Source organism: Bacillus sp. FSL W8-0519 (genome assembly GCF_038005585.1).
GTDB lineage: Bacteria > Bacillota > Bacilli > Bacillales > Bacillaceae_G > Bacillus_A > Bacillus_A paranthracis.
Genome location: NZ_JBBOTL010000001.1, coordinates 4,757,501 through 4,812,965, shown reverse-complemented (window position 1 = coordinate 4,812,965; position 55,465 = coordinate 4,757,501). Strand labels below are relative to the sequence as shown.

The following is a 55,465-nucleotide window of genomic DNA, read 5'->3' as shown; positions in this document are numbered from 1 at the left end:
TCGAAAAATTGTCGATTTTTTCAGAAGAAAGCGTTACAATTAAAATGTAAATGCTTTAATTTCCAGGTAGGTGACATTCATGTATTTTGTAGACAGAAAGAAAATAGAACAAATGCTAGTATGTTTAGAACGAGCAACAAGTACATTTCAAGAGAAAAAGATATATGAAACCGAGTTTGAATTTTACGCATTAGAACGCATAGCGCATCTAATGATTGATTCTGTATTAGATGTAGGTAATGCGATGATTGATGGATTTATTATGCGCGATCCAGGAAGTTATGAAGATATTATCGATATTTTAATGGACGAGCGAGTGATAAGTGCAGAAGAAGGACAAGGAATGAAAGAAGTGATTCTTCTTCGAAAAATGCTTACGCAAGATTATATTCAAATGAATCATGATGAATTATATAAGACGATTCAAAAACATATTGCGGTGGTAGGGAAATACCCAGCAAATATTCGCAATTATTTAGAAAAGGAATTAGGACCTGTATCTGCATTTGTACCAGAATAATTATGCTTATAAGATCCCCAGAGAATGCCTTTTGGGGGTCTTATATTGTATGTGAGGGAGAAGGGTGAAGCATGGGGGAAGCACGTACGACGAAAGATGAAATTGTGCAGTTGTTGAAAGTAAAGGGAGAGCACACCGTAGCGGAACTAGCTGAAGTTTTAGAGATTACAGAAATGGCGATTCGAAGACATTTAAGTAATCTTGAGAAAGATGGTTTCATCTATTCCAAGATGGTAAGGCAACATGTCGGAAGACCAACTTATTTGTATGGATTAAGCGAAAAGGGAGAAGATACATTCCCGAAAGAGTATAAGCAATTTGCGATTGATATGCTAGAAGATTTAGCGCGAATGGGCGATGAAAAAATACTTCGTTACGTTTTAAAAGAGAGAACGAAGCGAATGGAAGAACAGTTACAAAAGCGCGTGAGTAATCAAAAGAATTTAGCATATAAAGTGCAAGAGATAGCAGCTATGCAAGAGAAAAATGGTTATATGGTTCAAATTAAGAGAGACGGAGAGAACTCTTTCGTAATTGAAAAACAAAACTGTCCGTTAAAGGAAATCGCTGAGAGATTCCCGCAAGTGTGTGAAGATGAAAAAGAGATGTATAATCGTTTATTTGCGAACGCAGATGTAAAAACGCTAGCAAACATGTGCGAGGGCGATTGTAGTTGTTCTTACCAAATAAAAGAGAAAAAATGAACGTTATGGGGCGCTTTAAGGTAAAGCGTTTTTTTCTTTGTAAAAAGCGGGTAATATAAGAGTGGTATGATAAGGTGAGAACGTTAGCATAGAAGGAGAGACAGAATCGATGTATAAAGGTTACTTAATTGACTTAGACGGTACAATGTATCGCGGAGAAGAACAAATTGAAGAAGCGAGCGACTTCGTAAAAGCATTAGGAGAGCGCGGCATTCCATATTTATTCGTTACGAATAACTCAACTCGTAAACCAGAACAAGTGGCAGAAAAACTTGTTCGTTTCGATATTCCAGCGAAAGCAGAGCAAGTATTCACAACGAGTATGGCAACAGCAAACTTCATTTACGAACGTAAACAAGACGCAACTGTATATATGATTGGTGAAGAAGGCTTACATGATGCGCTTGTGGAAAAAGGATTTGAACTTGTGGATGAAAATCCTGATTTCGTTGTTGTCGGTTTAGATCGTGACATCACATATGAAAAGTTAGCAAAAGCTTGTCTTGCTGTGCGTAACGGCGCAACGTTTATTTCTACAAATGGAGACATTGCCATTCCGACTGAGCGCGGATTATTACCAGGTAACGGTTCATTAACATCAGTTGTAGCAGTATCAACAGGTGTGGATCCAATCTTTATCGGAAAACCAGAATCAATCATTATGGAACAAGCTTTAAAAGTGCTTGGCATAGAAAAGAATGAAGCCTTAATGGTTGGGGATAACTACGATACAGACATTTTAGCAGGAATCAATGCTGGTATGCATACGCTTCTTGTCCACACTGGAGTCACAACTGTGGAGAAGTTAACAGAATACGAAGTTCAACCGACGCAAGTTGTGCATAACTTGACGGAGTGGATTGAGAAGATGTAATGAAATGCAGGTAACCGGAATAGGTTACCTGTTTTTTTATGCATAATTGCATATGTGCTATTGTTATATAAAATGTAAAATTTATATGTAATGATATTGTGGGGAGGAAATCAGAGTGTACTGGATGTCATGTATTATGTTTGTTTTTACATTATGTGTTTTATTTTTTGTTCTATGGAAGATATATAAAATAAATGAAATGAAGAAAAGTGCGGGAAAACTTATTGCAACATATCCAAGAGTGAAGAGACGTTGGATTGCATTACTTGGACCAACGTATTTCATTGGACAATGTATGTATATATATGCTCAGTATGTAAGTGGAGATATTCATACAGTTGAACAGTTTCTTGTTCAGTCGGGGAGTTATACTGTAGCAAGTTGTTTTATGACTTTAATAGCCATCCATCTTATTAAAAGTGTACAAATATATGAAAAAGGTGTAGTAGACGGATTAAACTTTTATTCATACGAAGAATTGCAGGGCTATAAAACATCAACATGGGAAAATCCAAAAGAGAATATATTTTTATATCGCGGGCGAGAAAAAATGAATGACAATGTGAATTTACTTATTAGACAGGGAGATATGAATGAATTAGAAAGCATTCTTCAAAGATATATTCCGAAATTAATGATGAAATGAAAAACTCCGGTTGTTAAAACCGGAGTTTTTTTATTAAAATGCACGATTCACAACATCTTTAACCTCTTCAAGATATTGTTTACGCACACTGTCATCCACAGAAGGAACACTCGTATAGAATGTATGCTCAATTGTTTCAATGCCTGTAAATTCAAAAATACCAACATCCGCTGTTTTCTTCATTGCGTCAAACATACCGCCGGCTAGGTATGCCTCTTTCGTATTTCCCATTGTAGATAATAATAATCCTTTTTTACCGCTTAATAACTTCTCGATGCCATTTTCACCGTAAGCATAAGCGAAGCCGTGACTAAATACACGGTCAACGTATCCTTTTAAAATAGCAGGAAGTCCCGCCCACCAAACTGGGTAAATGAATGTAATGGTATCAGCCCAAGAGATATGCTCTTGCTCTTCTTTAATATCTGCTGGTGTGTTTCCTTGAGAAAATGAGATGAAATCGGAAGCGCCTAATACTGGATTGAAGTTTAATTCGTATAGATCACGAACGCGAACTTCATGACCTTTTTCTGCTAATTCACTTTTTACCGTTTCTAAAATCGCATGGTTGAAGCTTTCTGTATTCGGGTGTGCATAAACGATTACATGTTTCATTGTTATTCCTCCTATTTGTGGATATGTGAATAGTTTTTATGTATTCATGTAACTATTGTGGTTACTTTTCTTGTAAGAGTCAATTTTTTTGCTGTGATAAACAAATGTTAGTATGTGACAAAAAAATACAAAATAGTAGGGATTTTGCATTTCTGAATAGAATATATAGATTGGTAAATAGAGAGAGAAGGGGATATGGGGATGAATATTATTGAAATTGAAAGGTTAGAAAAATCATTTGATATTGGGGATAGTAAAGTCAAAATATTAAAAGGCATTAATCTTCAAATTCAAAAAGGAGATTTCGTTTGTATTATGGGAGCAAGTGGTTCGGGTAAAACGACCTTACTTCAGTTGTTAGGTGGATTAGATATTCCATCGGTAGGTAGTATTCGAGTTGACGGTACAGAGATTTCAACATTAAAAGAAAAAGAGCTCGCTTTATTTAGACGGCATAAAATCGGTTTTATTTTTCAGCAGTTTAATTTGATTCCGGTGTTTAGTGCAGAGGAGAATGTGGGGTTGCCGTTACTGTTAGATAATGTATCGCAAAAGAATGCAACGGTGACAGCAACTCGTTTATTAGAGCTTGTTGGGTTAAAAGGAAAAGAAAAGCATTTACCAGCACAGTTATCAGGTGGGCAACAGCAAAGGGTTGCGATAGCAAGAGCTTTTGCAAATGAACCGGCAATTATATTAGCGGATGAGCCAACAGGGGCATTAGATTCGGAAAATAGCAAAAATATCATTGCGGCACTTCGCAATGCGTGTGATGAGTTAGGGCAAACAGCTGTAATTGTAACGCACGACCCGTTCGTAGCGGCTCATGCTGATAAAGTTGTTTTCTTATTAGATGGTGAAGTGATTCATGAACACGCTGAAAGTAAAGGATGGAAATTTCGAAATATCCCGCAACAAGTTACTCATATTCAAGAGATTATGAATCGCCACTTTAAAGTAGGAGGTAAAGGTGATGCGATGGGTAATTAAATATGCGGTAAAATCGATGAAACAAAATTGGCTACGAAATATGTTGATTGCTCTCGGTGCAGCTTTAGGTGTTATGTTAGCGACGATGTTATTGCTAGGAAATCAATCAGTAGAGAAGAGTGTGAAGGAACAAGTAGTAAGCCGATATGGAGATTATAATTTACAATTTGGCTATATAAAAAACGATATGTATTTAAATAATGAAAGTTTAAAAGGAATAGATGGCTTAGAAAATGCTGAAAAAATATCAAAAGTACTTATACCGTATCCTTTTCCAAATTATAAAGAGCTATCAGGAAAGCCGTCCTATTGGGGTGTTGAGCAAGATTCTCCAGAAATGCATTCTTATAAAATATTAGAAGGTCGATATCCGAAAGAAGGGGCCGAAGTAGCGCTGACAAAAGGGTATACAGAACGTGAAAATATACGGATAGGAGATACGATTCAGTTGCCATTTCCGCAGCATGGAGAAAAGAATGTGAAAGTCGTCGGCATTTTAAATCCGCCGTTAATGGCAGCAATGGGACATAGTGCTTATTTTCCAATCGATTGGCTTCAAAAAGAATTAAATCTACCAAATCAGTTCAATCTCGTTCAAGTGAAAACAGCCGATGTAAATGTGAAAAGGAAGATTGCTCTTGAGGTAAATAAGAAGATAGAAAATATAAAGGTGGATCAACGTACTTATGTCGATAAGGCATTTGAACGACTAAATGTAATGAAGCCTTTAATTTTTAGTTTAGGTGGTATTGCCTTATTTGTAGTAGCCCTTTTAATAATGGGAAGTTTCTTCTTATCTGTCAGAAGTCGATTTAAGCAATGGGCATTATTACGTGCACTTGGTAGTAATCCAAATCAAATTATATTAGTCGTTTTATTAGAGGCTTTATGTATTGGGGCAATCGGATCACTAGCAGGAGTTATTCTTGGAGCAGGTACGCAAACAATTGCAGCATCATTCATTAACAAATGGGTGAATATTGAGGAAGCAGGGAAAGCATCATTCTCGATTTCAAGTGAGATTTTACTCATTACTTTTTTACTAGGGATTGTTATGTCTATCCTAGGGGCTATTATACCAGCTTTTATGGTTAGAAAGATTCCACCAGTTCAAGCACTCCGCCCAGGTCTTCCTAGTAATGAGAGAAAAGAAAAAAGATGGAGTGCTTTTAGCCTTAGCATTTTAATCATTGGTACTGTTATTGGACTAGCAGGTAGCGTATTAGAGGAGTATATCGGTTTTAATCCAAGTGCGATAGGAGCGCTTTTATTTGCGGTCGGTTTGTTATTTGCGATTCCGTTATTTATTCAGATGATAGCACCTGTTATTGCAAAACCATTTCAAATGATATTAAGAATTGAAACGACGATTAGTAGTCGGAATGTCATTCGTTATCGAAATAAGGCAGCTGTGTCGGTTGCTATACTAGCATTTGGTTTTATGTTAGCACTTGTTGGAACGATGTATGTAAACTCTATGTATGAAGGTATGAAAAAAGGATTACAAAAACATTTACCAGCGGACTTAGTAGTAAGAATTCCAGTAGAGTCGCAAGGAATAGAAACATTACCGTTTAGTTGGATGGAGAAGGTTAAAAAAATTGATGGTGTAGAGGCGAGTGTTGGGAATGCTACTGACTTTACAGCAAAGCTTGTGAATTATGACTTTAAAAAAGCGAATCAAGAATGGTATGAATTTAGGAAAAAAAACAATTTGAACTCTGATTCAATGGAAGTTGTAGGTAATGATATTGTAGCGTATCAGAAAGTAACAAAGGCGAAAGTGATTTCAGGGCAAAGTTTAAGTAAGCCGTTACAAGATGGTGAGGGAGTCATTACGAAGGAAGTGGCTAAAAATTTAGGGCTTCAGTTGCAAGATACGTTTGAAGTACAAGGAAAGGGAAAAGAAAAACAAACGATTAAAGTCGTTTCGATTATTGAGCAAGGATTAAGGTTAAGAGGGTTAGATGTTTTTGTAAATGAACAATGGGCTCGCGATAAGTTTCACGTACAAGGATATGAAGCGATTCAAATTATGACAAATTCTAATCAGTCATTTGAAGCAATTAAGAAGCAAGTAAAAGAAATTACAAAGAATAAAGAGAATATAGAAGTTATAAATAGTCATGATTTATTGAAAGAACAAGAGCAGTTATTATCACAAATGATGATGTTAATTCGCTTGTTAGTTGTAATTGTTTTCATTATTTCTGGTATAGGATTAATGAATGCGATAGTCGCAAGTTTACATGAAAGACGTGCTGAAATTAGTATGATTCGTGCGGTAGGAGCTATCCCAAAGCAAATGAGAAGGATCGTTTTATTAGAGGGAACTTTACTTGGAGCGATAGCTGGTTGCATTGGCATTTTTGGTGGGATTTTGTTTAGTTATATCGTGTTATCAAGCTTAGAGTTAACGGTTATTATTATTCCGTATAATCAAGTTGTCATACTGGCTTTAGCTAGCGTGATGCTTGGAGCGGGGGCAGCATTGATTGCATCATTACAATTAAGAAAGTTCAAATTAAGTGATACTTTAAAAGAGTTATCAGCATAAAAGACTGTTACACACCACTCATACAAAGAACAAAGAAAACAAATAAAATAATGATAATACCAATGCCGAAGTTAAATACGAGAGTACTATCCATATATGTAACCTCCTGATTTGAAAGTAAAAAGCACTCTAGCCAAGAGTGCTTTTTTATTTTGAGTCTACTGCATAACTTTTAGAAAAGAATTCATGCATGTAAAGAGTTACATTATTTTATGTGCTTATGCTTTGAAATGAGTAAGTCCTTGTAAGGTATAGAAAAAAAGACACTCTTTCGAGTGTCTTTCAAGATGACAAAATGTGCCAATTGCTTGAGTTTGATAAGGCGCTAATATCCGTTTTAACGCCTTTTCTTTGATCAAGAAGTGTAGCAACAGCGATTCAAATGAATTGTACCATTTGTTCCGTGGGCATGCGTATGCAATTGTGCATATTTCAATTAGAGGGAAATGAGGCACGAAAAATGAATGAGTATATAGAGAATATTTGATAAGGGGAGAGAAGGATGGATATACATAAGTTAACGGTAGAAGAAGCAAATGAGATAAATACGTGGACGTATGAAGAACCTTATCATTTGTATAGTTTTTCAGGCGAAGAAGAAGTAATAGAAGAATTATTAGATGGGACGTATTATGGCTGCTGTGACGATAATGGGGAGTTTATCGGCTATTTTTGTTTTGGAGAAAATGCACAAGTGCCAGGGGGACGAGATGCCCATTTATATGGTGGAGAAGATGTAATTGATATCGGACTTGGCATGAAGCCGGCGTTAACAGGGAAAGGGCTGGGAAAAATGTTTTTTCAAGTTGGCATAGCATTTGCTGTTAAAGAATTTAGGCCGAAAACGTTTCGACTTAGTGTAGCAACATTTAATACAAGAGCGATTACGCTATATAAAAACATAGGTTTTCAGCAAGGGCCCATTTTTTTGAGCCGCGGAAGAGAATTTATGCTCATGGAATATGAAAGACCGTCAGTATGACACTGACGGTCTTTCATATTTTATTATTCCGAATGCTCAGCTCTGTGCGCTAAACGGCTTGAAGCAGCGGCAGCGATTCCGCCAACGATATCATCAAGGAATGTATGCACCTTTCCAGTTGATTTATCATTTAAGTATTCTAAAATACCAGGTTTTAATTTATCGATATATCCAAAGTTTGTGAAACCGATAGAGCCGTACACATTAACGATAGAAAGTGCGATCACTTCATCAATTCCGTATAAGCCTTCATCACGTTTTACGATATCTTGTAACGGCTCACTTAACATGCCTTTTTCAGCGAGAACATCGAGTTCGATACCTGTAATCAGTGCGTTTTGTACTTCACGTTTTGATAATACACGCTCAACGTTATAACGGCATTCTGACATCTCTAAATTTGGATGATATTTTTTTTGAAGAAAATGAACAAGTTCAGCAATATCATCAATTGTTACACCGCGTTCTTGTAATAGTTGCAATGCTCTTTCTTGTAGTTGATTTGATTCTTTCATGTTTATCACCTTTTTTTCTTTTTAGTATTTGTATACGTTTCGTTGCTTTATCATGTGCATAGGAATGAAAGGCGAGCACAAGCTCATATATATAAAGAAAAACCATAGGTGGCGACTGCGATGATTCATCATATTTATGAGCATTATCATATGCATGTTAAAGAATTAATCCCCCTTGGCCCCTATAAAAGCTTTTGGATTCGCAACAAAATTTATGTACTTGTTCCAATTGGAGAAATGGAGGAAGAAGTACTTGTAGAGATGAAAAAGCTCAGTGATTATATGAACCAGCAAGGGGATATAACTGTAGCGACTTTCGTTCCGACTATACACGGCTACTATGTAAGTGAGATAGAAGAACAAAATTACTGCTTATTAAAAGGTATGCGCGCGTTAGAACGACATGCTATGTCATTAGGAAGTGAGCTTTCTATATTCCATAAACGAGGTGCATTCTTTCCAGAAGAAATTGAGCAACTAAGCCGCATTGGTGAATGGAAAGCATTATGGGAAAAAAGGCTCGATCAATTAGAAAAGTTTTGGCAATCACAAGTGATGAATCACCCTACAGACGTATTCGATCAATTGTTTATTGAATCCTTCCCGTATTACTTAGGAGTTGCGGAAAATGCCATTCAATATGTTGTTGATACAGAAATGGATGACACACCGCAACTAACGGATGCAGCAACCATTTGCCAAGAACGATTCACACCTTTATTATGGCATCAAACGAAGCGTCTCAAACTCCCTTTTGATTGGGTGTATGATCACCCAACTCGAGATATAGCAGAATTAATCCGTTATATGATGATTGAAAAAAAGAAAGACTGGGAGAAAACAATCGTTCAATTTGTTACAGATTATGAACGGAATTATTCGCTATCCTCATTTGGGTGGCGCCTATTATTTGCAAGGCTCCTGTTCCCGCTTCACTATTTTGAAACAGTCGAACGATATTACCAAACAGGAAACGAAGAACAAAAAAGCATGTATAGAGATCGTTTAGAAGCCATTTTACACGATGTGAACCGCTCTGAGCAATTTATGAAGCATTTTTATGGCTCACTCCGTTTACCAGTTGATAAGCTTGGGATTAGAAAATTAGATTGGCTGTCTTAAAAATATAAAAAAGAGACCGATTGAGGTCTCTTTTTTATATACCACAATTGTATGTAATACATTATGCCCCTACCTGTTGATCTGCACATATATTTAAAATGAATTGATGTTGTTCGATTTTTTCATTTACTTTACTCAATAATTCTTGCTGGATTTCTTTAAATAAAAATTGATAGCTCGCATTCCATGTCGGTATAACGGATGAAAGGTCTAATAAATACTCTTTTTTCTTTTCTAGTTCTTGCATTGTTAAAAACGTGTTCCCCATTTTTGGCATGTGTCGTCCCCCTATGTTTTTTACTTTATATGTGTGAACGATTCACTATATAGTATCAATTATCGCATTTTTTGAGAAGGATTTCCAATTTTGTTTTATGATGTTAACGGATAAATGTGATTTGTATAAAAAAAGGAGACCAAATTTGGTCTCCTTTTAGCAAGTGGCTTTGAACGAGCCGCTTCCGCTTTTAGATTAAAATACTTGTTCTACTTCGATAACGCCTGGTACTTCTTCAAGTAATGCGCGTTCGATACCAGCTTTTAGTGTGATTGTAGAACTTGGGCAGCTTCCGCATGCACCCATAAGGCGTAATTTTACGATACCTTCTTCAATGTCTACTAATTCAACGTCTCCGCCATCGCGAAGTAAGAATGGACGTAATTTATCTAATACTTCTAGTACTTGTTCTTGCATATGTGGGTTTTCCATTTTTATCGACTCCTTTCATCAGTTTTATTATAATCAAGATAGAGGGGAAAATCTATTTTTTCTGTTCTTGTTTTATTGCCGAAATTTTTTATCATGTTTACAACGTGTTTTTTCAGTATAGGGGTATGGAATAAGTTTGTAAAATGATGTGCTTATGTAATAAGGTATCTGAATATACTGTCAGAACAAGAAGTGGGGGAGAAGAAATGGTTAATGTGCAAGTGTATGGGACGAAAGTAATTTGTGCGAGCTGCGTTGGAATGCCATCTTCAACAGAAACGTTTGAGTGGCTACAAGCGGCGATTGGTCGTAAATATGAAGGACAAGAAAATAAATTTAATTTCGAGTATATTGATTTTCAAGAAGAACAAGAAGATGAAGAGAAAAAAGCATTCGCGGAGCGCGTAGTAGAGGAAGATTTATTTTATCCGGTCGTTCTTGTAAATGGAGAAATTGTTGGAGAAGGAAATCCTCGTTTGAAGGATGTTTACGAAGAAATCGAGAAATATTTATAAAGCAGGAAGCCTTTGCGAATTTGCAAAGGCTTTTTTTATTGGAGGGATAGATGTGGAGAATGTAGTAAAGCATGCGTTACCGAAAGAAGTAGAGCAGTTGATGGAGCAGTACAGAGTAGGACTGAAAGAAATTTTTTTAGATGAAAAAATAGTCGGGGTGTATATTTACGGATCGATCGCACTCGGTGCATTTCATGCAGAAACGAGCGATGTTGATTTTGTCACGGTAATAAGTGATCCCGTGAATGAAGCTGAAAAACAGCAACTTGTAGAGCTTCATAAGAAACTTAGTGGTAGTACGTTAGGGAAAAGAATGGATGGTATGTATATTCCGCTTGCTGATTTAGGAAAATACAATGATGAAATGAATGAGTACGTGTATTGTGCAGATGGTAAGGCGAATATAGGACATTGGGATATTAATGCAGTCACATGGTGGACATTGAAAAATCAAGGTATTACAGTGAACGGGAAAGAAGCAGAAGACCTTTCGTTCCAAATAAGGTGGGATGATGTAGTAAATACGATGAAATACAACGTAGAACAGTACTGGAGTGGGAAGGCGAAGCAGCCATATTTATTCTTTATAGAAGAATGGGTAGAATCAGCGGTCGTTACGATGGGGCGCATTTTATATACACTAAATTATAAAACAATCGTTTCAAAAGATAGAGGATTGCAATACTTATTAGAACATTCAGCGGAAGAGTGGGAGCTTTTATTAAAAGAAGTAGCGAGAATACGGCAAAATCCAAAAGAAAAGAGAATGCTCTCAAGGTGGAGAAGGGCAGATATGACGAAGAGGTATTTGCTGCACTTAATTGAGACGTGTAGAGAGAAATGGTAGGGAAGAAAATGGACAATACAGTTGAGTGTATTGTCTTTTTTTACGTTTAATTTGGTATATAATGGTTTAAAAGGTTTAATTATACTGGAGGGGATATAGTGGACACGGAATTAGTTACATATGAAGAAAAGAATGTACAAATGAGTATGCTAGAAGTAATCGGTATGATCGTAATTATTTTTGGGGTAATGTACGGAATTGGTTATTTGAACTTTTTATATGAATTCTCATTATATCCGTGGTATGTAAATCATCTCATTTCACCCTTCACGTTTTGTATGATTATTGTAATGTATGCACCGGCAAGAAATTACTGTGTGCATTTACTAAAATCAATACAATTCAATAACTCAAAACATTATGTAACAATAATAATGACGATGATCGTACTGCTTATATATCTTGCGGTATTAAATTTAGTTTTACCACATGGGCTTCGTGTGGAGGAATCTAATATAGTAATCGAGCCTACTAAAAGTGAAATCCTTTTATATGTAGTTGTACTCACGATTTTTGCGCCGATTTGGGAAGAGCTTGTATTCCGAGGTATGTTTTTTATGAAATTATCTCAGCGCTTCTCTACACTTAGTAGTGCCGTTATAAGTGCTTTCATATTTACTTTAGGGCATCCCCTTACAGTAGGGAGTATTTTATATATTTTTGGTATAGGGATAAGTTTAGCCTACACCTATAAGAAAACAAACAATTTACTCGTTCCAATTGGAATTCATGTATTAAACAATTCATTTTATTTATTAGTAAATTTTCAACTGTAAAAAAGACGCCTTTTTGAAAGGGCGTCTTTCGTATTATGTAGTAGGTGGGAAAGGCTTTACAAGTATTATGTAGAGGAAAGATAATAGAAAAAATATGTGTGTGGAGGAAGACGATGAGTAAATATAAATTACATATAGATAGAGAACAGTTATGGAAAGGGTGCGTTTTAAATTCGATTGTTCATGCTATTAATGTAGCGCATGCTCCGGACTTTTTACATGAAAGTTCATGGGATGGATGTAACTATAGTATGCAAGATAGTCAAGGCGGAAGAGGGACAATTACGTTTCATCCGGATTATACGATCGTATGTCTTCAAGATGTGAATAGTGAGAGAATTGATGAGTGGATTGATGCGGCAAATTATTTTGAAGGAGCACCTTCGGAAGTGATAGATATTGCGAAAGAAGAAGCTCTTCAATACGTATTAGAAGAAGTAGAAGGTGAAACAGTTCCTTTTATTACAACTGCATTTTGGATTGAGGATAGCGGTGCGTATTCAATTGATTCATTTGAAGAGATGGAAGAGCACGGCGGATTCTTATTAGAAACGCCATTACTTGATAAGGAATCAGCGATGGAAAGATTGGAAGAAGAGTATGAGCTAACAGGGGAACAAATAGAGCTTTTACAAATCGTGTATGAGAGAAAAATCCAAAGTGAAAATGAGGAAATTATATTGTCTAAAGATGAGGTAGCAATGATTGGAACGGATGATAGTGAAGGGTTAGAAGTTAGTAAAGTATCTTTTAAAGAGATGAATATTACTTGGGAGTTGTAGGAGAAGGATATAAAAGTGTGATAAAGCACTAGCAGAAAGCACAATGTGAAGTTACATTGCGTTTTCTACTAGTTTTTTCATATACATGTCAACTTCGTGAAAGAATACGGGCTCTTTTTCCTCGGTATTCAGATGTACAGCACATTGCAAATATTGCTGTAAGTAGTGATTAGCTTGCTCGTACTGTTTTAAATTGTAGAAAGAGAAACAAGTAAGAAGCAAAAACGCTTTTTCCTGTAATATTGGAACGACGGCTAGTACTGGAGTAACGGAATGTATATTTATTTTTACTAAATTCTCATAAGATGCCCACACTTGAAACCAGTCGAAAATAGTAGAAAGATAATTCGGAATGTCGATAGTTTCATGTGAAACATTATGCAATAACTGGTTCTGTTTCATATGTATAGGCTCTATTCTCGTTCGCAGAATGCAATCGAATATTGAGATGTTTTCTTTAATTAGTAATTGGTCCGTGATAAGCTGCGGGAGATGACTTTTTTGTATGTTAATGAGTTTATAAAATCCGTTTTCAGCTTTGCAAAATGTATGTCTTTTTTTCTTAAATCCAAGCAGTTTTAAAGCAGCATGTAAATTTGCAATGGAATTTTGTACCGCTTTAGAATAAGGTTTACTCTTCGTCATATTCATATGTAGTTAAGTTTTGTAAGAAACTTTCAAAGTTAGGTGCTAATTCAATTATTTGCTCAACTTCATTATCAATAAATATAACTGGAGGATTTTCAGCTACATTTCGATAGTCTAATGCAATCCATGTATGTCCGTCCCCAGATAAAAGTACGAGATTCTCAGGCATTTCCCATTCTTGAATTAAATAATGACTCTCTAAAATACTAGATTCATTTTCATCAAAAGAAATGCCATATAAGCCAGAAACATTAACGTGATCGTCTGCCCAAGAATTCGGCTCTGAAGTAGGGTGAGCATCAAGGCGCAGTGTTCCTCCATTTTGTTCTTTTAGAAGGTTTATGTATGATTCCGGAAGCTTTACGTTCAGTACTTCTTCTGCTTTTTTGATTAGTTCGTCGTTAATGGGTGCTAGTTTTAAATAATCATCTTCTGTCCAAATTGTAGTCTTCATATTGGGTCACCTCAAATAATAGTTTTAAGAATCTTATGTCATATATTATAGTTAGTTTGAATAACGAGCAATAGAGGGAGGAAATAATGAAAAAGTTTCAAATCGAACTAAATAAACTGCCGACAGAAAATGCCGGAGAAATAGTAATTAGTATAGATGATAGAATTGTGTTGCAAGAAAAAACAGACATAATCGACCCGATTTGTCAGTTGTTTGACGCATGGGGTGAATGTTTTAAAGATGATGGTGCTGTGATTTTTTTAGATAGGTATGAAAAAAAGGTAGAGTTTAAGAAGAAGGATGGGGACTTTCTCATTATTAATCAGAGAGGAAAAAAGTTAGCTAGTGTTGATAGCGAGCAATTTTTACGAGTAATCTTTTCGTTTCTTAAAAAGGAGATAGAGCAGATTTACATAAGTGGAGTTGATTCTTTCCGAATAAAAGATGCGTATCATAGAATTTTAGAAATTGAGCCATTTCTTTCTGAACTTGTAAATAGAAATAACGCAATTATGTACCGAACATATCATTCTACAAGTGGTAAGTATGAATTAAACTGGAATTATTTAAAGGGGGTAGAGGTTGAACCGATATTTACTCCGGTACTATCTCATAATGAGAAGAGTATCTTTTATGTGGAGGAAAACAGCCACGAAATTCGTAAACTCGATAGTGAAACGAAAGAAGAGGTTTGGCAGTGTCATCTTCCACTAGTAGAAGATTGTAATTGCATAACTGTGAATGATGTCACAATTATTTGGCATGCGAATAGATTTGGAGAAAATATTGCGAAATTGTACGCTATTTCATCAAGCTCTGGGGAGTTTCTATGGAATTTAGAAATAGAAGGGCATATTATACAAGTTGTAAAAACTACGAAGGAAGAATTACCACGTTTATTAGTTATGACACAGGAAGGCTACAATGTTTTATTAGAGCTTGAAAGTGGAGTGAAAGTATGGGAAAAGAATGTCCGAGTTGGAGGAGAGAAGTTGCAATGCCATTTTGGCTCAGATTACTATGTGTTAGCAGGGAATCCTTTGGATGAAGATGCGGAAGTTGATGCATATAGTAACGTTGCAATTGCCATTCAATTATTAGATGCTTCTACACGATGGAAACAAATGATGGAAGATTGTAATCCAAATGAACCAGTTACTTTAACTAATGAACATTTTATATGTGTAGCAATAGATTCATTACAAAAGTGGGAATATGGAAAAGAAGGTTGTAACTTAATTTTTGAAAAAGCCTTTGATGAGGTACAGTACTCTTACATTGCATCACAGGGATCAAAAATATTATTAACAAGAACTGAGTATGATTATGAAGAGGTAAGTAAACAAATACAATGTTATGACCATAAGAGCGCTCAAAAGTTATATGAAGTAAATATGCCTTTTGAAATTGAATTGCCTCCATTTCTTATCGGAGAGATGATGGTATTGTCCTTAGGAGAAGGAAGAATTTGTGGTATTCATATTCAAACAGGTAAAGTGATTTGGAACAATACGACTCTACATGATATTACAGAGGTTCTGTTATATAAAGATCGAGAAATTTATATTGCAACTTCAAATTTAGAATTGATAATACTTGATGCTGCATGTGGCGAGGTAAAAGATATAATTAAACTGCCTAAAAATGTTGTAGCAATAGATTTTATTGTATCAATTGAGGAAGTTAATAATGCATTATTCATTAGTTGCGTAAGTGGAAATATGTTTGAAATAGTAGAAAGCTAATTTGTGAGTTCTCTTAAATCGAGATGTTTGTTTTAAAATAGTAGTATATATTCACTAAAAAAGATGTATAAAATGATTTTGATGCATCCTTTTTAGTGAATATATAAAATAATTAACTTAGTGTATTAAACCTATCATTCATAAGTATTCTAATATATTAAAAAGAAAAATGAAATAATAAACGAGAAATTGTCGGAATATATTCGATTTCCGTTCATTTTTATGAAATATATGTACTTCTTGTTAGATTCTTTCTTTTTCTTTCTATAAAATACACGTATGTAGAAAGAAGAAAAGGATGATGTACGTGAAGGACACTGTTTTACAAGAAACAATTTCTCCGCAAGAGTTACATAAAGTTGTTCAAAAGAATACAGCTTATTATGACTTTAAATGGGGCAAAGTAGAAAATCCAGCGCAAGGGAATACGTGGAATTGGGTAGCCTTTTTCTTCCCAACTTTTTGGATAGCTTATCGTAAAATGTATAAGTTGTTTATTATACTTACGTTATTGGCGGTACCTAGTATCATTGTAACTCCTTTTATAGATATTCCAGATGGGATTTATTTAACATGTAGTTTAGTTCTTCAGTTAGGAACGATGATATTTACTGGATGGCAAGGCAATCGTTTATATTATAAGCACGCTGTTCGTGTTCTACATAAGGGAGAAGGTACGCCTGATCATGAGAAAGCATATTACTTACAATCAAAAGGCAGCGCTAGTTTTGCTGGCATGATTGGTTTACAGGTTATAGTGATGATAGTATTTGGTGGAGCTATGTTTGGATTTTCCCTTTTACCAACTGAGCCGAATATTAAAAATGTCGTTCGTTCAAGTAGTGAAGGTGTGACTTTAGAGATTATGACGGATAATCCAACTTGGAAGTTTGTGAAGAAAGAACAAGATTATGATGTAGTAGAATTTACTGGTTATGATTATACAGAGAAGAAAAACGTGAAAATTAAATTTGCTGTTTATTTTAGTGAAGACTATTTTGAATGGCAAGAAGTATATGAGAATAATAAGAAGTTAAGTGAAGATGAGCTAGAAGAGTATCAATATCACATTGAGGAAAATGGTTGGGTATTCTAGTTAGAACTCATTCATTTTGAAAAGGAGAATCTTGTGAAGGTTCTTCTTTTTTACTTGGAAACACCATACGAATTGAAATTTTGTAAAATACAATAAAAAATGAGAATTTGAGGTAGGCTTGTCAATAACGTGAGACTATGGCACTATATAGAAATGCTATACAAATTTTATTTATCGAGATGTAAACATCAATTTTGATTTTTACGTATAAATAATGAACGGAGGAAATGAATTTATGGCTACTTTACCAAATTGTCCAAAATGTAATTCAGAATATACGTATGAGGATGGCGTTCTTTTCGTATGTCCTGAGTGTGCTCATGAGTGGGGCCAAGAAGCAGAAGCTGAAAATAATGATGGTGCAAAAGTTGTAAAAGATGCGAACGGAAACGTTCTTCAAGACGGCGATGCTGTTACTGTCATTAAAGATTTAAAAGTAAAAGGAACTTCTTCAGTTGTGAAGATCGGTACGAAAGTAAAGAGTATCCGTCTAGTTGATGGCGATCACGATATTGATTGCAAAATCGACGGTTTCGGAGCTATGAAGTTAAAATCACAATTCGTGAAGAAGGCGTAAGTAAATAAAAAGAGGAGGCGTATAGGCCTCTTCTTTTTATTATGTCATTTTTTGTCGGTAAGTCGATATTCCTTGTCGAATCGTCGATATATTTCAAAAATCGTTGATATATTTTGAGTTATGATAGATATATTCGAAAAATCGTCGATATAATTTCACTCACCGAGAAAGGTGCATCATTTACCGAGCAAAAAGCTAGATTACCGTCCACCATAGTCAATATCCTTCAACTGACACCTCTTATTAAAGAATGTTTTATATCCAAGCTGTAAAAAGATAATGACAGCAAAAGCGGTACTTCCTGAAATACCGAGTATAATTGCGATTTGATATTGAATAGCTGTAAATGGTGATACACCAGATAAGATTTGACCAGTCATCATGCCCGGTAAGCTTATAATTCCCATTCCGACCATAGAATTGATCGTTGGTAAAATAGCGGAGTCAAAAGCGTCGCGTATGAGCGGAGCAGCGGCTTCTTTCGGTGTGGCGCCGAGCATAAGTGCCCCCTCGATTTGACCTCTTTGCGATTTCATATTGTTTAAGAACGTATTTGCACCGAGAGAAACACCTGTCATTGCATTCCCAACTAACATTCCGGTAATCGGAACGATATATTGCGGGGCGTACCACGGATCATGTCCGATAATAACAAAGATAAATAGTAGAAGTGGCCCAATTGATCCGGCTACCATGGAAAGGGCGGCTACTCGTTTTAATTCTTTAGACATTGGGATATTCACTCGTTTATAAATATTAAAAATTGCAAAGGTAGTAATAGAAGTAATAAGAGCAATTGTATAAAATGGATTACTATTTTCAAATACGTATGTAAGGACATATGCAACGAGTACGAGCTGAATCGTCATACGGAACGTTGCGAGCGCGATTTGTTTTTCGCGAGGTATCCCTTTTAATTTCACGAGCCCGATTAAAATAAGAATGAAAATATATGCAGCGGCAAGTTGCCAAATTTGGAGTTCAATCACGCCCTTCAACTGAGAGCACTTCCTTTCTAGTTGCACCGTTTGCTTTACTAATCTCAATAATATCGTCTGCAATTTCTTCTGGAAGCTGTTGTGAGTGTGTGATGAAGATGACTGTTTTTTTCTTTTCTTTTGCTAACATAGTGAATTGCTTCATAACGCGTCGTTCTGTATCGCTATCTAACGCCGAAGTTGGTTCATCTAATAAATAGACAGGTGGATCCATAAGTACGATACGTGCAAAAGCAAGTCGTTGTTTTTCGCCACCTGATAATGAATCAGCGTTGTCTTCTAAATTTTTTTCCAAGCTAACAGTCGTTAATGCACTTCGCAAGGCAGCATCATTTGGAAATGGCTTTTCAGAAAGACGAAGTCCCATTAATAGATTGTCTTTAATGGTTCCATCGAAAATAGGTGGCGTTTGCCCAAGCATGACTACGTCACGTCGTAATTGAATAGGGGGATAATCAGAAATTAGCTTTCCGTTATATTCAATTGTTCCAGATGTTGGAGATTGTAGATCATTTAACATACGGAGCAATGTGCTTTTTCCGCTCCCACTCTCGCCGATAATACATGTGATTTTTTCTTTTTGAATCTGTAAATAAGGAATGTGCAGTATATCTTTATATGTAACGTCTTTTAATATAAACATAGATGGCTCCTTTCTGATTCTAGTTCTATCGTATCAAAAAAGAGAAGGTAACGGTTATAAAGAGCAACGTTTTTTCTTCGTCTTGATTTCTATTAATAAGTTAAGTAAACGATCTAATTCTTGGCTGAAAGAAATTACTTTATGATGAGTGAATCCGTACTTTTCAACGAGATAGATCAATTCTTTCTTCTTCGCTTCTATTCGATCATTTAGTTTCGTTACGTTCATAAGTGAAATGAAATGCCTCCTGTAAAAGTATTTACAACACAAAAAATAAGACCGAATGAATTCGGCCTTAAAGGAAATAAAACAACTTATCAATAGCATACACTGTTTATTGGTAGTTTTTAATATAAAAATGAAAAATAAATCATGATTCATATTGAGAAAGATGTGTCTGATAATTATATTTTAACGAATAAGAGGCTGCCTAATTAGGAGACAGCCTGTAAAGTATTAACCGTTATGATATTTGTACATCCAGAGGATACCGGATTTTAGTAACCTTGGTACACGTCCCATTAATGGTTGGTTTGCTAGCAAACCAAAGCCGTGCTTCTTACCAAGAGAGCCGAGAACACCTTTTAATTTAATGACAGGTAGTTCGTCAGGAAGTGGTTCATTATGCCAACGTTTTAATAATATTTGGACAATTTGTTCCCCTTGACCTTCAGCAAGTTGTGCAGATGGTGCGTGTGGAAGTGCTGCACAATCTCCTACAACATATACGTGCTCGTTATTTGGAATATTGTGATATTTTGTTAAAACAACCCGTCCGCTACCATCTTGTTCAACTGGAAGGTTTCGAACAACTTCATTTGCTTGAATACCAGCTGTCCAGACAATTGCATCACATTCAAGTGGTTCATCGTGGTTGTACACAATATTTGGCTCTACTTTTGTAATGTTAGAGTTTCGTATAATAGTAACTTTATGTTTTACGAACCATTCTTCTACATATCTACTTAATTTCTCTGGATATGGGAATAGAATTCTATCTTTTCGATCAAATAAGTAGATTTTTAAATCAGAACGACTTTCGCGAAGTTCACTGGCAACTTCAACGCCACTTAATCCAGCACCAACGACTGCTACTGTTGCATTTGGTTCTAGACTATTTAATTGTTCATATGTCTTACGTGTTTGTTCAATCGATTGTAGGCTATGTGTATATTCCTTCGCCCCAGGAACGTTATGATATTTATCCTCACAGCCAAGTCCAATAATTAAATCATCATATTGAATTGCTTCGCCGCCATCGAGATGAACAGCTTTTTCTTTGAGATCAATATTTGTTACTGTGCCGTATTGAATATTGAGGCGTGGGTGTTCAGGAAACGGTATACGAATATGCGTTTCTGAAATAGTACCCGCAACTAATGCATAATATTCAGTTTTGAAGCAATGATATGGTACTTTGTCGATTAATGTCACTTGTACATCATCCGGAAGTTGGTTGCTTGGAAGTAGCCGTTGCAGAATTCTCATTCCACCGTAGCCGCCACCTAATATTACGAGGTGTTTCATGATGGATTACCCCTTTTCTGTTGAAATATCCCCTAATCATAAAATTTTATATTAATAAAATATTTTGACTTTACTCAATCAAATTATATCGAATTTGTGAACAAATAACAATGCATGAATGAATACTCTGTTGTACAATAAGAAGAAAAGTAGAGTAAACGATCTGCATTATTTAGTTACCATTTCATCGTAAATAGCATGTTATATAGAAGGAATCATCTATTTTGAAGTGAAATAATGAAGTAACTAAATAGTTTAGAAGGTGTAATGAAAACAACAAGAAACAGCTTAGTTTTTTTCTTATAGATGAAGTCAGAAAGTAATTTGTTTTGTAGTACAGGGGGGGAGAATTTTGATTAAACCATTAATTGAATTTTGTGTAGGTAACCTTGCGAGTGGTTCACAAGCCGCTTTAGAGAAATTAGAAAAAGATCCGAATTTAGATGTAATGGAGTATGGTTGTTTAGGATATTGTGGTATTTGTTTTGAAGGACCGTTTGCACTTGTAAATGGTGAAGTGGTACAAGGGGCTACAGTAGAAGAACTTGTTAATAATGTATATGAGTATTTGGATGAAAATCCAATGTTTTAAGGTGTTGCAATCGGCAGCACCTTTTTCTTTTTCTATTAGATAAAATTTTATTTCGCAGGGGAGGATAATATTGTATATAAATAAAAAAGGCCCTTTTTAGAAGGGCTTTTTTCTTACACAATTTGCGCAAGAATGGCTCATCGCCAAATGTTGTCAAATATGAGAAACGGGGGACATTCATATTGTGTTCTAAAAGCGTGCATTTTATACTTGAAATAACAAATTATTTTTGGAGTGAATACAAATGAGCCAATTTTCTTTTACAAAAATGCATGGTCTTGGCAATAGTTATATATATGTAAATATGTTTGAAGAACAAATTCCTGAAGAAGATTTAGCTCTTGTGGCGGAAAAGGTTTCAAATATTAATACTGGTATTGGAGCAGATGGAATGATTTTAATTTGTCCGTCTGACGTAGCGCCGGTGAAAATGCGCATGTTTAATAATGATGGATCAGAAGGAAAGAGCTGTGGTAACGGTCTACGCTGCGTAGCGAAATATGCGTATGAGCATAAACTAGTAGAAGATACAGTTTTCACAATTGAAACGTTAGCTGGCATTGTAACGGCTGAAGTAACGGTAGAAGAAGGGAAAGTTACGTTAGCGAAAATTGATATGGGAGCACCGCGTTTAACGCGTGCAGAAATACCGATGCTTGGCGAAGGTGAAACACCATTTATTCGTGAAAACTTCTTATACAATAACCATCGTTATGCATTTACAGCTGTTTCAATGGGAAATCCGCATGCAGTTATTTTTGTGGATGATGTAGAACAAGCACCTCTTACAACACTTGGACCAGTTCTTGAGACACATGAAATGTTCCCAGAACGAGTAAATGTTGAATTCATTGAGATTTTGAATGAGGAAGAGATGAACTTCCGCGTTTGGGAACGTGGATCTGGTGTAACACAAGCTTGCGGAACAGGGGCGTGCGCTGCAGTTGTAGCCTCTATTTTAAATGGAAAAATGGAACGTGGTAAGGAAATTACAGTTCATTTAGCTGGTGGCGATTTAATGATTGCATGGGCAGAAGAAGGCAACGTGTTAATGAAAGGACCAGCAGAAGTAATTTGCCACGGAGTGTATGAGTACAAGATAGAAGCGTAAAGATGTATAATAGAACGAGAACAGAAAGGATGGTGTATTTCATGATTGAAGTAACAGAACAAGCAGCTTTTCAAATTAAAGATATGTTAAAAGATGCTGAAGATGGAGAGAAGTACGTGCGCCTTGCTGTACACGGCGGCGGATGTAGTGGTCTTTCTTACGGCTTAGGATTTGAAGTAGAACCAAAAGAAGACGACACAGTTCTTGAGTTTTTCGGTGTCGAATTTGTTATCGATAAAGAAAGTGCTCCGATTGTTAAAGGAGTAAAAATTGATTATAAACAATCTATGCTTGGCGGCGGATTCACAATTGATAATCCAAACGCAATCGCATCATGCGGATGTGGATCATCTTTCCGTACAGCGACGAATGCTGGTAAGCCAGAAGAGTGCTAAGTTTTTAGTTGAAATAGAGAAAGACCTTTTTAGCGATGGAGTGCAATCGTTAAGGAGGTCTTTTCTTTTACAGTAAAAAATCAAAAAGCCGCCTTCTAAATTTAGAAACGAGCCTTAAGATATTTGTATAACAAATTTTAAAATCTTAAACTAATTTATCTTTGCATAGATGCAAGTATCAGTTAGTTGTTTGCCGTCAGCTGAAACATCTTCATTACGTAATACCCCTTCAAGTTCAAAGCCTAGTTTTTCAGGAATCGCACGACTTTTCGTGTTATTAGATTCACATCGTATTTCAATCCTTCTAAATTTGAATAACTGAAATCCAAGGTTTGTTAACGCACGTACTGTTTCTGTTATGTATCCACTGCCACTAAATTGCGTGTTAACCCAGTATCCAATTTCACATTTAGAAACATTCCAATTAATTCGGTGAAGGCTAGCTGTTCCAATAAAATTATTCGTCTTCTTATGGTAGATAAGGTAGCGAAAGCTTTCTCTGTTCAAAAAATTTATATGGGCATTTCTCAGAAGAATTTCCGTTTCTTCAACAGTAGGAATGGACTGGAATAAAGACAACCATTGCTTTAATTCATGAATTGAATCTTTAATAGCTTTATGTACTACATTCCCTTCACCTGCTTGAAGTGGCGCTCGAAGAATGAGTCTATCTGTTTCTATTTGTAACGGAACATCTAATAAAATAGGATTCATATTATTTCTCCCCTCAAAACCTTTAAATTAGGACAGAATGAAACTTATGTAAAAAAACTTTCGTTCAAAAGTTAGAGAACAATAAATATATATTCACTTCATCATTTAGAAATCCTTTTTCATCTATTGACTTCTAATTTCTTTATCAGTTATTTGAGCTTTAAGTTTTCTTTTTTCCAGTTATAATTGAAGGGTAGAAAGAGGGGATATATGCTGGAAAATATTTTTGAATTTATATTGAAGTACGTTATAGGTCCTATTTTTAGATGTATAAGATACCTTGTGATAGATATTATAATAGAATGCATAATAGAAGGTGTAATAAACGGTATAAGGAAATTACGTGATAAGTGGCGAAAGTGGCGTGAAAGACGTTATTGGCGGTAATAGGTACATAAAAAATTGGCAGTAAAGAGATAGAGGATAAAAAGCCTTAAGGGAGATGATTCATTCATTTCCCTTAAGGCTTTTTATAATGAAGTAGTAGCAACTCATCTAAATTTAGAATCTGTACTCATGCCAATTGGTGACGGCATGACGGTTTCTAAAGTGAAGCAATAATTATTATCTTACAAAAGTGTAATGTTCATGTCATGTTTTTGAATTTCTTCTTTAAGCTTTGGGCTTTAAGATAACAATATAAGAAAAAACATATGAGGTGAAGGAAATGAAAAGATATATTGCACTGTTTAGTATTTTAGTTGTATTCGCAAGCCTTTTAGTTGGTTGTGATATTAACCGTATGGGGAAAGATCAGTACTATGTTCAAATCACAGCTGATGGAATTGAAAAAAATGAGAAGTCTGATAGCGGAGAGCCATACAAATATTTTGAGTATAAATTAAAAGGATTCGATAAAGACGGTAAAGAGAAAGAATTAGAATTCACAGCTCAAAAAAACTTACGTAAAGATGCATTCCTACGCGTATACCACTCAGATAAAAAAGGTGTTTCGGCTTGGGAAGAAGTTAAGAAAGATGAGCTTCCTGCGAAAGTGAAAGAAAAATTAGGTGCAAAATAAGAAAGAAAAAAGGAATTGACGAACAGGGTCAATTCCTTTTTATATTTTCAAAATCATCTTCTGAAATGACTGTAAATCCATGTCTTTTGAATAAAGCAGTTGTTACCCCGTAACCAGTTTGTTTATTCCCGTTAAATTCTCCTGTATAAATTGTGGAACTACCACAAGAGGGACTGCGTTCTTTTAAAATAATATATTCTGGGCGCAAATCTTTCATTTGTTCTAATGCTTTATAAGCACCATTTACAAAAGCTTCCGTGACATCTTCACCGTCTTTTGTCATCACTTTCGCTTTTCCATCCAAAACGTCATCGCCATTCCCGCCAATAATTTCAGCTGAGGGACGAGGCGTTGGCAATCCTCCTAATACTTCGGGGCAAATGAGGAGTGTCTCTTCTTGTTGCAGCAAATCCCCTATTTTTGAAACGAGATTGTCATTTCCATCATACCGACAAGCGATACCACCTAAACAAGCGCTAATTACGATCATATTTTCATCTCCATTAAAAAAATATTAAATAGCACGCCAAATCCCCTTCCTCCCTCTTACTTATAAATGAGGTGATAAAAATGGGAAGCTTATATAACTTAATGAAACCATATAGTGAATTTCGAAGTAAAGAAGAGTTTAATACATATCAAAAACAAATTTTGAAATGCTACCGATTTCAATTGAATAAAACAGATGCTACCATCATTCATTTTTTAGGGAAGTATGCAGTAAATGAGAAACAAAAAACAGTGGGGGTTGCTTGTCCGTTAATGGAGACGATTGCGACGAATGTTGGAAAAAGTATTCGTACAGTACGCCGCTCCATTGCAAAGTTAGAGGAATTAGGAATTATAAAGCGTGTTGCAACGAAAGAAAGACATAAACGCGGCGGGTATAGTGCGAACTTATATGTATTTCTTATATCTGCAATTGACCGCATGGATGACCGTATGAAATTGTCCGCATGTGAAAGTGAGAATGATGCAGCTGGCTGTAGTGGAATGGGGCAAAAATATGAGGGGGAAACAATTCTTTCTAAAAACATTCCACAAATAAAAGAGAATAGAAAAGGAACGTACGAGCTTGATGAGACGTATTGCCGTCATGATATACCGAAGCCTTTTATATATGCACTTCTGCCGATGACGAGTAATCCGAAGAAGATTAATATATTTTGGAGTAAGGTGGAGCTTGCTTATAAAAAGAGCGGATTATTAGAGCAAGGTGTTTTACTGGAGCAAATATTAGCTGATGAAGAAGTGTATGGAAATTTCATTTGGCGCGTAAAAAGTGTTGTGAGAGCGTATAAATACGGAGAAATCCGTAAAAATGTTAAGGCTCTTTTATATAGTACAGTGCGAGATTTATTTTTAGAGATTGGATTAGAATGGGGGGCAGCTGTGAGAAGAAGTAAGGGGATACCGTTATTTGATCCGTTTAAAAAGGAGCCATGCGTAAATGCATGACTCCAAGTAGTTAATCAAACTTTCTTACAACTGGAACACGAATCGCTACAAATAGTACGAAGACGATAACGGCGATTGCACCACTTTTCATAACGGTTACGATTGGAATTCCTATTGCAAGCGCGATTGATGTGAATGCATAAGAGAGCGGGATAAAGCCCATTGATGATAGCATAAGCAAACTCATTACGCGTCCCATCATTTCTTCTTTTACTGTCGATTGAATCATCGCCATAAGCGGAACGATAGCCATTGCGATTGTAATACCGTAAAACATGCCAGCTAATAATGCTTGCCATAGTACAGTGCTAAAGTTGATGGATAAGAAGAAGACACCAGACAGTAGCATCATGATAATGCAAAATAGACCGCGTCTACGATTAATATTTTTTAAACCGACAATGACTGCGCCTATTGCCATTCCGCCTCCTACAGATGCTTCTAAGTAACTGAATTGAAGCGAGTCACCGTGTAGAACATTTTTAATGAAAAGCGGGAAACCGACTTGCATCGGACCGATTAAAAATAAGTTTAGAAAGGCGCTACAAATAAGGAAAGTTGAAAGAAACGGTGATTCCTTTACATATAAAATTCCTTCTTTAATAGAAGTGAACATGCTTTTGTCTGTATTTTGCTGCTCTGGCATCGTAAATTGTATTTTTTGAACGAGTATGGCTGCGACAATGAGTAATAAAATTGTAATCGAGAAAATCGTTTCATAGTTCGTAAATTTAATAAGAATGCCGCCAAGTACAGGGCCTAAGATGACCGATGCTTGGTTCGTCATTTGTGTAAGTGAGTTTGCTTGTGTTAAACGGCTTTTTTCGACAAGTTCAGGCAAGATAGATCCATCAGCCGACCAGAAAAAAGCATCAGCAAGTCCAAAGAATAAAGCGAATAAAGCAAATGTATATAGTGTTACATCACCTACGATAAACCATGTAAGGATAGTTGCGACGAGAATAGCACGAACAATATTAGAATAAAACATAATGTTTTTTTTCGGGAATTTATCAGCTACAGCGCCGCCGATAATCATAAAAATAAGCCTTGGAACACTAAGAGCTACGAAAACCACACCGAGTGATGCCTCAAGGTTTAATGTTTTTGCTATGTACCACGTTTGTGAAAAAGTAAAAAAGGCTAAAGCGAAACTTGAAAAAAGAGTAGCTGCCCAAAGAAAAAGGAAATTCGTATTTTTTAATAACGGTTTTCCGCTTCCTTCTAAAGCAGATTTATTTTGTTGTAGTTCCTCCATATTGCTTCCTTTCTATGCGACAAATTTAAACTAAAAAACTTGTTAACAATCACTTTATCCCGCGTTAACGGGCAGTAAAACTCCCACCTCAAAATTTGGCTCGAGCAAAGAAGTTAGGTGGGAGACTAACTGCCCGTAAACGTCCGATTGGTGAGGGCTAATACTCAGTGGTGGGGGATGAATCCCCCCCCACCACTGAGTATAGTTTCACTTTATACAGTTTCTAATATTTCTATACTGCACTTTCTCATTGTAGACAATTATGTTGGATTTGCACAGTGGCTATTTAACGACAAAAAAGAAGATACCATTTGGTATCTTCTTTTTTGTCGTTTAGGCTAATGCAATATAAATATCTAATTGTACGTTAGTTGGATCTAACGCTCTTTCATCATAAAGCTCAAAGTCTGTTGTAAAAGCACGTTTGTTTTCCTTTGACCATTTCCAAATATATTCCCAAGCCTCGCAAACGACTTCAGCAATTGGTCCCTTTCTCGTTGTAAATACCGCATACGTAGCGGCAGGTATTGTTAAAGTTGTCATATTTGCAGGAACGTCTTCTAATGAAGAAACAGGCATGCCAATTGTGTATTTATATGTACCCGTTTCATCTGATTCGTAATTTGAATAGAAAGCGAATGTTTCTTTCGTTTGTTGATTTGGAATGTGATGCATCATTTGTTCTTGAAAGTATTGGTTCCAAAGCCCTGGAATTTTTCCTTCAGTAGATGCCTCTATTTTATTTGTCGTCGTAACCGAAACACCGATTGCTTGGAAAGCTTCTTTTTTTACGATAGTAGGTTCTTTCATTTTTAAATATCCCCCTTATTGAATAGAACGTTTGTTCTTATTTATTGTAACATATTTTGGAAGGGGACGATAGCGTAATAAAAAAAGAACTCCTTCGCATAAAGGGAGTTCTTTTCATTTCTATATTAAAACATACTTGAGCTGTGCATCGGTTGAAGTTTTGCGTTTGGATCGAAGTAAGCTTTCGCATTGTTTACGGCAGTTGGTGCTTCACCGAAGCCGCAAGCAATGAGTTTTACTTTTCCTTCATATGTACAAATGTCACCAGCAGCGTAAATACCAGGAATATTTGTTTCCATTTTCGAGTTCACGAGAATGCTGTTTTTTTGTATATCTAAGCCCCAGTTTTTAATTGGGCCAAGAGAAGAAACGAAGCCGTAGTTTACGATTACATCATCAACATCGATGATAATTTTTTCTTCCGTTTTTACATGCTGAAGAACGACTTGTTCAATTTTGTCATCACCAATGAGTTCTACTGGAACGTATGGTGTGCTTACTTCTGCACGAGAGTTCATTAAGCTTTCTACGCTATGTTCATGCGCACGGAATTTATCACGACGATGAACAATTGTAACTTTGTCAGCGATCGGCTCTAACATCATTGTCCAGTCAACAGCTGAATCGCCGCCGCCAAATACTACGACGCGCTTACCAGCAAATTTATTCATATCATCAACGAAATAATGTAAGTTTTTCTTTTCATACTTTGCTGTTCCTTCTAATTCTAAGCGGCGTGGTTGGAAAGCACCATTGCCAGCAGTAATAATTACTGATTTAGAATAGTGAGTTTGCTTATTCGTAACAAGTTTAAATATACCGTCAGCTTGTTTCTCAAGCGTATCAACAGCTTCTTCTAAACAAACGGTTGGATCAAATTTCTTCATTTGCTCTTTTAAGTTATCAACTAATTCTTGTGCGCGCACTTTCGGGAATCCGGCTACATCATAAATGTATTTTTCAGGATAGAGCGCGGATAATTGTCCTCCAAGCTGAGGTAAGCTTTCAATAATTTTTACACTTGCTTGTCTCATACCACCATAAAATGCTGTGAATAGTCCTGTTGGCCCACCACCAATAATTGTTATGTCGTAAACTTTTTGATTTTCTGCCACTTTCATTCCCCCTATAGATGGAATTTTGATATTGATTTCATATATTGTTCATATGTACACGAAAATCCTGCAAATGATGATACTTTCAAATAAATGATAGCATATTTGAGTGCATAATACTTCTGAAAACGACTGAATTGTGTGTAAGTTTTCGCATAGATGTTTTTTACATTGTATAAAATATACAGAAAGGAAAATACATGAAAAAAAGGCTGAAAAACCCTTGAAAACGCTATGTTATTTTAAAATATTGATAATTCTCCAGACGCTTGAATTCTGGAATAAAACCGACTAATATAGGGAAGTATTATGTTAAATTTCTATGACAAAATTCGTACGATTTTTTGACTGTGTTTTGTTATGATATAGAATGTGATAAATTCCACATTCTTGACAAATAGAGTTTTTAGTACTTGGTATTATTTTTCATTACTATTATATAAAGAAAAGGGTTGTGATTTGGTGAAGACTCCAAAAATCGTAGTTTTAGGTGCAGGTTATGGCGGGATGATTACGACTGTTCGTCTGCAAAAAGCATTATCTGTAAATGAAGCTGAAATTACGTTAGTAAACAACAACAGCTATCACTACCAAGCGACTTGGTTACACGAGAGCGCAGCTGGTACATTACAAGATGAAAAAATCTGTCTAGATATTCAAGACGTTATTGATACAAATAAAGTGAACTTTGTACAAGATACAGTAGTAGAAATTAAAGCAGCTGAAAAACGCATTATCTTAAAAGACGGCGAGTTAGAATATGACTACTTAGTAATCGGTCTTGGTTTCGAATCAGAAACATTCGGAATTACAGGATTAAAAGAGCATGCATTCTCAATCGCTAACATTAATGCAACTCGTCAAATTCGTGAGCATATGGAAGCTAGCTTCGCTAAATATGCAGATGAAAAGCGCGATGAGTTAGTAACAATCGTTGTTGGTGGTGCTGGATTTACTGGTATCGAGTACGTAGGTGAGCTTGCAAACCGTGTTCCTGAACTTTGCAAACAGTACAATGTACCACGTGAAAAAGCACGTATTATCTGTGTAGAAGCTGCTCCAACAGCACTTCCAGGTTTCGATCCAGCATTAGTAGAATACGCTGTGAAACAACTTGAGAAAAAAGGTGTAGAATTCCGCATCGGTACAGCAATTAAAGAAGCAACTGAAGAAGGTATTATCGTTGCGAACGGTGATGATACTGAATTAATTAAGTCTGAAACAGTAGTTTGGGCTGCAGGTGTTCGTGGTAACGGTATTGTGGAAGAGTCTGGCTTTGAAGCAATGCGCGGACGTGTAAAAGTTGATGAGTACATGCACGCTCCAGGATACGAAGATGTATTCATGGTTGGTGACGCAGCGTTAATCATTAACGAAGAAATTAACCGTCCATACCCACCAACAGCACAAATCGCAATTCAACAAGGTTACAACATTGCGCACAACTTAACTGTGTTAGTTCGTGGTAAAGGCGAAATGAAGAAATTCGTATTCGATAATAAAGGATCTGTATGTTCTTTAGGTCATGACGATGCAATGGGCGTTGTTATGGGCAAAAAGTTAACAGGTTGGAAAGCTTCCTTCATGAAGAAAGTGATCGATAACCGTTACCTATTCTTATTAGGTGGACCTTTATTAGTTCTTAAAAAAGGTAAATTAAAGTTCTTTTAATATATAGTAGAAAAAGCAGAAACGGCTAAGAGCTGTTTCTGCTTTTTTCATTTAAAAAATATAGTATAATATATAAAAAAGAAAGAATATTCTGTCCGTTCTAATAGAGGAGGGTATGACATCATGGAGAAGCGAGGAAAAGTATGGTTAGCTGTCAGTGGCCTAGTAGCTACAAAAGATGGCAGGTGGTTATTCGTTAAGAAGAAATACAGTGGGTTAAAGGGGAAATGGTCTTTACCGGCTGGTTTTGTAAATGAAGGTGAGACCGTTGATGAAGCTGTGAAACGTGAAGTGTTAGAAGAGACAGGTATTGTCGCTCATGTAAAGGGGATCATTGGTGTTAGATCGGGCGTAATTCGCAATGAGATTAGTGATAATATGATTATTTTCCTTTTGGAGCCTGAAGGGGAAGAGATTATTGTACAGGAGAAGGAATTGTCTGAAGTAGCGTTTCTACATCCAGATACGATTGCGGACGATCCAAATACGTCTGTACTTATTACATATTTGTTAGAAAGACAATCAGAATTACATCTTGAAATGGACAAAACATTAAATCCAGGAGAGCAGTTTGGTTATACAGCCTATCACGTATTTACGGCACATACGAAGGAGAGGGAGAAAGAGTGAGTATACCGGTATTACTTATTTCAATGATGTTATTTTTCATTTTGTTTTTTGGAATTGGATTTTTACTCAACATGATATTGCGAGCGACATGGGTAATGGTTATTGTATATCCGATTGTTTGTATGCTTATTATTAATAAGGCGAGTATGTGGGATTATTTTTCAAAGCCAAAAGAAACATTCTCTTCATTTGGGACAAGTGTATCGCATTTAGGACAAGCAGATGTGTTTATTTTATCTACTGGATTGATTGGTGCTGCTTTAGCGGGAATCGTTATTAAGAAACTTCGGAAAAGCGGATATCAAATGTTTTAATCTCCAATGCAATTGGAGATTATTTTTTTGCATATTCTTTCATCGTATAGGGAATGATTAACGATGAAGGAGTGTGGCATATAAAAATGTTAAAACGATATTGTATTCGCATTATGATGACTTGTTTACTTGCAATTGCATTATGCGTAACATGGAATGCTTTCACAGGAGTTTCTTTATTAGAGATTGTAAAGAAATATGAGGGAACGAGTGCAAAAGAAGTACATGCAGCAGAAGTTAAAAGAAATGTTGCTCCGAGTAAAGAAGTGATAAATGCTTTAGAGCAGGCAAACGACTGGTCTAAATATCGTTCAATTGAAATGACTGCAACAGGTTATACGTCGGGAATTGAGTCAACTGGTAAGAGGCCGGGACATCCGGAGTATGGTATTACATATTCAGGTGTTAAGGCGAAACGGGATTTATATTCCACAATTGCAGCGGACTTACGCGTATTCCCAATTGGAACAATCTTATTCGTACCAGGTTATGGGTATGGTGTAGTAGCTGATAAGGGCGGTGCAATAAAAGGAAACCGTCTTGATTTGTACTATGATACAGTGAAAGATGTTTATAGCCAATGGGGTAAGAAAAAAGTAAATGTATATGTAGTTAAGATAGGAAATGGTAAGTTTTCAGAAGAAGAGTTAACGATGTTAAACCAGGATGAGACGATGCAAGTGTTTCGTGGTCAATATTTAAAACAAAGATAGTCTAGTGGTAAGTACGCTAGACTTTTTTTATTTTATATAGGGTATAACAGAAGTTAGAATTGTCGCATTTTATCGAAAATAAAGTTATAATAAAGATAGAGTAGAGAAATTTAGGGGGTCTGAACATGTTCCAAGTACAAAAAGAATTAGCAAGCCATGAAGCGGTGATTGTTGCCTTATTTGAAGAAGAGGAAACGAGTAGCTTTGTACAAGAACTGGACAAAGCGTTTGAAGGACAATTACAAGTTTTATTAGAAGAGAAAGAACTTTCTACGAAGAAGAAAGCTATTTCAAAAGTACATAGTTTAGGAAAAACAGAAGTGAAACGTTATTATTTCGTTGGTTTAGGCAAGAAAGAATCTTATACGACAGAAACATTACGTTCGGCTCTTGGTAAGACGTTTAAAACACTGCAAGCAGCAAAAGTACAAGATGCAGCAATCTTACTTGATTCTTTCGTAACAGAGAAATTAGACGCGATTGATGTCGCTCATATTGCGGCAGAAGTACAAGGCCTTGGTACATATGAGTTACAAACGTATAAATCAGATAAAAAGGATCGTGTAGAGTTAGAGAAGTTTACGGCTATTACAGCGGAAGATGCACAGGAAATTGAAGCGGCATTAACAGTTGGCTACGTACATGGACGTGCAACAAATTCAGCTCGTACACTTGTAAATATGCCGCCAAACGTATTAACAGCGACGAAGCTTGCTGAGTATGCTGTTGAGTTAGCTGAGAAGTATGATATGGATTATAAAGTTCTTGAGAAAGAAGAGATGGAAGAGCTTGGTATGGGTGCGTTACTTGCAGTAAACCAAGGTAGTGTAGAGCCACCAAAAATGATCGCTCTTATTTATAAAGGAAAAGAAGAGTGGACAGATGTTATTGGATTCGTTGGAAAAGGAATCACATACGATACAGGCGGTTATTCTTTAAAACCACGTGAAGGTATGGTCGGTATGAAAGGTGATATGGGCGGTGCAGCTGCTGTATTAGGTGCGATGGAAATTATCGGTGAACTTCGCCCAGAGCAAAATGTGATCGCTGTTATTCCATCAACAGATAACGTTGTAAGTGGTACCGCATTTAAGCCAGACGATGTAATCACATCTATGAGCGGAAAAACAATTGAAGTATTAAATACAGATGCAGAAGGTCGCTTAGCATTAGCTGACGGTATTACGTATGCGAAAAAATTAGGTGCAAACTATTTAATTGATGTTGCGACATTAACAGGTGGTGTAATTGTTGCACTTGGAAATCATACGACAGGTGCAATGACAAACAATGAAGAGTTGTTTGAGCAAGTGCTAGAAGCATCTATGGAAACAGATGAATCAATTTGGCAATTACCGATTTTTGATCGTGATAAAGAACGCGTGAGAAACAGTAAGTTTGCTGATTTAAATAACTCACCAGGCCGCGAAGGACATGCGGTTATGGCTGGTACATTCCTGGGTGAATTTGCTGAAGATACACCTTGGGTACACTTAGACATCGCTGGAACATCTGAATCATCAGGAGCGCATGATTTAGGTCCAGCTGGAGCAACAGGTGCAATGGTACGTACACTTGCAACGCTTGTTGAACGTTTCGGCGAAGAATAAGATCGTAAGAGAGGGCTGTTCCTACATTTTGGAACAGCCTTTTTTATTGATATATGGTGTTACGGCCGATGTAATTTTACTTTATAGAGAAATTGTATATAAAGTCCCGTTTAAAGCAAAGGAAGTGCGGCCCGTTTCTTCAGAGACAACTAAAATAAGGGCATCGCTTTTTTCTGATAAGCCAATTGCAGCTCTGTGACGTGTTCCTAGTTCAGGATCAACTTCTGTGCTTTTCGTGAGCGGAAGAATATTGGCAGCTGAGACAATATGATTATTTTTAACGAGAACGGCTCCATCATGAAGAGGGTTACCTGGATAAAATATTGATTCGAGTAATGGTGCGGTTAAATGAGCGTTTAATGTCGTTCCAGTTTGAATGAAAGCTTCAAGCGTCTCGTTTCGTTCCACAACGATAAGAGCGCCATGTTTTCGGGCGCTTAAATGTTGGATAGCTGTCGTAATAAAAGATGAACTTTCCGTATAAGGTGATAAATATGCTTGAATATAGTATGTAGCTGCCAATGTTTGTACATTTGCTAACATATGATGAATATCTTCCATTTTGCATAAAATACATTCGTCTTCTTTATCGATTGCGCTCCTCATAATCGATAGTTCTTTTTCAGCAATTTCAATCATTTGCTTTGTTTGTATTTTGAGCTCTTCTGACAAGCCCCATTCGCGCATAATCCTCATTCCCTTTAGTGGAGTATTTAACAATAGTGTATACAAATATTCCTAGTAAAATCCTGCTAGATTTTATAAAATATTGAGATACAGCATGTTTTTTTCATATAATAAAGGTATGACGAGCGAGAGGAGAGAGAAGAATGAATTGGAAACAAGAATTTAGTCGCTGGCTTTCTTACGCACAATTAGATGCAGAATTAAAAGAACAGCTAGAAAATATGAAGCAAGATGAGAAGAAAATCGAGGATAGCTTTTATAAAAATCTAGAGTTTGGCACAGGTGGTATGCGTGGTGAACTTGGTGCTGGTACGAACCGTTTAAACGTATATACAGTTCGTAAAGCGACAAAAGGATTAGCAAGCTTTATCGAAAAGTTAGGTGAGGAAGCGAAAAAACGCGGTGTTGTTGTAGCCTATGATTCTCGTCATAAATCACCTGAGTTCGCAATGGAAGTTGCTGCTACACTAGGTGCACACGGCATTACAACATATGTGTTTGAAAGCTTACGTCCAACGCCAGTGCTTTCTTTCGCAGTTCGTCATTTACATACAGTGAGTGGAATCGTTCTTACTGCAAGTCATAATCCGCCTGAATATAATGGTTATAAAGTATACGGTGAAGATGGTGGACAGTTGCCTCCGAAAGAAGCTGATGAATTAATTAGCTACGTAAACGCAGTAGAAGACGAGTTAACAGTTGAGGTTGCTAATGTGGAGCGATTAAAAGCTGACGGTTTATTACATATTATTGGACAAGAAGTCGATGATGCATATGCTGCAGAATTGAACAATGTCATTATTAATAAAGAAATGGTGGAAAAGGCCGGCAAAGATTTAAAAATCGTCTTCACACCACTACACGGAACATCAAATATTTCTGTACGCCGTGGTTTAAAAGAAGTTGGATTTACAGATGTAACAGTTGTAAAAGAGCAAGAGTTACCAGATCCGAACTTCTCTACAGTAAAATCACCGAACCCAGAAGAGCATGCAGCATTTGAATATGCAATTCGTGACGGTGAGAAGGTAGGAGCGGATGTATTAATCGCAACAGATCCTGACGCAGATCGCCTTGGTGTAGCAGTTCGTAATCACGATGGTGAGTTCCAAGTATTAACTGGTAACCAAACAGGTGCATTAATGCTTGATTACTTATTATCTCAAAAGAAAGAAAACGGAACGCTACCAGAGAACGGTGTCGTATTAAAAACAATCGTAACGTCTGAAATCGGTCGTACAATCGCGAAAACATACGGTTTAGATACAGTTGATACGTTAACTGGATTTAAATTTATCGGTGAGAAAATTAGACAGTATGAAGAAAGCGGACAATATGAATTCCAATTCGGTTATGAGGAAAGCTATGGTTATTTAATCCGCCCATTCTGCCGTGATAAAGATGCAGTACAATCTGTCCTATTCGCATGTGAAGTAGCTGCATACTACAAATCTCAAGGGAAAACGTTATATGACGGTCTATTAGAAGTATTTGAGAAGTACGGCTTCTTCCGTGAAGACCTTGTGTCGTTAACGTTAAAAGGAAAAGATGGAGCGGAAAAAATCCAAGAGATGATGGCAACATTCCGTGAAAATCCTCCGAAAGAAGTAGCGGGCTTAACGGTTGTAGCAGTTGAAGACTATAAAGCAAGCATTATTACATCTTTACAAGATGGACATAAAGAAGAGATTCACTTACCGAAATCAAATGTGTTAAAATATCAATTAGAGGATGGTTCATGGTTCTGCCTACGTCCATCTGGAACTGAACCGAAGATTAAGTTCTACTTTGGTGTAAAAGATAGTTCTTTACAAAATAGTGAACAAAAGTTACTTACTATTAAAGAAGACATTATGAATCGTTTATAATACAAAGTAATTTTAAGTAGTAAGGAACAAAAGGGAGCGAAATCTCCCTTTTGTTTTATGTAGGAAATGATTGCTATTGATTCCGACAGGAGAGAGGGTATTTTGTGATGAAAAAAGTAAGAAAAGCGATAATCCCAGCAGCTGGATTAGGAACACGTTTTTTACCAGCAACGAAAGCAATGCCGAAAGAAATGTTACCGATAGTAGATAAACCAACGATCCAATACATTGTAGAAGAAGCAGTGAAATCGGGTATCGAAGATATTATTATCGTTACTGGTAAAACAAAGCGTTCTATCGAAGATCATTTTGATAACGCATTTGAACTAGAACAAAACTTATTGGAGAAGAAAAAATATGAGTTGCTTGAAAAAGTACAAGCTTCTTCAAAAATGGTAGATATTCATTACATCCGTCAAAAAGAACCGAAAGGGCTAGGACATGCTGTTTGGTGTGCACGTAAATTCATTGGCGATGAGCCGTTTGCAGTGCTACTAGGTGATGATATTGTCCAAGCTGAGAAACCATGTTTACGTCAATTAATGGATGAGTATGAAAAAACACTTTCTTCTGTTATTGGTGTACAAACTGTTCCAGAGTCGGAAACACATCGCTATGGAATTATTGATCCATTAGAACAAGAAGGTCGTCGTTACCAAGTTCGCAATTTCGTTGAGAAGCCAGCGCAAGGTACAGCACCTTCAAACTTAGCGATTATGGGACGTTACATTTTAACGCCTGAAATCTTTATGTTCTTAGAACAGCAACATGTTGGTGCTGGTGGCGAAATTCAGTTAACAGATGCTATCCAAAGTTTAAACGAAATTCAACGTGTATTCGCTTACGACTTCGAAGGAAAGCGCTATGACGTAGGTGAAAAGTTAGGATTTGTTCAAACGACAATCGAAATGGCACTGCAACACCCAGAATTACGTGATGACATGGTCGTAATGATGAAGAAAATTTTAGAAGAACAAACGAATCAAGAGTCTTAATATAAAAAAGGAGTTGTTCCAGTAGGAACAACTCCTTTTTCTTATGAAATCGTCGAATGAGAATGCTGATAAGCAGAACGACGCACAGCATAGTATATGCGAGGTGCGATAATAGCACCGATAATTGTAAATGCAATATCTTTTACTGCAAACCACATCATAATCATCCAAGCAGCTTTATAGCTCATATTACCGCCCATAAAGAGATTGACTGCCCCGTACATGTAAGTAGTACCGATAATATAAGTTAAAATGATTCCTGTGAAAGAGGCAGTTGCAAATGTACGAAATGTTGGTTTTTCCTTTTGTTCTACGAGTTTTCCTGATACGTAAGCAACGATAATAAATGCGATAATAAAGCCACCAGTAGGATCTAAAAGTGCTCCAAATCCAGCTTTGAAGTTAGCGAAGATTGGTGCACCTGCTACTCCAACTAGCATGTAAACAGTCATTGATAATGCACCAAGTCTACTTCCAAGAAGAAGCCCTGCTAAAATTGCGAAAAATGGTTGCATAGATAATGGGATGCCCGCTACTTGCAGGAATGGTGCCCAAGATACAATATTTGCACCAATGGCCATAAGAGCGACGAACATGGCGGCTAATGCTAAATCTAAAACATGAAATCTCCTCATAATGTTAACCTCCTGTTGTTTTTAAGTTAACATTATCGTAGCGAAACTATTTACTTGTTGTCAATTAAAATATTTTGATAAGAAGGCTTCAAATACTCTCTTAGCAACGTATATGGAATACGAAATTGTGGAATGCCGCTTGAATAAGGTGCAATTTCATATAAAGGGAAATAAATGACGAGATTGTTCGGTTCTAAAAAGAAGTGAAACTTTTTCGTGCTCATGACTTTTTCAGTTGCATCAGGAAAATAAATACTTTCATTTTGTTTAATTTGTCTTACGATCTCAGCACGAATTACGTCTTTATATTTATCTTCTTGTTGAAATAAATCGTCTAAGTGTAGTAACTTTTTTTCTTTTAAATCAAATGTGTTAGCCTTCCACGTATAAAGACCGTGTGCTCCGCCTGTATATTGATAGTAATTCAAATATAGGCTGAGCAAAGGTGATTTATTTAAGGAGACTTTATAATCAACATTCGCCACGTACGGATGAAATGGTGTACTAGATCCTTCTGTTTCTTTATAATATTTTTTTGCGTCTTTTTCTAATTTTGTTTTAAATTTTTCAGTAGATTTTTTGTAATAGAAATTTAGCTTATTTTGAAACTTAGAATCGGAAAAGTTATGAAACGAAGGCCTATTGATTTGATATTCTATATAAGGTTTCTTACCTTTTTGCGTGACAGTCTGAACATCGATTGTCAGGTTGGATGCTTTGGCTGCTAGTGCACAATTTGGTACAATAGTCAGCAAGGAGAACATAAGCGATAGTATAAAAAATTTCTGTTTCATTTAGGTGAAACCTCCTTATATAAGTGTTATACGTAGTTTGAAAGTAAATAGGTAAAATTATACATTTAATTAAAGTGAGAGAAGGGGGAAACGATATGGCAAAAACTTTAATGGATTCGCTTGGAATTGAGTTGTTAGAGATGACAGAAGATAAGGTAGTTGCTACGATGCCTGTTGATGAACGTACACATCAGCCGTTTGGTTTTTTACACGGTGGTGCGTCTCTTGCGTTAGCGGAAACAGTAGCAAGCGTCGGTTCATACAATTTAATTGATCAAGAGAAATGTATTTGCTTCGGTCTAGAAATTAATGCAAACCATATTCGCTCAAAGAAAGATGGAATTGTAACAGCGATCGGAACACCGATACATAGAGGAAACTCAACGATGGTTTGGGATGTACGTATCATTGATGAGAATGACGATTTATTATGTATTTCAAGATGTACAGTAGCAATTAAAGAAAAACGTGAAAAGTAAAAAAAGAGGCTGCTCTAATGAGCAGCCTCTTTTTCTTATAATTAGAACTGGATTTTCTTCTCTAAGAAACCTTTTAGTTCGTTAATTGGCATACGCACTTGTTCCATTGTGTCACGGTCACGTACTGTAACAGCTTTGTCTTCAACTGAGTCGAAGTCATAAGTGATACAGAATGGTGTACCGATTTCGTCTTGACGACGGTAACGTTTACCGATAGAACCAGTTTCGTCAAAGTCTACCATGAAGTCTTTAGCTAGTTCTGCAAATACTTCAGTAGCACCTTCAGATAGCTTTTTAGATAATGGTAAGATCGCTGCTTTGTATGGTGCTAAAGCAGGGTGGAAACGAAGAACTGTACGAGAATCGTTTTCTAATTGCTCTTCTTCATATGCATCACATAAGAACGCTAATGTTACGCGGTCAGCACCTAAAGATGGCTCGATGCAGTACGGTACGTAACGCTCATTCGTTTGTGGATCAATATAGTTAAAGTCTTCGTTAGAGTGTTCCATGTGACGTTTTAAATCGAAGTCTGTACGAGATGCAACGCCCCATAGTTCGCCCCAACCGAATGGGAATTTGAATTCAATGTCAGTTGTTGCGTTACTGTAGTGAGATAATTCCTCTTCACCGTGGTCACGAAGACGCATGCTTTCTTCAGTCATACCAAGTGAAAGTAACCAGTTCTTACAAGTTTCACGCCAGAATGCGAACCACTCTAAATCTTCACCAGGCTTACAGAAGAATTCAAGTTCCATTTGTTCGAATTCACGTGTACGGAATGTGAAGTTACCAGGCGTGATTTCGTTACGGAAGCTCTTACCGATTTGGCCAATACCAAATGGAAGTTTTTTACGCATAGAGCGTTGTACGTTTTTGAAGTTTACGAAAATACCTTGTGCTGTTTCAGGACGAAGGAAGATTTCGTTTGTGCTAGACTCTGTAACACCTTGGAATGTTTTGAACATTAAGTTGAACTGACGGATTTCAGTGAATTCTTCACTACCGCAATCAGGACATTTTACTTCATGTTCTTTCATTAAGTCAGCCATTTGGTCGAAAGTAAGACCATCAACAACCATTTCGATGCCTTTTGCATCTAATGCATCTTCAATTAATTTGTCAGCACGATGACGCGCTTTACATTTTTTACAGTCGATCATTGGATCGTTGAAGTTACCAACGTGACCAGAAGCGATCCAAGTTTTTGGGTTCATTAAAATAGCTGCGTCTAAACCAACGTTGTATGGAGATTCTTGAATGAATTTTTTCCACCAAGCTTTTTTAACGTTATTTTTTAATTCGATTCCAAGTGGACCGTAATCCCAAGTGTTTGCAAGACCACCGTAAATTTCAGAACCAGGGAAAACGAAACCGCGATGTTTCGCTAAGTTTACTACTTGTTCCATTGAATACATAATAAAATCCTCCTTTTGAAAGTTAACGTATTGGCGATGACGTGCTCAGGTAACTTGTGAAACGAGCAGTATATGCTTTGAAAAACATAAAAAAACGCTCATCCCAAGGCTTAATTGCCTAGGGACGAGCGTTTGCCCGCGGTTCCACCCTAGTTGATACACAAAAGGTGCATCCACTTTATCACGTATTGCTCGAGACTGCCGTTTCCTTGCGGCTTCAGGCTTTCACTATCCCTGAATCGCTTTTTGTGCAAGTACTTATAAGTCCGTCATCGCTACTTATATTAATAATAATGAACATATTCTAACACGTTCTTTTTTAAATCTCAATAGAGGAACGCGTCTATCTATGATAGAGTCTCGCCTATTTTTTCGTTATTTATTCCGTAATTTTGTTTAATGTGCTTAATTGCTTCACGCCTGCTGAGCGGGGCAAGCTCGTTATTTTGCACGTATTCCCAAACGACATCGGGATTTGTTTTTGCATATTCGCGAAGGACCCATCCAATCGCTTTTTGAATGAAAAATTCTTTCGAAGAATGTAGTTGTCCAATAACCCAAAAAAGAAGTTCTTCATCCATCTTTTGTTTATATTTTAGCTGGAATAAAATAGCGGCGCGTTGTAACCATATGTTATCTGATGCAATCCATTTTGGAAGATAGGCAGAAATCAATTCTGGATGTTGTAAAAAGATATTACCTAAAAATGTAGGGACGATGCTATCGACAGTGTCCCACCAAGATTTTGTTACAATAAGTTCTTCTAAGAAGGGAATATGCGTTTCGTTTATATGCTTTTTATATTTTTGCATTATATCGAGTGCGGCTGCCTGAAATTCTCGTTCTGGTAAATCCCAAAGCTCACGTACGATAATTTGGAAGTCTTTTGGATCTGGGAGAGTATGTATTTGGATGACGTCTTTTAATAATTGTCTTCTTTCAGGTGTTTGAATACCGAGAAATGGGAAGTGATTTTTCATATAACGTGCCATCGGTTCTGCTTTTTCCGGATTTTTGTGAGCTATGAAATGCTCTTGTAATGTTTTTACAAATGGATGCATCGGTTGTTCTCCTCTCTTATTATCTTACTCCTATTATTATACAGAGAGTTTGGTTGAATTTTAAAACATAACTTGCAATGCAATGAAATATGTTGAGAGTAGAGAGGAGAGGATAAGATGGAAGATCAAGGCTTACTAGCAGGTTTCTTTGCTCTTAGTTTTGCGTTTATTCTTGTTATATTGATTTGGGCAGTTATTGCGTATTTGTTAACGGCTTTTGCACTGTATACGATGGCGAAAAATGACGGTGCAACGGATGGAGTTCTAGCATTTATTCCTTTTTTAAATAGTAAAATATGGGGTGATTTAGCGAAAGATAAATTACCCGATTTCTTGAAAGAAGAAGCAGGATGGAAAGTATTCGGCATATATGTCGCATGTTTCATTTTTAATTTCGTACCAATTTTATATTTAATAGCAACAGCTGTATCCATTGTGTTGTCTATTTATCTTATCTACGCTATTTTAGACAGATATGGAACGAACTCTATATTATTTACAATTATTCATGTCATCACATTTTCAGTGTTCTTGCCGATTCACTTGTTCATTATCAGAAATGAGCCGGTGAGGTATAACGAGTAAGTTTAATTTAAATATGTGTAATGAAAAAAGCGCCCTGGTTATCAGAGCGCTTTTTGTGCTACATAAGGTAGCGTACATAAATATAAATATGAGAAATGATTAATGAAACGATCATAATTGGGAAACCGACTTTTAAGAAGTCCATGTAGCTAAATTTATGTCCTTCGCGGCTTGCGATACCTGCGACAATTACGTTAGCAGAAGCGCCGATTAATGTTCCGTTTCCGCCCAGACAAGCACCTAATGCTAATGCCCACCATAATACGTCGATTTGTGCGTCAGCAGGTGATAAACCTAATCCGACAGCCATATCGTTAATAAGAGGAATCATTGTTGCAACGAATGGAATGTTATCAATTGTTGCAGAGGCGATACCAGATACCCATAAAATAAGGATAGATGCGTAAGAAATATCTCCGCCTGTTATGCCAATTACTTTTTGAGCTAACATTTTAATAAGACCGATGTCGATAAGTCCTCCAACGAGTACGAATAGTCCTGCGAAGAAGAAGATTGTTACCCATTCTACACTTGCGAATACTTCTTCAATTTCATGTTCTTTCACACCGATTAACATAAGTACAGTAGCACCAGTTAAAGCGATGATAGCTGCATCAACGTGGAAAATGGAATGAGTCATGAAACCTACAATTGTAAGTCCAAGTACTGTTAAAGATTTTTTCATTAATACTGGATCTTTAATGTATTGCTTTTCATCTAAACTCATTAATTTTTTAACTTGTACAGGATCAGCGATTAATTGTTTGCGGTACATGAAGTAAAGTATTGTCGCTGTCACACCAATGATAATAATTACGATTGGCGCTAAGTTTAGTAAGAAAGCATTGAAATCTAAATGCTTATTGGCAGAACCAATCATAATGTTAGGTGGATCACCAATTAATGTTGCTGTTCCCCCAATGTTTGAAAAAATAATTTCAGAAAGTAAATAAGGGACAGGATTTACTTGCAGTATGCGCGTAATAGATAAAGTAACTGGAACAACAAGAAGTACAGTTGTAACGTTATCTAAAAACGCGGAACCAAGCGCAGTAAGTAAGGAAAGGGAAATTAAAATTTTAATTGGATTTCCTTGCGCTCCTTTTGCCGCTTTAATGGCAACGTATTGGAAGACACCCGATTTACTCGTAATGTTCACCAAAATCATCATACCGATGAGTAGTGTAATCGTCCCCCATTCAATATGTTTCGTAAAGGCGTTGTGTAAATCAACGACCCCCATAATTACCATGAGTGCTGCGCCAAGAAGTGCGATGACAGCGCGATTAATTTTTTCAGAAATAATAATGGCATATGTAATTAAAAAGACTGCGATAGCAAAATAATACTGCCAGTTTGCGAGCTCTTGCGTTGTTTCGTGCAAAACTCTCATCTCCTTTCATTCACTTTTCTTAGTGTGTCAAAAATTAACTAGATGAAACACACATAACGTCATTATAAAGTAGAAAAATGTCGGATGTAAATGAAAGGGTTTATTTTGTTATATTTTCTGCAAAGGTTACTTTTTCTTATTTTTAAAAATATTTGCGGGCATTTGACATATATATAAGATACATCCAATCTGAATATTTAAAATGGAATTAGCATTCGAGCTTGTTCGTGTAGGAGTGTCAAATAGAAAGGAATGACAAAGATGATAAGGAAGGGATCGTATGAATGAACAACAATTTTTATTTTTGGATTTTGAGTTTACGATGCCCCAGCACAGAAAAAAACCAAAAGGATTTTTCCCGGAGATTATTGAGGTAGGACTCGTTTCGGTTGTTGGCTGTAAGGTAGAAGATACGTATTCAGCTCATGTTAGGCCGAAGACTTTTCCTTCTTTAACGGATCGATGTAAGAAGTTTTTAGGGATTAAACAAGAAGTCGTAGATAAAGGAATTTCGTTTCCAGAACTCGTTGAAAAACTTGCAGAATATGAAAAGAGATGTAAACCGACCATTGTTACGTGGGGAAATATGGATATGAAAGTGTTGAAGCATAATTGTGAAAAAGCGGGAGTAGATTTTCCTTTCCAAGGACAGTGTCGTGATTTATCACTTGAGTATAAGAAGTTTTTTGGTGAGAGAAATCAAACAGGATTGTGGAAAGCGATTGAAGCGTATGGAAAAGTAGGGACGGGTAAGCATCATTGTGCGCTAGATGATGCGATGACGACGTATAATATTTTTAAATTAGTAGAAAAAGATAAAGAGTATTTAGTGAAACCAGCACCTCCAACATTAGGGGAACTCGTTGATTTTTCAAAAGTGTTAAAGAAAGTGAGTACACAGTAACGACCAAATTGCACAGTATGTAATTTGGTCGTTTTGTTTTTTTAAAGTTTGTAGTCCTTTTTTAACTGTTCTAATGTTTCTAGACTACGAACCGCAAAAGGTGAATCATCTTCAGAAAATGAATTCATTTGAGTTTCTAATGCTAATTTGAGTGAATCTGTGTAATCTGGAATTTCTCCTTCATATTTCTTCACCATTTGCTCTGGAATGTTCGTCTGTTCACGAAAAGCTAAAGCACGTCTTTCGTGGAAAAATGGTACGTCAGCTTGTTTTACGTTATGTAAGTCACCTTGCACCGGATGTTTTAAAACAGCTAATACTTTTACGACGTAACTGCCAGGGCGGCTATTTGTAACCTCGCCAATGTATTTTCCCGTTTTATAAATACCAGTAACGATTTCGCCAATTTCAAATGTTTCTCTCATATTTTTCACCTCAAGTTTATAGTAAGGAAAGTAGGAGAAGGAGTCAAAGAAATCATTCGCTTTCGGAACGCCCCTTGAGAATATGGATAGGTTCAACTATAATTTAAATGTATATAACAGAAAATTCTGATGTTTTTCGAATCCTATAATTAAGGAGTGTTCGTTATGATGCCTTTATACTTTCCGGAAGATAAAACAGAATATATTATTCCAGGGATTGTTTGTGTTCTATTTATTATCGGTGCGATTGCTACATGGCGTATGTTCGTTCGTGTATCAAAACGAGAAGCAGATCGATTACAGAAAGTTGAAGAAAAGCTGTTAGCTGAAAAGAAACAGTAACTCATTTTTGTATGTTTCCCTCTATGCTCGGACAATCTAAGGGCAGAATGTATTTTGGAGGGAATAAAATGAAAAAACGGCTTTTTTTCAGTTGTTGTTTACTATTTCTGATGGCAGGTTGTGACCAAGGAAAGCCGAAAGAAATTGACGTGAAATTACATAATGCTTCAGGTGATGAAGTGGGGACTGCAAAAGTAACTCAGCAAACAAGCGGAGTGAAAATTACGATTAAAGGGGAAGGTTTCGCACCTGGCCCGCACGGACTACATGTACACGAAATTGGAGAGTGTAAAGCACCTCGTTTTGAATCAGCTGGAAATCATTTTAATCCAGATGATAAAAAGCATGGACTACTCAATCCGAAGGGTGCAGAAAACGGTGATTTACCGAACGTAATTGCAGATGGTTCTGGAAAGATTAAAGCAGAAATTGATGCGCCGCATATAACGCTTGAAGAAGGAAAAACGACGATTCATAGAAAAGATGGAGCGTCTATTATTATTACAGAAAACGCTGATGATGGCATGACACAACCGACAGGTAAATCAGGTGATCGAATTGCTTGTGGTGTTATTGTAAAAAAAGCGTCGGATATGAAGAAAAAGTAAAAGCTACCGTGCGCGGTAGCTTTTTTGTGTAGTGTAAGTGAAAATATATCAGCGATTATTGGAATATATCGACTGTAACTTAAAATATATCGGCGATTATTGGAATATATCGACGATTTTTAAAATATATCGACTTACCGACAAAAGTTGACAAAGGAGGCTGTCCCAAACAGTCTCCTTTCTTATTATGAAAACGTATGGCGCAGCCTATTTAAAATTTCTTCTAAAACAGACCTTGGACAGCCGATGTTAATTCGAATATGTTCTTCGCCGCCTAATCCGTATTTCTCACCAGGCTCAACAATAATTTTTCCTTTTTCTTCGAGCAATTTAGTGCGCTCATTTTGAGAAAGCTGTAGGCGAGAGCAATCAATCCATAATAAAAAGCTACCTTCTGGCTTCGTTACGGAAAGAGTAGGTATGTGATCTTTCATATATTTACAAGCAAATTGAGCATTATCTTCTATATATAATCGAATTTCATTTAGCCAATCATTACATTCTGTATAGGCACTTACCATCGCTGTATAGGCAAATGTATTTAATCCGTGGAAGCCTTGTCTATATTGGATAGATGTAAAGGCTTGACGGAGTTTTTCATTTGGAATGATAATAATCGATGCTTGTAATCCAGCGATATTAAATGTTTTACTTGGAGCCATACAAGTTATCGTGCGCGCTGCTAGTTCTTCAGATAAAGAAGCGAACGGTGTATGTGTATGATTTGCATAAATAATATCGGAATGAATTTCGTCTGCGACAACGATTACATTATATTTGGTACATAAAGATCCAAGCTTTGTTAATTCCTCTTTCGTCCAAACACGGCCTATCGGGTTGTGAGGACTGCAAAGAAGCATAAGTTTGACACCTTGTTGAAATTGCTTTTCTAAATGCTCGAAGTCTATCGCATATGTATCATTTTGTTTCTGTAATGGACTTACGCATAATTGTCTATTGTTTGTTGTGACCATTTCGAAAAATGGGGGATAAATAGGTGGTTGTACGAGAACGGATTCGTTTTCCTTTGTGAAGGCCTGTATGCTCGTACTAAGAGCTGGAACGATTCCGGCGCTAAAGACAATCCACTCTTTTTGAATATCCCAGTTGTACTGTTTTTTTGTCCAGTTACAAATAATATCGCCAATATTTTCGGGAGGAAGTGTATAGCCGAAAATAGGATGCTCGATACGTTTCTTTAAAGCAGCTTGAATTGGTTGTGGTACTTCAAAATCCATATCAGCAATCCACGCGTGGATAAGTTCTTCGTTTTTATATGTATCCCATTTTGTACTATGAGTTCCACGGCGATTGACTGCTTTATGAAATAGTTGCATAAGTTTGCCCCCTTCTTCTGTAAAACCGTTAAGTTATGAAAGTTCTCTCTCTTCTTATAGAATAGCTGATGTGATAGGATAAAGAAAAGTATTAAAAAGTGAAAAGGCGGGAAGCGAATGGGTACATATGAAAAGATGATAGAGGTTGTGAAGAATTGGGATCCGTTTCAAATGGGACCGGAGTTTTATGAAACAGAAGCGAGCGATGTTGTGAACGTCGCAAGTGTGTTTGATGATTCAAAATACATCGCAAAGAAGATTCAACATATATACTTTATGTCTTTTGAGGAAGTACCTGCGCTTGAAAAATGTGAGAAGTTAGCTGTGGAATTACTTATAATAAAAGAAGGCGGAAGTTGTTCATTGTAGGCTGTCGGAATTTCCGACAGCCTTTTTATATTACTGCGCAGAAAAAGCCATAATTTCTTCATAAACATGTTCCGGTTTTTCTTCAGGTAGTAAATGTCCTGTGTTTTCGTAAGAAATAAATTTCGAATTCGGTAAATCTTTGTGCAGACGATGACCTACATGTACAGGGACGACCCGATCTTTTTCACCCCAAATGAGTAGCGTAGGTGTTTCGATTTTTTGTAATTCAGTTGAAGGTAAGTCACCTTCACGATCTCGTATCATACGAGTTAAAGCGGGGAATATACGGTTGTCATAAAAAGGAGCAGAGTAACCTGCCTTCATTTCATCGTCAATTAATGAATGATCATGAACGACATTCATTAAGTTATGAACGATGCCGCGCCGTATAATCCAGTTCTTTACGTATAAATGAAAGAACGGTAAATAAGAAGAGTACAGTAAAGGTAAAGTTGCGCGTGCTAAATAGCTAGAGCTACATAGTAAAATTGTCTTTGAAATTAATTCAGGACGTATACGGTTTACGTAAAGTGAAATTTGGCCGCCCATAGAATGTCCAACTAACACAATGTTTGAGAGAGATAAGTGTTCAATTAAATCGATTATAATCGTTGCTAAATTATGATAAGAATACTTAAATAGATGAGACTTATCACTCTTCCCGAACGGTGGTAAATCAAGGGCAATGACTGTTCCTTCTTTCGATAATAAAGGAATTAGACGGCGGTAGCTGAATGAGGAAGATAAAAAGCCGTGAACGAGTACGAAAGTAGGACGTTCTGTTTTATTTTCATGTTCATACAATTCGTAATGAACAGTAGTGCCGCGAGTGGAAAAAGTGAAATAAGGACAAGTAGATTCGTGATTCATTTTTTGTCACTCCATTGATTTTTGTTCATATCATTTCCAAGGCAGAAAAAAATATGTTAACAAAAAAAGGCAAGATGACGATGTCATCTTGCCTTTCGTACATTCAGTATTACCCGCGAACAATATTAGGCGGTGTTTTTCCTTGTAACGCTGCAACTAAATTTTCAGCGGCGGTCATAGCCATTTGTTGCCTAGTTTTTAATGTTGCAGATCCGATATGTGGTAAGGTCACAACATTTTGTAATGATAAGAGCGGATTGTCTTTTTGAATCGGCTCTTGTGTAAAAGTATCGATGCCTGCTGCAAAGATTTTCTTTTCTGTTAACGCATCGATTAACGCTTCTTCATCTACTGTTTTCCCACGAGAAGCATTAATGAAGATAGCCGTTTCTTTCATGAATGAAAATTCCTTTTCTCCGATAAGATGGTACGTTTCATCTGTTAATGGAGTAAGAAGAATGATAAAGTCAGACTGCTTTAGAAGCGTCTGTAAATCACAATATGTAGCATCGAATTTTTGTTCAGCTTCTTCTTTTCGGCGACGGTTATAATAAAGAACATCCATATCAAATCCGAATTTCGCTCGTTTTGCAACAGCTTCACCAATTCGGCCCATACCGATAATGCCGATTGTACGATGGTGTACATCTAGCCCAAAGTGCTCTTTTCCAATTTCCGCATTCCATTTACCATTTTTTACGTAGGAGTCGAGTTCACAAACACGACGACCAGCAGATAACATAAGAGCAAAAACGAGGTCAGCTACTGTATCATCTAGTACGTAAGGTGTATTTGTTCCGATGACATTGCGCTTTTCCATCGCTTGTAAATCAAAATTATCGTAACCGACAGAAATGTTGCTTACTACTTTTAAGTTAGGAGCCGCCTCCAATAATTCTTCATTAATAGCAGATCCGAAATTTAATAAACCATCTTTATCTTGTATTTTCTCTAGTAGAACATCACGAGGTACCTTCTCATTTTGCTCCCATTTTTCATAATCACAGTGTTCTGATAAATAGTTTTCTACAAATGTTGGAACTGGTTCAGCAATATAAACTTTTGGTTTCACGATTCCATCCCCTTTCGCTTTATCATGCATTTTTCTACTGAGTAAAGTTTCACTTTACCCCGCTTTAACGAGCAGTAAGACTCCCACCTAAAAAGACGGTTGAGACAAAGAAGTGAGGTGGGAGATCAAGCCCGATTGGAGCGGGCTAATAATCCATGGGGTGAACCTTTCCATGGATTAAAGTTTCACTTTATTTTGACATAATTCACTAAAAAAATCTTCTTTTCAAACTGGAAAGGCTATTTGTATAATTTAGACACAAACGAAAAGGAAGGATGATTTATATGGTGACAGAAAAAGAATTAGAATTATTAGCTTGTCTTGAAAAAAGTAGTCGATTATCTGTAGATACATTAGCGAAGCTGTTAAATATAGAAGTAGAAGAAGTAAAGAAAATGGTTGAAAAATTAGAAGCAGAAAAGATTATCGTGGATTATGTAACACATATCGATTGGACGAAGGTGAAAGAACATACAGGTTTAACGGCAATGATTGATGTGAAAGTTACGCCAAAGCACGGCGTTGGGTTCGATGCGGTTGCTGAGCAAATTTATCGTTATTCAGAAGTGAAATCTGTGTATTTAATGTCAGGGACATATGACCTTTCTATTACATTAGAAGGAAAGACAATGGGAGAAGTGGCGATGTTTGTTTCTGAGAAATTAGCAACAATTGAATCTGTCGTTTCTACGACAACGCATTTTATTTTGAAGAAGTATAAACATGAGGGAATTATTTATGAAAAAAACGATGATGATAAGCGAATTGTGGTGACACCATGAAGCAATTTGAACTATCTAGAGCAGCGGAATCTTTACAACCATCTGGTATTCGAAAGTTTTTCGATTTAGCAGCAAATATGAAAGGTGTTATTTCGCTTGGAGTAGGAGAGCCTGATTTCGTTACACCTTGGAATGTGAGGCAAGCATGTATCCGTTCTTTAGAACAAGGATATACGTCATATACAGCAAATGCAGGATTATTGGAGCTCCGTCAAGAAATAGCAAAGTATCTAAAAAAACAATTTGCAGTTTCTTATGATCCAAACGATGAAATCATTGTTACAGTTGGAGCAAGTCAGGCGTTAGATGTAGCGATGCGCGCCATTATAAATCCTGATGATGAAGTACTCATTATTGAGCCAAGTTTCGTTTCTTATGCCCCGCTTGTGACATTAGCTGGAGGCGTTCCAGTTCCTGTGGCGACTACTTTAGAAAATGAATTTAAAGTACAACCAGAACAAATTGAAGCAGCTATTACAGCGAAGACAAAGGCAATTTTACTTTGTTCACCAAATAACCCAACAGGTGCAATGTTAAACAAGTCCGAGCTTGAAGAAATAGCAGTGATTGTTGAGAAGTACAATTTAATCGTATTATCTGATGAAATTTATGCAGAACTTGTATACGACGAAGCATATACAAGTTTCGCGAGTATTAAAAATATGCGCGAGCATACGATTTTAATTTCGGGATTTTCAAAAGGATTTGCAATGACAGGATGGCGTCTTGGTATGATTGCAGCTCCTGTTCATTTTTCAGAATTAATGCTCAAAATTCACCAATATTCTATGATGTGTGCCCCAACGATGTCTCAGTTCGCAGCACTTGAAGCGTTACGTGCCGGGAATGATGAAGTAATTCGGATGAGAGATAGCTATAAGAAACGCCGTAATTTTATGACGACATCTTTCAATGAAATGGGATTAACGTGTCACGTGCCGGGCGGAGCATTTTATGTCTTTCCTTCAATCTCTTCAACTGGACTATCTTCAGCGGAATTTGCAGAACAGTTATTATTAGAAGAAAAAGTGGCTGTTGTACCTGGAAGTGTATTTGGCGAAAGTGGCGAAGGGTTTATTCGTTGTTCGTATGCAACATCGCTTGAACAGCTTATGGAAGCAATGAAGAGAATGGAACGGTTTATAGAGAATAAAAAAAGGACAAAACACAATACGTTTTGTCCATAAAAGGGGGGGAATACTAGAAAGCCATGTGTTAGTATTCTATCCTAATATTGGAGAATTATACTTACTTAAGGAAATTTTTTCATGAATTTTGAATGAGCTCTGTCATAGTGGTATAATTTACTAATATAAGGTATGCGTATCCTGAGTAGCTTTACTTACGGTACGTATTAACTAATCGGATATTTAACAATAAATCATCTGCTTTGCTATCTACAATTGTAGAGAAAATGGTAAACGTATGGGAGTGTTTCATATGTCAGAACAATATACAACAGGAGTGGTTGTAACAGGGAAAGTGACTGGGATTCAAGATTACGGTGCATTTGTAGCGTTAGATGCAGAAACACAAGGACTTGTGCATATATCTGAAATTACAAATGGATATGTAAAGGATATTCATGACTTTTTAAAAGTCGGCGATACAGTAGAAGTAAAAGTACTTTCAATTGATGAAGAACACAGAAAAATGAGTTTATCGTTAAAAGCGGCGAAAAGAAAACAAGGACGGATTCTTATACCGAATCCATCTAAGGACGGATTTAATACGCTGCGAGAAAAGCTAACAGAATGGATTGAAGAGTCTGAGTTAACAAAGTAAAAGAGGAGCGCATATGAGCGTTCCTCTTTTACTTTTTCTTATGATATATATTTGCAAATATGATTGCATGCAATCATATTCGTATGTCGAAGGTGAGTAAGGACATACTGACTAGCGAATTTCGTTCGTTTCTGGGTGAGTACCAAGATTTTCTGATGGTTTAAAGAGTAAACCAAGATTGATCAGCCCAGAAATACCGACGATGCCGTAAATAATACGTGCAAGAGCTGAGTTTTGTCCACCGAAAATGGCTGCCACTAAGTCAAACTGGAAGAATCCAATTAATCCCCAGTTTACAGCGCCAATTACAGTAAAGACTAATGCGATACGTTGCAAAGTACTCATGAAAAAGCCCCCCTTAATTGTGAAGCATGAGCAAGCGATGAGTTAATTAACTCTTTTATAGAATGGGGTAGTTATGTTGTTTTTATACATAAAAAATGTTCGAAATAGGATGTATATACATCTATACCGAAAAATGCGAATTTTTATGCAAAAAATGAACTTTTTTTAAAAAATATATATTGGTTACGTTTACAAGGGGTGAATCGCTTGATTTACAACTTCAGTTTCGCTAAAGTGAATACAGAAATACATATCCATAATTGGAGGGAAAAAGATGAGTACACATGTAACGTTCGACTATTCTAAAGCGTTATCCTTCATCGGTGAACATGAAATCACTTATTTACGTGATGCAGTGAAAGTAACACATCACGCAATCCACGAAAAAACTGGAGCTGGGAACGATTTCCTTGGGTGGGTAGACCTTCCGCTTCAATATGACAAAGAAGAATTTGCTCGCATTCAAAAATGCGCAGAAAAAATTAAAAATGATTCTGACATTTTACTTGTTGTAGGTATCGGTGGTTCTTACCTAGGAGCACGTGCAGCAATTGAAATGTTAAACCATTCTTTCTACAACACACTTTCTAAAGAACAACGTAAAACTCCACAAGTGCTATTTGTTGGACAAAACATTAGCTCCACTTACATGAAAGATTTAATGGATGTACTAGAAGGCAAAGACTTCTCTATTAACGTTATTTCCAAATCAGGTACAACAACAGAGCCAGCACTAGCATTCCGTATTTTCCGTAAGTTATTAGAAGAAAAGTATGGAAAAGAAGAAGCTCGCAAACGTATTTATGCAACTACAGATAAAGCGCGTGGTGCATTAAAAACATTAGCTGATAATGAAGGTTACGAAACATTCGTTATTCCAGATGATGTTGGAGGACGTTTCTCTGTATTAACGCCAGTTGGTTTATTGCCAATCGCAGTGAGTGGCTTAAATATTGAAGAGATGATGAAAGGTGCAGCTGCTGGTCGTGAGGACTTCGGTACATCAGAACTAGAAGAAAACCCAGCTTACCAATACGCAGTAGTTCGTAACGCTCTATACAATAAAGGAAAAACAATTGAAATGCTTGTTAACTATGAGCCAGCACTTCAATACTTCGCTGAGTGGTGGAAACAGTTATTTGGTGAAAGTGAAGGAAAAGATCAAAAAGGTATTTTCCCATCTTCAGCAAACTTCTCAACTGACTTACATTCATTAGGTCAATACGTTCAAGAAGGTCGTCGTGACTTATTTGAAACAGTTCTAAAAGTAGGTAAACCTACACATGAACTAACAATCGAATCAGAAGAAAACGATTTAGATGGATTAAACTACCTTGCTGGTGAAACTGTAGACTTCGTAAACACGAAAGCATACGAAGGTACACTACTTGCACATAGCGATGGCGGAGTACCAAACTTAATCGTAAATATTCCTGAATTAAATGAGTACACATTTGGTTACCTTGTATACTTCTTCGAAAAAGCATGTGCGATGAGCGGCTACTTATTAGGCGTAAATCCATTTGACCAACCAGGAGTAGAAGCATACAAGAAAAACATGTTTGCTTTACTTGGTAAACCAGGATTTGAAGAATTAAAAGCAGAATTAGAAGAGCGTTTAAAATAATAAAAAGCGGCCGGATTCGGCCGCTTTTTATTATTTCATCGAAAAGTCCATCAGTATATTCAAACTAGAGTGGGTATGCTAAAGAAAAAGTCTAGGAGGGATGGACTTGATTCCGATTCATTCAAATTTAGAAGGACGTACATATGCGTTATATAAGTTAGAAGAAATAATGAAGCCACTCGGATATAGCATTGGTGGCAATTGGGATTATGATAAAGGATGCTTTGATTATAAAATTGATGAAGAAGATGGCTATCAATTTCTGCGAGTGCCATTTACAGCCATTGATGGAGAACTAGATGTACCAGGCGTAATAGTTCGTCTTGGAACGCCGTATATTCTTTCGCACGTATATCAAGACGAACTAGATGATCATGTAAATACGTTAACAGCTGGAACGAGTGGAATGGATCAATTTGCTGAGCCGAAAGATCCAGATGGAGATGTAAAAAGAAAATATATCAATATTGGGAAAGTGCTCATGCAAGAATTAGAGCGTCATTTTACTAATGGTGAATAATAATGAGTATGTCGCTTTCAATGAGAACAAAGGAATGAACTGGATTAATCATATATTGTTCGTCGCGCTTTATACCTAGTAAGAGAATGTTTTGCTTTAAAAGAGTATAGCTACAATTCGCAAAAGTTTGTCCGGTGCAGGACATAGGAAGCTCCATCAGTTGTAATTTATTATCAGAGATTTCGTCGTAAAGTGAAAATAGTACACCTGAAATGGAAGGGAATAAAAGAGAAGCGGTAAATACATAGCTCGTTAATTTATTTCCTTCTATAATTTCTGACACGCCAGCTCTCGTTGCATTTTGTATTTG

65 protein-coding genes and 1 pseudogene (1 of these 66 only partly in view) are annotated in these 55,465 nt (G+C 36.5%); 39 read left to right on the top strand and 27 right to left on the bottom strand.

Annotated elements, in window-relative coordinates; all coding sequences use genetic code 11:
* Positions 1-79 precede the first annotated feature (79 nt).
* The 4 genes from NST14_RS25380 (at position 80) to NST14_RS25365 (ending at position 2,744) form a co-directional block, all read left to right on the top strand.
* Positions 80-520, top strand: coding sequence for a DUF86 domain-containing protein (locus NST14_RS25380; protein WP_000274013.1), 441 nt, complete (start codon positions 80-82; stop codon positions 518-520).
* A 71-nt stretch (positions 521-591) separates the two neighbouring features.
* On the top strand, positions 592-1,224 hold the full coding sequence (locus NST14_RS25375) for a helix-turn-helix transcriptional regulator (protein WP_000503356.1): 633 nt from the start codon (positions 592-594) through the stop codon (positions 1,222-1,224).
* Positions 1,225-1,333: 109 nt separating this feature from the next.
* On the top strand, positions 1,334-2,098 hold the full coding sequence (locus NST14_RS25370) for a TIGR01457 family HAD-type hydrolase (protein ID WP_000276467.1): 765 nt from the start codon (positions 1,334-1,336) through the stop codon (positions 2,096-2,098).
* Between the two features lie 115 nt (positions 2,099-2,213).
* On the top strand, positions 2,214-2,744 hold the full coding sequence (locus tag NST14_RS25365) for a hypothetical protein (protein ID WP_000289902.1): 531 nt from the start codon (positions 2,214-2,216) through the stop codon (positions 2,742-2,744).
* A gap of 33 nt (positions 2,745-2,777) precedes the next feature.
* Here the strand turns inward: NST14_RS25365 and NST14_RS25360 are convergent, their stop codons facing one another.
* Complete coding sequence (locus tag NST14_RS25360; protein ID WP_000683415.1) at positions 2,778-3,359, bottom strand: NAD(P)H-dependent oxidoreductase; 582 nt, start codon at positions 3,357-3,359, stop codon at positions 2,778-2,780.
* A gap of 201 nt (positions 3,360-3,560) precedes the next feature.
* Here NST14_RS25360 and NST14_RS25355 point away from each other — a divergent pair, with 201 nt between their 5' ends.
* The 3 genes from NST14_RS25355 (at position 3,561) to NST14_RS25345 (ending at position 7,888) form a co-directional block, all read left to right on the top strand.
* Positions 3,561-4,349 (top strand): ABC transporter ATP-binding protein, encoded by a 789-nt coding sequence (locus tag NST14_RS25355; protein ID WP_229143409.1) that lies wholly within the window; start codon positions 3,561-3,563, stop codon positions 4,347-4,349.
* Positions 4,333-6,906, top strand: a complete 2,574-nt coding sequence (locus NST14_RS25350) for an FtsX-like permease family protein (protein ID WP_130777049.1) — start codon at positions 4,333-4,335, stop codon at positions 6,904-6,906. The genes NST14_RS25355 and NST14_RS25350 overlap by 17 nt, the downstream gene beginning before the upstream one ends.
* A 502-nt stretch (positions 6,907-7,408) precedes the next feature.
* Positions 7,409-7,888 carry a GNAT family N-acetyltransferase gene (locus NST14_RS25345; protein WP_000351171.1) on the top strand — a complete coding sequence of 160 codons (480 nt, stop codon included), beginning with the start codon at positions 7,409-7,411 and terminating at the stop codon, positions 7,886-7,888.
* Between the two features lie 23 nt (positions 7,889-7,911).
* Here NST14_RS25345 and NST14_RS25340 read toward each other — a convergent pair whose 3' ends face one another.
* On the bottom strand, positions 7,912-8,403 hold the full coding sequence (locus NST14_RS25340) for a phosphatidylglycerophosphatase A family protein (protein WP_000665103.1): 492 nt from the start codon (positions 8,401-8,403) through the stop codon (positions 7,912-7,914).
* A gap of 120 nt (positions 8,404-8,523) precedes the next feature.
* Here NST14_RS25340 and yutH point away from each other — a divergent pair, with 120 nt between their 5' ends.
* Entirely contained in the window at positions 8,524-9,525 is a 1,002-nt protein-coding gene (yutH, locus tag NST14_RS25335) for a spore coat putative kinase YutH (protein WP_000581271.1), read from the top strand.
* A gap of 61 nt (positions 9,526-9,586) precedes the next feature.
* Here yutH and NST14_RS25330 read toward each other — a convergent pair whose 3' ends face one another.
* Entirely contained in the window at positions 9,587-9,802 is a 216-nt protein-coding gene (locus tag NST14_RS25330; RefSeq protein ID WP_001125501.1) for a hypothetical protein, read from the bottom strand.
* Positions 9,803-9,997: 195 nt separating this feature from the next.
* Positions 9,998-10,234 carry a NifU family protein gene (locus tag NST14_RS25325; protein ID WP_000431159.1) on the bottom strand — a complete coding sequence of 79 codons (237 nt, stop codon included), beginning with the start codon at positions 10,232-10,234 and terminating at the stop codon, positions 9,998-10,000.
* A gap of 206 nt (positions 10,235-10,440) precedes the next feature.
* On the opposite strand from NST14_RS25325, the gene NST14_RS25320 reads away from it, so the two are divergent.
* The 4 genes from NST14_RS25320 to NST14_RS25305 all read left to right on the top strand — a co-directional run bounded on the left by NST14_RS25320 (position 10,441) and on the right by NST14_RS25305 (position 13,154).
* Positions 10,441-10,749, top strand: a complete 309-nt coding sequence (locus NST14_RS25320) for a DUF1462 family protein (protein WP_000248594.1) — start codon at positions 10,441-10,443, stop codon at positions 10,747-10,749.
* Positions 10,750-10,801: 52 nt separating this feature from the next.
* On the top strand, positions 10,802-11,596 hold the full coding sequence (locus NST14_RS25315; protein WP_142242828.1) for a nucleotidyltransferase domain-containing protein: 795 nt from the start codon (positions 10,802-10,804) through the stop codon (positions 11,594-11,596).
* A 98-nt stretch (positions 11,597-11,694) separates the two neighbouring features.
* Positions 11,695-12,372, top strand: coding sequence for a CPBP family intramembrane glutamic endopeptidase (locus NST14_RS25310; protein WP_074533255.1), 678 nt, complete (start codon positions 11,695-11,697; stop codon positions 12,370-12,372).
* Between the two features lie 113 nt (positions 12,373-12,485).
* Positions 12,486-13,154: a hypothetical protein gene (locus NST14_RS25305; RefSeq protein WP_229143408.1), complete on the top strand. Its 669-nt coding sequence runs from the start codon at positions 12,486-12,488 to the stop codon at positions 13,152-13,154.
* Between the two features lie 51 nt (positions 13,155-13,205).
* On the opposite strand, the gene NST14_RS25300 is transcribed toward NST14_RS25305, so the two are convergent.
* Together NST14_RS25300 and NST14_RS25295 are read right to left on the bottom strand one after the other, a co-directional pair.
* Complete coding sequence (locus tag NST14_RS25300; RefSeq protein ID WP_061536077.1) at positions 13,206-13,799, bottom strand: DUF4304 domain-containing protein; 594 nt, start codon at positions 13,797-13,799, stop codon at positions 13,206-13,208.
* Positions 13,786-14,256 carry an SMI1/KNR4 family protein gene (locus tag NST14_RS25295; protein ID WP_000858819.1) on the bottom strand — a complete coding sequence of 157 codons (471 nt, stop codon included), beginning with the start codon at positions 14,254-14,256 and terminating at the stop codon, positions 13,786-13,788. The genes NST14_RS25300 and NST14_RS25295 overlap by 14 nt, the downstream gene beginning before the upstream one ends.
* Before the next feature lie 86 nt (positions 14,257-14,342).
* On the opposite strand from NST14_RS25295, the gene NST14_RS25290 reads away from it, so the two are divergent.
* The 3 genes from NST14_RS25290 to phnA all read left to right on the top strand — a co-directional run bounded on the left by NST14_RS25290 (position 14,343) and on the right by phnA (position 17,674).
* Positions 14,343-16,001 carry an outer membrane protein assembly factor BamB family protein gene (locus NST14_RS25290; protein WP_229143407.1) on the top strand — a complete coding sequence of 553 codons (1,659 nt, stop codon included), beginning with the start codon at positions 14,343-14,345 and terminating at the stop codon, positions 15,999-16,001.
* 301 nt (positions 16,002-16,302) lie between these two features.
* Entirely contained in the window at positions 16,303-17,097 is a 795-nt protein-coding gene (locus NST14_RS25285) for a DUF2628 domain-containing protein (protein WP_229143404.1), read from the top strand.
* 235 nt (positions 17,098-17,332) lie between these two features.
* Positions 17,333-17,674: an alkylphosphonate utilization operon protein PhnA gene (phnA, locus tag NST14_RS25280; RefSeq protein ID WP_000212737.1), complete on the top strand. Its 342-nt coding sequence runs from the start codon at positions 17,333-17,335 to the stop codon at positions 17,672-17,674.
* Positions 17,675-17,874: 200 nt separating this feature from the next.
* Here the strand turns inward: phnA and NST14_RS25275 are convergent, their stop codons facing one another.
* The 4 genes from NST14_RS25275 to NST14_RS25260 form a co-directional block, all read right to left on the bottom strand.
* On the bottom strand, positions 17,875-18,672 hold the full coding sequence (locus tag NST14_RS25275) for an ABC transporter permease (protein ID WP_000679250.1): 798 nt from the start codon (positions 18,670-18,672) through the stop codon (positions 17,875-17,877).
* Positions 18,656-19,315 (bottom strand): ABC transporter ATP-binding protein, encoded by a 660-nt coding sequence (locus tag NST14_RS25270; protein WP_000470273.1) that lies wholly within the window; start codon positions 19,313-19,315, stop codon positions 18,656-18,658. Before NST14_RS25270 ends, NST14_RS25275 begins: the two co-directional genes overlap by 17 nt.
* 54 nt (positions 19,316-19,369) lie before the next feature.
* Entirely contained in the window at positions 19,370-19,543 is a 174-nt protein-coding gene (locus NST14_RS25265; protein ID WP_001103328.1) for an aspartyl-phosphate phosphatase Spo0E family protein, read from the bottom strand.
* Between the two features lie 228 nt (positions 19,544-19,771).
* Positions 19,772-20,842 carry an NAD(P)/FAD-dependent oxidoreductase gene (locus NST14_RS25260; protein ID WP_000682080.1) on the bottom strand — a complete coding sequence of 357 codons (1,071 nt, stop codon included), beginning with the start codon at positions 20,840-20,842 and terminating at the stop codon, positions 19,772-19,774.
* A 352-nt stretch (positions 20,843-21,194) separates the two neighbouring features.
* Here NST14_RS25260 and NST14_RS25255 point away from each other — a divergent pair, with 352 nt between their 5' ends.
* From NST14_RS25255 to NST14_RS25245, 3 genes are all read left to right on the top strand, one after another.
* Complete coding sequence (locus tag NST14_RS25255; RefSeq protein WP_000595026.1) at positions 21,195-21,434, top strand: YuzB family protein; 240 nt, start codon at positions 21,195-21,197, stop codon at positions 21,432-21,434.
* A 244-nt stretch (positions 21,435-21,678) separates the two neighbouring features.
* Positions 21,679-22,545: a diaminopimelate epimerase gene (dapF, locus tag NST14_RS25250; RefSeq protein WP_000077383.1), complete on the top strand. Its 867-nt coding sequence runs from the start codon at positions 21,679-21,681 to the stop codon at positions 22,543-22,545.
* Positions 22,546-22,586: 41 nt separating this feature from the next.
* On the top strand, positions 22,587-22,940 hold the full coding sequence (locus NST14_RS25245; protein WP_000573822.1) for a HesB/IscA family protein: 354 nt from the start codon (positions 22,587-22,589) through the stop codon (positions 22,938-22,940).
* A gap of 150 nt (positions 22,941-23,090) precedes the next feature.
* Here NST14_RS25245 and NST14_RS25240 read toward each other — a convergent pair whose 3' ends face one another.
* Positions 23,091-23,654: a GNAT family N-acetyltransferase gene (locus NST14_RS25240; protein WP_001068205.1), complete on the bottom strand. Its 564-nt coding sequence runs from the start codon at positions 23,652-23,654 to the stop codon at positions 23,091-23,093.
* A 471-nt stretch (positions 23,655-24,125) separates the two neighbouring features.
* Between NST14_RS25240 and NST14_RS25235 the strand changes: the two are divergent.
* Together NST14_RS25235 and NST14_RS25230 are read left to right on the top strand one after the other, a co-directional pair.
* Positions 24,126-24,215: pseudogene (locus NST14_RS25235) on the top strand (methyltransferase); the annotation flags it as partial.
* Positions 24,216-24,321: 106 nt separating this feature from the next.
* Positions 24,322-24,675: a YxeA family protein gene (locus NST14_RS25230; RefSeq protein ID WP_000833137.1), complete on the top strand. Its 354-nt coding sequence runs from the start codon at positions 24,322-24,324 to the stop codon at positions 24,673-24,675.
* A 28-nt stretch (positions 24,676-24,703) separates the two neighbouring features.
* On the opposite strand, the gene NST14_RS25225 is transcribed toward NST14_RS25230, so the two are convergent.
* Positions 24,704-25,165 (bottom strand): DUF523 domain-containing protein, encoded by a 462-nt coding sequence (locus tag NST14_RS25225; protein ID WP_000635515.1) that lies wholly within the window; start codon positions 25,163-25,165, stop codon positions 24,704-24,706.
* A gap of 80 nt (positions 25,166-25,245) precedes the next feature.
* On the opposite strand from NST14_RS25225, the gene NST14_RS25220 reads away from it, so the two are divergent.
* Positions 25,246-26,133: a helix-turn-helix domain-containing protein gene (locus NST14_RS25220; protein WP_000535242.1), complete on the top strand. Its 888-nt coding sequence runs from the start codon at positions 25,246-25,248 to the stop codon at positions 26,131-26,133.
* Between the two features lie 10 nt (positions 26,134-26,143).
* On the opposite strand, the gene NST14_RS25215 is transcribed toward NST14_RS25220, so the two are convergent.
* The 3 genes from NST14_RS25215 to NST14_RS25205 form a co-directional block, all read right to left on the bottom strand.
* On the bottom strand, positions 26,144-27,391 hold the full coding sequence (locus NST14_RS25215) for an MFS transporter (RefSeq protein WP_000391922.1): 1,248 nt from the start codon (positions 27,389-27,391) through the stop codon (positions 26,144-26,146).
* A gap of 333 nt (positions 27,392-27,724) precedes the next feature.
* Complete coding sequence (locus NST14_RS25210; protein ID WP_000662718.1) at positions 27,725-28,201, bottom strand: GyrI-like domain-containing protein; 477 nt, start codon at positions 28,199-28,201, stop codon at positions 27,725-27,727.
* A gap of 125 nt (positions 28,202-28,326) precedes the next feature.
* Positions 28,327-29,316, bottom strand: coding sequence for an NAD(P)/FAD-dependent oxidoreductase (locus tag NST14_RS25205; RefSeq protein ID WP_000829779.1), 990 nt, complete (start codon positions 29,314-29,316; stop codon positions 28,327-28,329).
* 462 nt (positions 29,317-29,778) lie between these two features.
* Here NST14_RS25205 and NST14_RS25200 point away from each other — a divergent pair, with 462 nt between their 5' ends.
* From NST14_RS25200 to pepA, 5 genes are all read left to right on the top strand, one after another.
* Complete coding sequence (locus NST14_RS25200) at positions 29,779-30,987, top strand: NAD(P)/FAD-dependent oxidoreductase (RefSeq protein ID WP_000856615.1); 1,209 nt, start codon at positions 29,779-29,781, stop codon at positions 30,985-30,987.
* Between the two features lie 123 nt (positions 30,988-31,110).
* Positions 31,111-31,617, top strand: a complete 507-nt coding sequence (locus tag NST14_RS25195; RefSeq protein WP_000415311.1) for an NUDIX hydrolase — start codon at positions 31,111-31,113, stop codon at positions 31,615-31,617.
* The gene (locus NST14_RS25190; RefSeq protein ID WP_000027014.1) at positions 31,614-31,931 is read left to right on the top strand and encodes a YuiB family protein; all 318 of its coding nucleotides are present in this window, start codon (positions 31,614-31,616) and stop codon (positions 31,929-31,931) included. Before NST14_RS25195 ends, NST14_RS25190 begins: the two co-directional genes overlap by 4 nt.
* Before the next feature lie 86 nt (positions 31,932-32,017).
* Positions 32,018-32,644, top strand: a complete 627-nt coding sequence (locus tag NST14_RS25185; protein ID WP_000920101.1) for a 3D domain-containing protein — start codon at positions 32,018-32,020, stop codon at positions 32,642-32,644.
* 125 nt (positions 32,645-32,769) lie between these two features.
* Positions 32,770-34,254: a cytosol aminopeptidase gene (gene pepA / locus NST14_RS25180; protein ID WP_000487970.1), complete on the top strand. Its 1,485-nt coding sequence runs from the start codon at positions 32,770-32,772 to the stop codon at positions 34,252-34,254.
* 81 nt (positions 34,255-34,335) lie between these two features.
* On the opposite strand, the gene cdaS is transcribed toward pepA, so the two are convergent.
* Positions 34,336-34,941: a sporulation-specific diadenylate cyclase CdaS gene (cdaS, locus tag NST14_RS25175; RefSeq protein WP_001209528.1), complete on the bottom strand. Its 606-nt coding sequence runs from the start codon at positions 34,939-34,941 to the stop codon at positions 34,336-34,338.
* 143 nt (positions 34,942-35,084) lie between these two features.
* On the opposite strand from cdaS, the gene NST14_RS25170 reads away from it, so the two are divergent.
* Positions 35,085-36,809, top strand: coding sequence for a phospho-sugar mutase (locus tag NST14_RS25170; protein ID WP_001104211.1), 1,725 nt, complete (start codon positions 35,085-35,087; stop codon positions 36,807-36,809).
* Between the two features lie 107 nt (positions 36,810-36,916).
* Positions 36,917-37,804, top strand: coding sequence for a UTP--glucose-1-phosphate uridylyltransferase GalU (gene galU, locus NST14_RS25165; protein ID WP_002163486.1), 888 nt, complete (start codon positions 36,917-36,919; stop codon positions 37,802-37,804).
* A gap of 41 nt (positions 37,805-37,845) precedes the next feature.
* Here galU and NST14_RS25160 read toward each other — a convergent pair whose 3' ends face one another.
* Complete coding sequence (locus tag NST14_RS25160) at positions 37,846-38,439, bottom strand: biotin transporter BioY (RefSeq protein ID WP_001252157.1); 594 nt, start codon at positions 38,437-38,439, stop codon at positions 37,846-37,848.
* Between the two features lie 50 nt (positions 38,440-38,489).
* Complete coding sequence (locus tag NST14_RS25155; RefSeq protein WP_000810358.1) at positions 38,490-39,233, bottom strand: DUF3298 and DUF4163 domain-containing protein; 744 nt, start codon at positions 39,231-39,233, stop codon at positions 38,490-38,492.
* A gap of 95 nt (positions 39,234-39,328) precedes the next feature.
* On the opposite strand from NST14_RS25155, the gene NST14_RS25150 reads away from it, so the two are divergent.
* The gene (locus NST14_RS25150) at positions 39,329-39,712 is read left to right on the top strand and encodes a hotdog fold thioesterase (RefSeq protein ID WP_001140608.1); all 384 of its coding nucleotides are present in this window, start codon (positions 39,329-39,331) and stop codon (positions 39,710-39,712) included.
* Between the two features lie 41 nt (positions 39,713-39,753).
* Here NST14_RS25150 and NST14_RS25145 read toward each other — a convergent pair whose 3' ends face one another.
* Both NST14_RS25145 and NST14_RS25140 read right to left on the bottom strand, forming a co-directional pair.
* Positions 39,754-41,130, bottom strand: coding sequence for a glycine--tRNA ligase (locus tag NST14_RS25145; protein ID WP_000287153.1), 1,377 nt, complete (start codon positions 41,128-41,130; stop codon positions 39,754-39,756).
* Between the two features lie 347 nt (positions 41,131-41,477).
* Positions 41,478-42,191 (bottom strand): DNA alkylation repair protein, encoded by a 714-nt coding sequence (locus NST14_RS25140; RefSeq protein ID WP_229143402.1) that lies wholly within the window; start codon positions 42,189-42,191, stop codon positions 41,478-41,480.
* A gap of 117 nt (positions 42,192-42,308) precedes the next feature.
* Here NST14_RS25140 and NST14_RS25135 point away from each other — a divergent pair, with 117 nt between their 5' ends.
* Complete coding sequence (locus NST14_RS25135) at positions 42,309-42,776, top strand: hypothetical protein (protein WP_000390057.1); 468 nt, start codon at positions 42,309-42,311, stop codon at positions 42,774-42,776.
* Positions 42,777-42,834: 58 nt separating this feature from the next.
* Here the strand turns inward: NST14_RS25135 and NST14_RS25130 are convergent, their stop codons facing one another.
* Positions 42,835-44,160: an ArsB/NhaD family transporter gene (locus tag NST14_RS25130; protein WP_000545225.1), complete on the bottom strand. Its 1,326-nt coding sequence runs from the start codon at positions 44,158-44,160 to the stop codon at positions 42,835-42,837.
* Between the two features lie 289 nt (positions 44,161-44,449).
* On the opposite strand from NST14_RS25130, the gene kapD reads away from it, so the two are divergent.
* A complete protein-coding gene (gene kapD, locus NST14_RS25125) occupies positions 44,450-45,073 on the top strand; it encodes a 3'-5' exonuclease KapD (protein ID WP_001005369.1) in 624 nt (207 codons plus the stop codon).
* A gap of 41 nt (positions 45,074-45,114) precedes the next feature.
* Here kapD and NST14_RS25120 read toward each other — a convergent pair whose 3' ends face one another.
* Positions 45,115-45,498 carry a kinase-associated lipoprotein B gene (locus NST14_RS25120; protein WP_001209341.1) on the bottom strand — a complete coding sequence of 128 codons (384 nt, stop codon included), beginning with the start codon at positions 45,496-45,498 and terminating at the stop codon, positions 45,115-45,117.
* Positions 45,499-45,663: 165 nt separating this feature from the next.
* Here NST14_RS25120 and NST14_RS25115 point away from each other — a divergent pair, with 165 nt between their 5' ends.
* Together NST14_RS25115 and sodC are read left to right on the top strand one after the other, a co-directional pair.
* Positions 45,664-45,840 (top strand): hypothetical protein, encoded by a 177-nt coding sequence (locus NST14_RS25115; RefSeq protein ID WP_000982758.1) that lies wholly within the window; start codon positions 45,664-45,666, stop codon positions 45,838-45,840.
* Between the two features lie 68 nt (positions 45,841-45,908).
* Positions 45,909-46,448, top strand: coding sequence for a superoxide dismutase [Cu-Zn] (gene sodC, locus NST14_RS25110; RefSeq protein WP_000746504.1), 540 nt, complete (start codon positions 45,909-45,911; stop codon positions 46,446-46,448).
* Positions 46,449-46,633: 185 nt separating this feature from the next.
* On the opposite strand, the gene NST14_RS25105 is transcribed toward sodC, so the two are convergent.
* A complete protein-coding gene (locus NST14_RS25105; RefSeq protein WP_001175834.1) occupies positions 46,634-47,785 on the bottom strand; it encodes a MalY/PatB family protein in 1,152 nt (383 codons plus the stop codon).
* A gap of 117 nt (positions 47,786-47,902) precedes the next feature.
* On the opposite strand from NST14_RS25105, the gene NST14_RS25100 reads away from it, so the two are divergent.
* Entirely contained in the window at positions 47,903-48,154 is a 252-nt protein-coding gene (locus tag NST14_RS25100; protein WP_000537634.1) for a DUF1871 family protein, read from the top strand.
* 30 nt (positions 48,155-48,184) lie between these two features.
* Here the strand turns inward: NST14_RS25100 and NST14_RS25095 are convergent, their stop codons facing one another.
* Together NST14_RS25095 and NST14_RS25090 are read right to left on the bottom strand one after the other, a co-directional pair.
* On the bottom strand, positions 48,185-49,024 hold the full coding sequence (locus NST14_RS25095; RefSeq protein ID WP_001015186.1) for an alpha/beta fold hydrolase: 840 nt from the start codon (positions 49,022-49,024) through the stop codon (positions 48,185-48,187).
* Between the two features lie 109 nt (positions 49,025-49,133).
* Positions 49,134-50,126, bottom strand: coding sequence for a 2-hydroxyacid dehydrogenase (locus tag NST14_RS25090; protein ID WP_109631471.1), 993 nt, complete (start codon positions 50,124-50,126; stop codon positions 49,134-49,136).
* Between the two features lie 254 nt (positions 50,127-50,380).
* Here NST14_RS25090 and NST14_RS25085 point away from each other — a divergent pair, with 254 nt between their 5' ends.
* The 3 genes from NST14_RS25085 to yugI all read left to right on the top strand — a co-directional run bounded on the left by NST14_RS25085 (position 50,381) and on the right by yugI (position 52,663).
* Positions 50,381-50,878 (top strand): Lrp/AsnC family transcriptional regulator, encoded by a 498-nt coding sequence (locus NST14_RS25085; RefSeq protein ID WP_000255699.1) that lies wholly within the window; start codon positions 50,381-50,383, stop codon positions 50,876-50,878.
* Entirely contained in the window at positions 50,875-52,065 is a 1,191-nt protein-coding gene (locus NST14_RS25080; protein ID WP_000808515.1) for an aminotransferase, read from the top strand. The genes NST14_RS25085 and NST14_RS25080 overlap by 4 nt, the downstream gene beginning before the upstream one ends.
* A gap of 253 nt (positions 52,066-52,318) precedes the next feature.
* The gene (yugI, locus tag NST14_RS25075) at positions 52,319-52,663 is read left to right on the top strand and encodes a S1 domain-containing post-transcriptional regulator GSP13 (RefSeq protein ID WP_000003767.1); all 345 of its coding nucleotides are present in this window, start codon (positions 52,319-52,321) and stop codon (positions 52,661-52,663) included.
* Between the two features lie 111 nt (positions 52,664-52,774).
* Here the strand turns inward: yugI and NST14_RS25070 are convergent, their stop codons facing one another.
* On the bottom strand, positions 52,775-53,008 hold the full coding sequence (locus NST14_RS25070) for a DUF378 domain-containing protein (RefSeq protein WP_000105788.1): 234 nt from the start codon (positions 53,006-53,008) through the stop codon (positions 52,775-52,777).
* 274 nt (positions 53,009-53,282) lie between these two features.
* On the opposite strand from NST14_RS25070, the gene NST14_RS25065 reads away from it, so the two are divergent.
* Both NST14_RS25065 and NST14_RS25060 read left to right on the top strand, forming a co-directional pair.
* A complete protein-coding gene (locus tag NST14_RS25065) occupies positions 53,283-54,635 on the top strand; it encodes a glucose-6-phosphate isomerase (protein ID WP_000103660.1) in 1,353 nt (450 codons plus the stop codon).
* A 106-nt stretch (positions 54,636-54,741) separates the two neighbouring features.
* Complete coding sequence (locus tag NST14_RS25060) at positions 54,742-55,155, top strand: YugN-like family protein (protein WP_000612285.1); 414 nt, start codon at positions 54,742-54,744, stop codon at positions 55,153-55,155.
* On the opposite strand, the gene NST14_RS25055 is transcribed toward NST14_RS25060, so the two are convergent.
* Positions 55,142-55,465 carry the final stretch of a potassium channel family protein gene (locus NST14_RS25055; protein WP_163257811.1) on the bottom strand. It continues 672 nt past the right edge of the window, so the window shows 324 of its 996 coding nt (coding positions 673-996); its start codon lies beyond the right edge, outside the window; the stop codon is at positions 55,142-55,144. The genes NST14_RS25060 and NST14_RS25055 overlap by 14 nt on opposite strands.

What these genes read in the sequence shown, in the direction of transcription:
- NST14_RS25240 (WP_001068205.1), bottom strand. Translation starts at nt 23,654, where the DNA reads ATGAATCCTATTTTATTAGATGTTCCGTTACAAATAGAAACAGATAGA.
- phnA (WP_000212737.1), top strand. Translation starts at nt 17,333, where the DNA reads ATGGCTACTTTACCAAATTGTCCAAAATGTAATTCAGAATATACGTAT.
- NST14_RS25215 (WP_000391922.1), bottom strand. Translation starts at nt 27,391, where the DNA reads ATGGAGGAACTACAACAAAATAAATCTGCTTTAGAAGGAAGCGGAAAA.
- NST14_RS25095 (WP_001015186.1), bottom strand. Translation starts at nt 49,024, where the DNA reads ATGAATCACGAATCTACTTGTCCTTATTTCACTTTTTCCACTCGCGGC.
- yutH (WP_000581271.1), top strand. Translation starts at nt 8,524, where the DNA reads ATGATTCATCATATTTATGAGCATTATCATATGCATGTTAAAGAATTA.
- NST14_RS25220 (WP_000535242.1), top strand. Translation starts at nt 25,246, where the DNA reads ATGGGAAGCTTATATAACTTAATGAAACCATATAGTGAATTTCGAAGT.
- NST14_RS25285 (WP_229143404.1), top strand. Translation starts at nt 16,303, where the DNA reads ATGTACGTGAAGGACACTGTTTTACAAGAAACAATTTCTCCGCAAGAG.
- dapF (WP_000077383.1), top strand. Translation starts at nt 21,679, where the DNA reads ATGAGCCAATTTTCTTTTACAAAAATGCATGGTCTTGGCAATAGTTAT.
- cdaS (WP_001209528.1), bottom strand. Translation starts at nt 34,941, where the DNA reads ATGCGCGAATGGGGCTTGTCAGAAGAGCTCAAAATACAAACAAAGCAA.
- NST14_RS25120 (WP_001209341.1), bottom strand. Translation starts at nt 45,498, where the DNA reads ATGAGAGAAACATTTGAAATTGGCGAAATCGTTACTGGTATTTATAAA.
- NST14_RS25340 (WP_000665103.1), bottom strand. Translation starts at nt 8,403, where the DNA reads ATGAAAGAATCAAATCAACTACAAGAAAGAGCATTGCAACTATTACAA.
- NST14_RS25260 (WP_000682080.1), bottom strand. Translation starts at nt 20,842, where the DNA reads ATGAAACACCTCGTAATATTAGGTGGCGGCTACGGTGGAATGAGAATT.
- NST14_RS25160 (WP_001252157.1), bottom strand. Translation starts at nt 38,439, where the DNA reads ATGAGGAGATTTCATGTTTTAGATTTAGCATTAGCCGCCATGTTCGTC.
- NST14_RS25375 (WP_000503356.1), top strand. Translation starts at nt 592, where the DNA reads ATGGGGGAAGCACGTACGACGAAAGATGAAATTGTGCAGTTGTTGAAA.
- NST14_RS25225 (WP_000635515.1), bottom strand. Translation starts at nt 25,165, where the DNA reads ATGATCGTAATTAGCGCTTGTTTAGGTGGTATCGCTTGTCGGTATGAT.
- sodC (WP_000746504.1), top strand. Translation starts at nt 45,909, where the DNA reads ATGAAAAAACGGCTTTTTTTCAGTTGTTGTTTACTATTTCTGATGGCA.
- NST14_RS25210 (WP_000662718.1), bottom strand. Translation starts at nt 28,201, where the DNA reads ATGAAAGAACCTACTATCGTAAAAAAAGAAGCTTTCCAAGCAATCGGT.
- NST14_RS25295 (WP_000858819.1), bottom strand. Translation starts at nt 14,256, where the DNA reads ATGAAGACTACAATTTGGACAGAAGATGATTATTTAAAACTAGCACCC.
- NST14_RS25270 (WP_000470273.1), bottom strand. Translation starts at nt 19,315, where the DNA reads ATGTTTATATTAAAAGACGTTACATATAAAGATATACTGCACATTCCT.
- NST14_RS25135 (WP_000390057.1), top strand. Translation starts at nt 42,309, where the DNA reads ATGGAAGATCAAGGCTTACTAGCAGGTTTCTTTGCTCTTAGTTTTGCG.
- pepA (WP_000487970.1), top strand. Translation starts at nt 32,770, where the DNA reads ATGTTCCAAGTACAAAAAGAATTAGCAAGCCATGAAGCGGTGATTGTT.
- NST14_RS25245 (WP_000573822.1), top strand. Translation starts at nt 22,587, where the DNA reads ATGATTGAAGTAACAGAACAAGCAGCTTTTCAAATTAAAGATATGTTA.
- NST14_RS25150 (WP_001140608.1), top strand. Translation starts at nt 39,329, where the DNA reads ATGGCAAAAACTTTAATGGATTCGCTTGGAATTGAGTTGTTAGAGATG.
- NST14_RS25100 (WP_000537634.1), top strand. Translation starts at nt 47,903, where the DNA reads ATGGGTACATATGAAAAGATGATAGAGGTTGTGAAGAATTGGGATCCG.
- NST14_RS25090 (WP_109631471.1), bottom strand. Translation starts at nt 50,126, where the DNA reads ATGCATGATAAAGCGAAAGGGGATGGAATCGTGAAACCAAAAGTTTAT.
- NST14_RS25355 (WP_229143409.1), top strand. Translation starts at nt 3,561, where the DNA reads ATGAATATTATTGAAATTGAAAGGTTAGAAAAATCATTTGATATTGGG.
- NST14_RS25195 (WP_000415311.1), top strand. Translation starts at nt 31,111, where the DNA reads ATGGAGAAGCGAGGAAAAGTATGGTTAGCTGTCAGTGGCCTAGTAGCT.
- NST14_RS25305 (WP_229143408.1), top strand. Translation starts at nt 12,486, where the DNA reads ATGAGTAAATATAAATTACATATAGATAGAGAACAGTTATGGAAAGGG.
- NST14_RS25290 (WP_229143407.1), top strand. Translation starts at nt 14,343, where the DNA reads ATGAAAAAGTTTCAAATCGAACTAAATAAACTGCCGACAGAAAATGCC.
- NST14_RS25265 (WP_001103328.1), bottom strand. Translation starts at nt 19,543, where the DNA reads ATGAACGTAACGAAACTAAATGATCGAATAGAAGCGAAGAAGAAAGAA.
- NST14_RS25350 (WP_130777049.1), top strand. Translation starts at nt 4,333, where the DNA reads ATGCGATGGGTAATTAAATATGCGGTAAAATCGATGAAACAAAATTGG.
- NST14_RS25320 (WP_000248594.1), top strand. Translation starts at nt 10,441, where the DNA reads ATGGTTAATGTGCAAGTGTATGGGACGAAAGTAATTTGTGCGAGCTGC.
- kapD (WP_001005369.1), top strand. Translation starts at nt 44,450, where the DNA reads ATGAATGAACAACAATTTTTATTTTTGGATTTTGAGTTTACGATGCCC.
- NST14_RS25085 (WP_000255699.1), top strand. Translation starts at nt 50,381, where the DNA reads ATGGTGACAGAAAAAGAATTAGAATTATTAGCTTGTCTTGAAAAAAGT.
- NST14_RS25230 (WP_000833137.1), top strand. Translation starts at nt 24,322, where the DNA reads ATGAAAAGATATATTGCACTGTTTAGTATTTTAGTTGTATTCGCAAGC.
- NST14_RS25070 (WP_000105788.1), bottom strand. Translation starts at nt 53,008, where the DNA reads ATGAGTACTTTGCAACGTATCGCATTAGTCTTTACTGTAATTGGCGCT.
- NST14_RS25360 (WP_000683415.1), bottom strand. Translation starts at nt 3,359, where the DNA reads ATGAAACATGTAATCGTTTATGCACACCCGAATACAGAAAGCTTCAAC.
- NST14_RS25155 (WP_000810358.1), bottom strand. Translation starts at nt 39,233, where the DNA reads ATGAAACAGAAATTTTTTATACTATCGCTTATGTTCTCCTTGCTGACT.
- NST14_RS25065 (WP_000103660.1), top strand. Translation starts at nt 53,283, where the DNA reads ATGAGTACACATGTAACGTTCGACTATTCTAAAGCGTTATCCTTCATC.
- NST14_RS25370 (WP_000276467.1), top strand. Translation starts at nt 1,334, where the DNA reads ATGTATAAAGGTTACTTAATTGACTTAGACGGTACAATGTATCGCGGA.
- galU (WP_002163486.1), top strand. Translation starts at nt 36,917, where the DNA reads ATGAAAAAAGTAAGAAAAGCGATAATCCCAGCAGCTGGATTAGGAACA.
- NST14_RS25330 (WP_001125501.1), bottom strand. Translation starts at nt 9,802, where the DNA reads ATGCCAAAAATGGGGAACACGTTTTTAACAATGCAAGAACTAGAAAAG.
- NST14_RS25140 (WP_229143402.1), bottom strand. Translation starts at nt 42,191, where the DNA reads ATGCATCCATTTGTAAAAACATTACAAGAGCATTTCATAGCTCACAAA.
- NST14_RS25115 (WP_000982758.1), top strand. Translation starts at nt 45,664, where the DNA reads ATGATGCCTTTATACTTTCCGGAAGATAAAACAGAATATATTATTCCA.
- NST14_RS25170 (WP_001104211.1), top strand. Translation starts at nt 35,085, where the DNA reads ATGAATTGGAAACAAGAATTTAGTCGCTGGCTTTCTTACGCACAATTA.
- NST14_RS25145 (WP_000287153.1), bottom strand. Translation starts at nt 41,130, where the DNA reads ATGTATTCAATGGAACAAGTAGTAAACTTAGCGAAACATCGCGGTTTC.
- yugI (WP_000003767.1), top strand. Translation starts at nt 52,319, where the DNA reads ATGTCAGAACAATATACAACAGGAGTGGTTGTAACAGGGAAAGTGACT.
- NST14_RS25345 (WP_000351171.1), top strand. Translation starts at nt 7,409, where the DNA reads ATGGATATACATAAGTTAACGGTAGAAGAAGCAAATGAGATAAATACG.
- NST14_RS25080 (WP_000808515.1), top strand. Translation starts at nt 50,875, where the DNA reads ATGAAGCAATTTGAACTATCTAGAGCAGCGGAATCTTTACAACCATCT.
- NST14_RS25380 (WP_000274013.1), top strand. Translation starts at nt 80, where the DNA reads ATGTATTTTGTAGACAGAAAGAAAATAGAACAAATGCTAGTATGTTTA.
- NST14_RS25105 (WP_001175834.1), bottom strand. Translation starts at nt 47,785, where the DNA reads ATGCAACTATTTCATAAAGCAGTCAATCGCCGTGGAACTCATAGTACA.
- NST14_RS25325 (WP_000431159.1), bottom strand. Translation starts at nt 10,234, where the DNA reads ATGGAAAACCCACATATGCAAGAACAAGTACTAGAAGTATTAGATAAA.
- NST14_RS25185 (WP_000920101.1), top strand. Translation starts at nt 32,018, where the DNA reads ATGTTAAAACGATATTGTATTCGCATTATGATGACTTGTTTACTTGCA.
- NST14_RS25300 (WP_061536077.1), bottom strand. Translation starts at nt 13,799, where the DNA reads ATGACGAAGAGTAAACCTTATTCTAAAGCGGTACAAAATTCCATTGCA.